Origin of the sequence: Mesorhizobium sp. M1169, from assembly GCF_040318345.1 — a bacterium.
Classification (GTDB): Bacteria; Pseudomonadota; Alphaproteobacteria; order Rhizobiales; family Rhizobiaceae; genus Mesorhizobium.
This window is the reverse complement of the sequence record NZ_JAMYME010000037.1, coordinates 1-57059: the sequence shown is the minus strand read 5'-3', so window position 1 is coordinate 57059 and position 57059 is coordinate 1. Positions and strand designations below refer to the sequence as shown.

56 protein-coding genes and 3 pseudogenes (1 of these 59 running past the window's edge) are annotated in these 57059 nt (G+C 59.9%); 44 read left to right on the top strand and 15 right to left on the bottom strand.

The window, feature by feature from the left end:
• A protein-coding gene (locus NKH41_RS26950; RefSeq protein WP_031195538.1) for a Do family serine endopeptidase crosses the window boundary here: on the bottom strand, positions 1-1103 show its 5' portion. It extends 292 nt beyond the left edge of the window; the window shows 1103 of its 1395 coding nt (coding positions 1-1103); its start codon is at positions 1101-1103; the stop codon falls past the left edge of the window.
• A 246-nt stretch (positions 1104-1349) separates the two neighbouring features.
• Here NKH41_RS26950 and NKH41_RS26945 point away from each other — a divergent pair.
• The 3 genes and pseudogenes from NKH41_RS26945 to NKH41_RS26935 form a co-directional block, all read left to right on the top strand.
• Positions 1350-1586: pseudogene (locus NKH41_RS26945) on the top strand (hypothetical protein); the annotation flags it as partial.
• Positions 1587-1675: 89 nt separating this feature from the next.
• Entirely contained in the window at positions 1676-2062 is a 387-nt protein-coding gene (locus tag NKH41_RS26940; RefSeq protein ID WP_023680933.1) for a hypothetical protein, read from the top strand.
• Positions 2059-2493, top strand: a complete 435-nt coding sequence (locus NKH41_RS26935) for an RES family NAD+ phosphorylase (RefSeq protein WP_352516346.1) — start codon at positions 2059-2061, stop codon at positions 2491-2493. The genes NKH41_RS26940 and NKH41_RS26935 overlap by 4 nt, the downstream gene beginning before the upstream one ends.
• A 132-nt stretch (positions 2494-2625) precedes the next feature.
• Here NKH41_RS26935 and scpB (NKH41_RS26930) read toward each other — a convergent pair whose 3' ends face one another.
• From scpB (NKH41_RS26930) to NKH41_RS26915, 4 genes are all read right to left on the bottom strand, one after another.
• Positions 2626-3339, bottom strand: a complete 714-nt coding sequence (gene scpB, locus NKH41_RS26930; protein ID WP_352468048.1) for an SMC-Scp complex subunit ScpB — start codon at positions 3337-3339, stop codon at positions 2626-2628.
• A gap of 2 nt (positions 3340-3341) precedes the next feature.
• Positions 3342-4292, bottom strand: coding sequence for a DUF1403 family protein (locus NKH41_RS26925; protein WP_352516347.1), 951 nt, complete (start codon positions 4290-4292; stop codon positions 3342-3344).
• A 242-nt stretch (positions 4293-4534) separates the two neighbouring features.
• Positions 4535-5128, bottom strand: a complete 594-nt coding sequence (locus tag NKH41_RS26920) for a type II toxin-antitoxin system VapC family toxin (protein WP_023723123.1) — start codon at positions 5126-5128, stop codon at positions 4535-4537.
• Positions 5118-5414 (bottom strand): hypothetical protein, encoded by a 297-nt coding sequence (locus tag NKH41_RS26915; protein ID WP_352468047.1) that lies wholly within the window; start codon positions 5412-5414, stop codon positions 5118-5120. Before NKH41_RS26915 ends, NKH41_RS26920 begins: the two co-directional genes overlap by 11 nt.
• A gap of 275 nt (positions 5415-5689) precedes the next feature.
• Here NKH41_RS26915 and NKH41_RS26910 point away from each other — a divergent pair, with 275 nt between their 5' ends.
• The 4 genes from NKH41_RS26910 to repC all read left to right on the top strand — a co-directional run bounded on the left by NKH41_RS26910 (position 5690) and on the right by repC (position 11538).
• The gene (locus tag NKH41_RS26910; RefSeq protein ID WP_051409794.1) at positions 5690-6820 is read left to right on the top strand and encodes a site-specific integrase; all 1131 of its coding nucleotides are present in this window, start codon (positions 5690-5692) and stop codon (positions 6818-6820) included.
• A 1006-nt stretch (positions 6821-7826) separates the two neighbouring features.
• Entirely contained in the window at positions 7827-9008 is a 1182-nt protein-coding gene (repA, locus tag NKH41_RS26905) for a plasmid partitioning protein RepA (protein ID WP_023749471.1), read from the top strand.
• Entirely contained in the window at positions 9005-10039 is a 1035-nt protein-coding gene (gene repB, locus NKH41_RS26900; RefSeq protein WP_031195483.1) for a plasmid partitioning protein RepB, read from the top strand. Before repA ends, repB begins: the two co-directional genes overlap by 4 nt.
• Before the next feature lie 155 nt (positions 10040-10194).
• Entirely contained in the window at positions 10195-11538 is a 1344-nt protein-coding gene (repC, locus tag NKH41_RS26895) for a plasmid replication protein RepC (protein WP_023723128.1), read from the top strand.
• Between the two features lie 301 nt (positions 11539-11839).
• On the opposite strand, the gene NKH41_RS26890 is transcribed toward repC, so the two are convergent.
• Positions 11840-12772 (bottom strand): recombinase family protein, encoded by a 933-nt coding sequence (locus tag NKH41_RS26890; RefSeq protein ID WP_352934724.1) that lies wholly within the window; start codon positions 12770-12772, stop codon positions 11840-11842.
• A 612-nt stretch (positions 12773-13384) separates the two neighbouring features.
• Here NKH41_RS26890 and NKH41_RS26885 point away from each other — a divergent pair.
• Together NKH41_RS26885 and NKH41_RS26880 are read left to right on the top strand one after the other, a co-directional pair.
• Complete coding sequence (locus tag NKH41_RS26885) at positions 13385-13648, top strand: hypothetical protein (protein WP_084643174.1); 264 nt, start codon at positions 13385-13387, stop codon at positions 13646-13648.
• Complete coding sequence (locus tag NKH41_RS26880; RefSeq protein WP_023723131.1) at positions 13648-14340, top strand: nucleotidyl transferase AbiEii/AbiGii toxin family protein; 693 nt, start codon at positions 13648-13650, stop codon at positions 14338-14340. The genes NKH41_RS26885 and NKH41_RS26880 overlap by 1 nt, the downstream gene beginning before the upstream one ends.
• A 38-nt stretch (positions 14341-14378) precedes the next feature.
• Here the strand turns inward: NKH41_RS26880 and NKH41_RS26875 are convergent, their stop codons facing one another.
• Positions 14379-15494 (bottom strand): tyrosine-type recombinase/integrase, encoded by a 1116-nt coding sequence (locus tag NKH41_RS26875; protein WP_023723132.1) that lies wholly within the window; start codon positions 15492-15494, stop codon positions 14379-14381.
• A 126-nt stretch (positions 15495-15620) separates the two neighbouring features.
• On the opposite strand from NKH41_RS26875, the gene NKH41_RS26870 reads away from it, so the two are divergent.
• Genes NKH41_RS26870 through NKH41_RS26860 form a run of 3 tightly spaced genes read left to right on the top strand, consistent with a single transcriptional unit; the run spans position 15621 to position 19095 of the window.
• Entirely contained in the window at positions 15621-16577 is a 957-nt protein-coding gene (locus NKH41_RS26870) for a DUF1403 family protein (protein WP_352934721.1), read from the top strand.
• A gap of 2 nt (positions 16578-16579) precedes the next feature.
• Positions 16580-17281: an SMC-Scp complex subunit ScpB gene (scpB, locus tag NKH41_RS26865; RefSeq protein WP_051409785.1), complete on the top strand. Its 702-nt coding sequence runs from the start codon at positions 16580-16582 to the stop codon at positions 17279-17281.
• Positions 17278-19095: an SWIM zinc finger family protein gene (locus NKH41_RS26860; protein ID WP_023722825.1), complete on the top strand. Its 1818-nt coding sequence runs from the start codon at positions 17278-17280 to the stop codon at positions 19093-19095. The genes scpB (NKH41_RS26865) and NKH41_RS26860 overlap by 4 nt, the downstream gene beginning before the upstream one ends.
• Before the next feature lie 82 nt (positions 19096-19177).
• Here NKH41_RS26860 and NKH41_RS26855 read toward each other — a convergent pair whose 3' ends face one another.
• The 5 genes and pseudogenes from NKH41_RS26855 to NKH41_RS26835 all read right to left on the bottom strand — a co-directional run bounded on the left by NKH41_RS26855 (position 19178) and on the right by NKH41_RS26835 (position 25494).
• Entirely contained in the window at positions 19178-21496 is a 2319-nt protein-coding gene (locus NKH41_RS26855; protein ID WP_352549423.1) for a TOTE conflict system archaeo-eukaryotic primase domain-containing protein, read from the bottom strand.
• Between the two features lie 154 nt (positions 21497-21650).
• Positions 21651-22718 carry a TniQ family protein gene (locus NKH41_RS26850; RefSeq protein ID WP_023722827.1) on the bottom strand — a complete coding sequence of 356 codons (1068 nt, stop codon included), beginning with the start codon at positions 22716-22718 and terminating at the stop codon, positions 21651-21653.
• 5 nt (positions 22719-22723) lie between these two features.
• Positions 22724-23601, bottom strand: a pseudogene (locus tag NKH41_RS26845) (TniB family NTP-binding protein).
• A 7-nt stretch (positions 23602-23608) separates the two neighbouring features.
• The gene (locus NKH41_RS26840; protein ID WP_023722830.1) at positions 23609-25261 is read right to left on the bottom strand and encodes a TnsB C-terminal domain-containing protein; all 1653 of its coding nucleotides are present in this window, start codon (positions 25259-25261) and stop codon (positions 23609-23611) included.
• Between the two features lie 35 nt (positions 25262-25296).
• On the bottom strand, positions 25297-25494 hold the full coding sequence (locus NKH41_RS26835; protein ID WP_031195293.1) for a hypothetical protein: 198 nt from the start codon (positions 25492-25494) through the stop codon (positions 25297-25299).
• Here NKH41_RS26835 and NKH41_RS26830 point away from each other — a divergent pair.
• Positions 25402-26433, top strand: a complete 1032-nt coding sequence (locus tag NKH41_RS26830; protein ID WP_280940438.1) for an RHE_PE00001 family protein — start codon at positions 25402-25404, stop codon at positions 26431-26433. The genes NKH41_RS26835 and NKH41_RS26830 overlap by 93 nt on opposite strands.
• 349 nt (positions 26434-26782) lie before the next feature.
• On the opposite strand, the gene NKH41_RS26825 is transcribed toward NKH41_RS26830, so the two are convergent.
• Positions 26783-27088, bottom strand: coding sequence for a hypothetical protein (locus NKH41_RS26825; RefSeq protein ID WP_352468043.1), 306 nt, complete (start codon positions 27086-27088; stop codon positions 26783-26785).
• 21 nt (positions 27089-27109) lie between these two features.
• Between NKH41_RS26825 and NKH41_RS26820 the strand changes: the two genes are divergently transcribed.
• A complete protein-coding gene (locus NKH41_RS26820; protein WP_023722834.1) occupies positions 27110-28894 on the top strand; it encodes a RecQ family ATP-dependent DNA helicase in 1785 nt (594 codons plus the stop codon).
• On the opposite strand, the gene NKH41_RS26815 is transcribed toward NKH41_RS26820, so the two are convergent.
• Positions 28891-29097 carry a hypothetical protein gene (locus NKH41_RS26815; protein ID WP_023722835.1) on the bottom strand — a complete coding sequence of 69 codons (207 nt, stop codon included), beginning with the start codon at positions 29095-29097 and terminating at the stop codon, positions 28891-28893. The genes NKH41_RS26820 and NKH41_RS26815 overlap by 4 nt on opposite strands.
• Positions 29098-29358: 261 nt before the next feature.
• Between NKH41_RS26815 and NKH41_RS26810 the strand changes: the two genes are divergently transcribed.
• The 16 genes and pseudogenes from NKH41_RS26810 to NKH41_RS26735 all read left to right on the top strand — a co-directional run bounded on the left by NKH41_RS26810 (position 29359) and on the right by NKH41_RS26735 (position 49226).
• On the top strand, positions 29359-29802 hold the full coding sequence (locus NKH41_RS26810; protein ID WP_023722837.1) for a hypothetical protein: 444 nt from the start codon (positions 29359-29361) through the stop codon (positions 29800-29802).
• Between the two features lie 118 nt (positions 29803-29920).
• The gene (locus tag NKH41_RS26805) at positions 29921-30250 is read left to right on the top strand and encodes a hypothetical protein (RefSeq protein WP_051409787.1); all 330 of its coding nucleotides are present in this window, start codon (positions 29921-29923) and stop codon (positions 30248-30250) included.
• A 404-nt stretch (positions 30251-30654) separates the two neighbouring features.
• Positions 30655-31461, top strand: a complete 807-nt coding sequence (locus NKH41_RS26800; RefSeq protein WP_352516078.1) for a hypothetical protein — start codon at positions 30655-30657, stop codon at positions 31459-31461.
• A gap of 82 nt (positions 31462-31543) precedes the next feature.
• Positions 31544-33652: an N-6 DNA methylase gene (locus NKH41_RS26795; protein ID WP_352516077.1), complete on the top strand. Its 2109-nt coding sequence runs from the start codon at positions 31544-31546 to the stop codon at positions 33650-33652.
• Positions 33653-33822: 170 nt separating this feature from the next.
• Positions 33823-34116: a hypothetical protein gene (locus tag NKH41_RS26790; protein ID WP_023722841.1), complete on the top strand. Its 294-nt coding sequence runs from the start codon at positions 33823-33825 to the stop codon at positions 34114-34116.
• A 95-nt stretch (positions 34117-34211) separates the two neighbouring features.
• Entirely contained in the window at positions 34212-37217 is a 3006-nt protein-coding gene (locus NKH41_RS26785; RefSeq protein ID WP_352911380.1) for a TrlF family AAA-like ATPase, read from the top strand.
• 268 nt (positions 37218-37485) lie between these two features.
• Positions 37486-38745 carry a metallophosphoesterase family protein gene (locus tag NKH41_RS26780; RefSeq protein WP_023722843.1) on the top strand — a complete coding sequence of 420 codons (1260 nt, stop codon included), beginning with the start codon at positions 37486-37488 and terminating at the stop codon, positions 38743-38745.
• Positions 38742-42212 carry an ATP-binding protein gene (locus tag NKH41_RS26775; RefSeq protein WP_352468042.1) on the top strand — a complete coding sequence of 1157 codons (3471 nt, stop codon included), beginning with the start codon at positions 38742-38744 and terminating at the stop codon, positions 42210-42212. The genes NKH41_RS26780 and NKH41_RS26775 overlap by 4 nt, the downstream gene beginning before the upstream one ends.
• 435 nt (positions 42213-42647) lie before the next feature.
• Positions 42648-43094: a hypothetical protein gene (locus NKH41_RS26770; protein WP_023722846.1), complete on the top strand. Its 447-nt coding sequence runs from the start codon at positions 42648-42650 to the stop codon at positions 43092-43094.
• Positions 43091-43294, top strand: coding sequence for a hypothetical protein (locus NKH41_RS26765; RefSeq protein WP_031195303.1), 204 nt, complete (start codon positions 43091-43093; stop codon positions 43292-43294). The genes NKH41_RS26770 and NKH41_RS26765 overlap by 4 nt, the downstream gene beginning before the upstream one ends.
• A gap of 93 nt (positions 43295-43387) precedes the next feature.
• Entirely contained in the window at positions 43388-43765 is a 378-nt protein-coding gene (locus tag NKH41_RS26760; RefSeq protein ID WP_156948343.1) for a hypothetical protein, read from the top strand.
• A 158-nt stretch (positions 43766-43923) separates the two neighbouring features.
• Positions 43924-44445 carry a hypothetical protein gene (locus NKH41_RS26755; RefSeq protein WP_198030579.1) on the top strand — a complete coding sequence of 174 codons (522 nt, stop codon included), beginning with the start codon at positions 43924-43926 and terminating at the stop codon, positions 44443-44445.
• Positions 44442-45143: an IS6 family transposase gene (locus NKH41_RS26750; protein ID WP_023722851.1), complete on the top strand. Its 702-nt coding sequence runs from the start codon at positions 44442-44444 to the stop codon at positions 45141-45143. The genes NKH41_RS26755 and NKH41_RS26750 overlap by 4 nt, the downstream gene beginning before the upstream one ends.
• Before the next feature lie 197 nt (positions 45144-45340).
• The gene (locus tag NKH41_RS26745) at positions 45341-46132 is read left to right on the top strand and encodes a calcium-binding protein (RefSeq protein WP_352468040.1); all 792 of its coding nucleotides are present in this window, start codon (positions 45341-45343) and stop codon (positions 46130-46132) included.
• Positions 46133-46910: 778 nt separating this feature from the next.
• Positions 46911-47339: a DUF309 domain-containing protein gene (locus tag NKH41_RS26740; RefSeq protein WP_031195309.1), complete on the top strand. Its 429-nt coding sequence runs from the start codon at positions 46911-46913 to the stop codon at positions 47337-47339.
• 1687 nt (positions 47340-49026) lie between these two features.
• Positions 49027-49226: pseudogene (locus tag NKH41_RS26735) on the top strand (cold-shock protein).
• A 237-nt stretch (positions 49227-49463) separates the two neighbouring features.
• Here the strand turns inward: NKH41_RS26735 and NKH41_RS26730 are convergent.
• A complete protein-coding gene (locus NKH41_RS26730) occupies positions 49464-49934 on the bottom strand; it encodes a Ros/MucR family transcriptional regulator (protein WP_031195311.1) in 471 nt (156 codons plus the stop codon).
• Positions 49935-50580: 646 nt separating this feature from the next.
• Here NKH41_RS26730 and NKH41_RS26725 point away from each other — a divergent pair.
• From NKH41_RS26725 to NKH41_RS26660, 14 genes are all read left to right on the top strand, one after another.
• The gene (locus NKH41_RS26725; RefSeq protein ID WP_031195313.1) at positions 50581-50847 is read left to right on the top strand and encodes a DNA -binding domain-containing protein; all 267 of its coding nucleotides are present in this window, start codon (positions 50581-50583) and stop codon (positions 50845-50847) included.
• A gap of 348 nt (positions 50848-51195) precedes the next feature.
• A complete protein-coding gene (locus NKH41_RS26720) occupies positions 51196-51582 on the top strand; it encodes a phage integrase central domain-containing protein (RefSeq protein ID WP_023722859.1) in 387 nt (128 codons plus the stop codon).
• On the top strand, positions 51473-51934 hold the full coding sequence (locus tag NKH41_RS26715; RefSeq protein ID WP_051409784.1) for a tyrosine-type recombinase/integrase: 462 nt from the start codon (positions 51473-51475) through the stop codon (positions 51932-51934). The genes NKH41_RS26720 and NKH41_RS26715 overlap by 110 nt, the downstream gene beginning before the upstream one ends.
• A gap of 296 nt (positions 51935-52230) precedes the next feature.
• Positions 52231-52437 (top strand): helix-turn-helix transcriptional regulator, encoded by a 207-nt coding sequence (locus tag NKH41_RS26710; protein ID WP_084643138.1) that lies wholly within the window; start codon positions 52231-52233, stop codon positions 52435-52437.
• A 31-nt stretch (positions 52438-52468) separates the two neighbouring features.
• Positions 52469-52696 (top strand): hypothetical protein, encoded by a 228-nt coding sequence (locus tag NKH41_RS26705; RefSeq protein ID WP_156948345.1) that lies wholly within the window; start codon positions 52469-52471, stop codon positions 52694-52696.
• 77 nt (positions 52697-52773) lie between these two features.
• Entirely contained in the window at positions 52774-53220 is a 447-nt protein-coding gene (locus NKH41_RS26700) for a hypothetical protein (protein WP_156948347.1), read from the top strand.
• Between the two features lie 348 nt (positions 53221-53568).
• Positions 53569-53748 (top strand): hypothetical protein, encoded by a 180-nt coding sequence (locus tag NKH41_RS26695; RefSeq protein ID WP_031195317.1) that lies wholly within the window; start codon positions 53569-53571, stop codon positions 53746-53748.
• A gap of 70 nt (positions 53749-53818) precedes the next feature.
• Complete coding sequence (locus tag NKH41_RS26690; protein ID WP_023722865.1) at positions 53819-54448, top strand: hypothetical protein; 630 nt, start codon at positions 53819-53821, stop codon at positions 54446-54448.
• 293 nt (positions 54449-54741) lie between these two features.
• Positions 54742-55353: a hypothetical protein gene (locus tag NKH41_RS26685; RefSeq protein ID WP_352468039.1), complete on the top strand. Its 612-nt coding sequence runs from the start codon at positions 54742-54744 to the stop codon at positions 55351-55353.
• A 24-nt stretch (positions 55354-55377) separates the two neighbouring features.
• On the top strand, positions 55378-55746 hold the full coding sequence (locus NKH41_RS26680) for a hypothetical protein (RefSeq protein ID WP_156948351.1): 369 nt from the start codon (positions 55378-55380) through the stop codon (positions 55744-55746).
• Between the two features lie 15 nt (positions 55747-55761).
• On the top strand, positions 55762-56022 hold the full coding sequence (locus NKH41_RS26675) for a hypothetical protein (protein ID WP_352934710.1): 261 nt from the start codon (positions 55762-55764) through the stop codon (positions 56020-56022).
• 15 nt (positions 56023-56037) lie between these two features.
• Complete coding sequence (locus NKH41_RS26670; protein ID WP_084643140.1) at positions 56038-56256, top strand: HK97 family phage prohead protease; 219 nt, start codon at positions 56038-56040, stop codon at positions 56254-56256.
• A complete protein-coding gene (locus tag NKH41_RS26665) occupies positions 56150-56425 on the top strand; it encodes a hypothetical protein (RefSeq protein ID WP_156948355.1) in 276 nt (91 codons plus the stop codon). The genes NKH41_RS26670 and NKH41_RS26665 overlap by 107 nt, the downstream gene beginning before the upstream one ends.
• 415 nt (positions 56426-56840) lie before the next feature.
• Positions 56841-57059, top strand: a 219-nt coding sequence (locus NKH41_RS26660) for a hypothetical protein (RefSeq protein WP_352516369.1), incomplete at its 3' end; no start/stop codon positions are given.

The window sequence follows — 57059 nt, the reverse complement described above, 5'->3', positions numbered from 1 at the left end:
GCCGCTTCCGGACTCGGAACGGCACCGGTCTGCACCTCCTCGTCCTTGCGTTGGCCGACGGTCAGCTCCACCTCCTGCTGGGAGCCGCCGCGGTTCCTTGTCAGCGTCGCTTTCGACCCTGGCTTTTCGTTCGCTGCCGCCAGTGTCAAGTCATGGACGCCCTGGATGTCCTTGCCGCTGAACCGGGTGATTACATCGCCCGATTGTAGGCCGGCCTTCTCCGCCGGACTGCCGGGCTCGACCGAGGCGACCAGCGCTCCCTTGGTGCTCGATATCCCAAGCGCTTGGGCAAGCGACGGCGTCACCTCCTGGAGACGCACTCCGATGAAGCCGCGGTCAATCCGGCCGGTACGGATCAGCTGATCGGCGACGCTTCGTGCAGTTCGGGACGGCACGGCGAAACCGATGCCGATGCTGCCGCCCGATGGCGAGACGATGGCCGTGTTGACGCCGATCACTTCGCCGCGCGCGTTAAACAGCGGGCCGCCGGAATTGCCTCTGTTGATCGAGGCGTCTGTCTGGAGGAAATCGTCGTAAGGGCCGGCCTGGATGTCGCGCGAGCGGGCGGAAAGAACGCCGACGGTCACGGTTCCCCCGAGCCCGAAGGGACTGCCAATCGCGATCGTCCAGGCACCCGGCTGCATTGCGTCAGAGTCACCCCAGGCGGTGGTCGTCATGTTGGGGCGTGGATCGACCTTCAGCACCGCGATGTCGGTTGCTGGATCGCGGCCCACAAGTCGCGCGCGCGAAGTCTCCTTATCGGAGAATACGACGTGGATTTCGGTGGAGTCGGCCACGACATGATTGTTGGTGACGATGTAGCCCTCCGGACTGACCACGAAGCCGGAGCCGAGAGCTTCTCGCACCTGCGGCTGGGCAGGCCCGCGGCTGTCGAAGGGGTTGAGAAAATCGTCGAGCATCGTTTGGTCCTGGATGATCTGCCTCGTCGTGATCGCGACCACGGCCGGCAGCTTCTGACGCAGGATTGCGCTGAAGTCGTTCGGGATTTCCTGTGCTGAAACCGGAGCAAAGCCGCCAGCCGAGAGCATCAAGATTCCTGCGACGAGGCCCATGCTCAGTCGCTTCCTGGCAATGTAAGACATGATTGATTCTCCTGCCCGACCGCCCTGGCGCTGCCGCGCGACTTTTCCCAGACGCAACAACTGACATTCACGCCGATTGTTTCACCGGTTCGAAAAAATGTTGATCGTGGGCTGAACTGCGAGGATTTGGCCTTGTCGGGCCATTGAAATTTGCTCGAAACTCTCCAAAATTTCGGCTGGTGAAAATCGCGAGAGCCACCAAAGATGACATCAACAAAGGAGACTATTCAAAGCGGAGGACCATCGATGGAAGGAGCCATTTCGACGAGTTTTCCCCCAATCGGGCCCGAGGGTCCTGATGTTTTTCTTGACCGGTTGCTCCATCCAGCACGGCATTTCGAGCGACCTCAGGACGTGCTGACTGACGCGACGCTGGACGTCCAGGAGAAGCGTGCAATCCTTTCGTCCTGGGCATCGGATGCCTGTGCGGTGGAATCGGTGCCGGCGCTACGCATGCCGCCGGGAGCAACCGAACCGGTCAGCTCCATGTTGGGGACAAGACGATGCCTCCGTCCACTTGCTATGCATCGGAATGTGCATATATTGTGCATATGAGAGGTCGGAGATTTGTCATGGCCCACGCACAGCTCGCACATTCCACGGTGATTTCCGGCTTTGTCGATAGCCTGCAGGAGCCGCGCACGCCTTATATCTCGCCGAAGCGCCTGTCGCAGGCGCTGGGCGTGAAGGTGGCCAACTTGGCCCAGCTGACCGGTGTCCACCGCAACACGCTCCGCAATCCCTCATCGGAGCGCCTGCAGGGCCGGATGCGCGAGATGGTGAAAGTGATCTCGGCGGCGACGGAACTCACCGGCGACGTCAACAAGGCGATCTTTTGGTACCGCAATGAACCGATCGCCGACTATGGCCATCGTACCGCAGCCGAGCTCGTCGCGGGCGGCCAGGTCGAGGCGGTTCTGGCCTTTATCCGGGATCTCGAGAATGGTGCGCGCGGGTGAGGATCACCCGCATCGGTCCAGACGAAATCTTCCATCGCTATCTGACTCCCAAATGGGCTTTCCTGCCCACCAGCGGTGCAGGCGCAGCGATGGACGGCGGTCGTTTCAACCGGCCAGGCATCGAAGCACTTTATCTGTCGCGTGCGACCCAGACGGCGCTTGATGAATACAAGCAGGGAGCCAGCATCACCCCGCCCGCCACCCTTGCCGCTTACAAGATCACGCTCGCCGAGGTAGCCGACCTTTCGCAGGGTTTCGACCCGGACATCTGGGACGGCCCGTGGAAGGAGTGGGATTGTGCCTGGCGCCAGGTCGCTCGCATCGACAAGAAGATCCCGCCATCGTGGAAGCTCGCGGATCTGGTCATCACCGCCGGACTTCGCGGCATCCTGTTCCGTCGCTGCGTCACGCCGGCGGCACCAATCTGGTGATCTTTCCGGCCAATCTTGTCGACAGCGACCATGTCGCGGTTCACGATCCCGATCAACGGTTGCCGCACGACCAGTCGTCCTGGTGCTGAGTTATCGACCGTCTCTGGGATCGCAACGCGACGACGTCCCCCGTCACGGCGCTTGGTCCCCAACGACATCGTCCTCGCCGTCGCCCTCCCCGCTCGCCAGCCCGGCTGGAATATCGCCGGCCAGCAGCTTCTCCTTCGACAGCAGCCCTGCGTCCTCAAGCGCCTCGAAATCCGGTAGCTGGCGCAGCGTGTCGAGCCCGAACTGCGAGAGAAAAGTTTTCGTCGTCACATAAGTATAGGGCGCGCCAGGTTGCGGCGAGCGCGGACCCGAAGCGATAAAATCCTGCGATCGCAGCACGCCGATCAGGTCGCGCGAGATCTCCTTGCCGAAGAAGCTCGACAGCTCGGCCCGGGTGATCGGCTGGAAATACGCAATGCACATCAAGATCAGCGCCTCGGACTGCGACAGGGGTTTTGACCCCGGCCCGCCATCCGTACCCTGCCCCGTGGCAGCTCGAATTGCATCGGAGTAGACCCTCCTGGTCCGGTGCTGCCAACCGCCGGCGACCGACACCAGTTCATAGGGCCGGCCGCGCAATTCTTCGCGAATGTCGTCGATAACCAGGTCGATGTTGCAGCTTCTTCCGACGACCCGCGCCAGCGTCTCGCGCATCACCGGCGTGTTGGCCGCAAAAATCACCGCTTCGACGCGACCCATCCATTCGCGCCAGCGCAACTCCGCCGGCAGGTGTTCCAACTCAGTGTCGAGCAGCGATGGCTGGGCATTTTCTTTTCTCTGGGCCGTTTGGTCGGCCATCGCTAGAGCCCATACAGCCGGAAGGTCGGCCGTCCCGACAATTCACGCACTGCCTCGAATTCTATCAACCGGTCGAACAGCCGCCGTGACCCGAACCGCGACAGGTTTTTGGTCACGAGCGAGCCGGAGACGGCATCATTGTCGAGCAGTTTTGCGATCGCCTCACCTGCGCCTTTGGCGCGGAGCTTAGGCGCCACCGCCATAAGCCGCTCAGCCCGCCGAGAAATTTCGCCGGCGACCCGGCAGGCATCCGCCGCGCCCTGCGCCAGCGCCACGCATACTGCCCGCTCAAACCCTTCCCCTCCAGGCCGGATCCGTTTGCCGCGTCCGCCTTCAGCATGGAAGGCCGGAGCAAACGCCTGCGCCACCAACATTGGCACGGGCCGCGACCAGCGCAGCTTTTGCGCCAAGACCAGATCGGCACACCACCAGGCCAGCGTTTCGGCCTCCGACCGCATTGCGACCACGTAGCCGGCGATTGCCCCGGCAGCGAACGGCGCCGGTCGCCCGGAACGGGCAAGATTGTCGATCACCTCGGGAAGATCGGCAAAGGCATCGTCCCAGCGCAAGCCGAGCAGCGCGACCACTTCGGCCAGTCTCGCGGCATTGACCACCGGCGGCCGCAACGCCAGTTGTCGCCAGGCGCCCAAAACAGCGCCGGCAGGTCCAGGATCGGTGTCGGGGGGACGCATATACCAGGCATCGCGCAGGGCGGCCTCGTCCTCGCTGCGGCCGGCCAGCCGAACGGCGGCGGCGCATTTCAAGGCCCGCCCCTGCCGCCAGGCACCGGCCCAGGGCGGCTCCGAACGCACCAGATTATCGAGCGAAGTCAAGGCTGCCCCAGCCCAAAACGCGGCATCGGCATCGCTCGAAACTGGCCCGTCTGGCAGCGCCCAGCCCGGCACACGCGGCGGCAGAGGAGCGCTAACAGGTGAGGGGTCGGCTCGAATCATGTCTGACATGGTAAACTGGGCGTGCGCTTTACGCCATCATTCGAGGGCTCAAACGCACAGCCTGTCGTTGCACAATGACGAACGATAATGCCTTATCGTTCGTGTCTGTCATTACGTTAGAAATGGCCGCTGTCGCCCGCGGTTCAACGGTCGCAGGAGAGTGTCAGCGACCTTTTTGAAGACTGGTGGTCATTAAAGGAGGTTGGACGATCACGGTGCACGGGCATCTGCCACAGACGCTTTCAACCCTGCGGGCGCAAGTCTGTCACCGGCCGGTAGAAGATCACACGCACCGACGGAACAAGCTGGTTGAGGTAATCGAAATCCCCAACATTGCCGGTCAGGACCGTCGCGCCCAGCAGACCGGCCTGGTGAAAGATCAGCGCATCGTTGAGGAAGCGGCGTTCATGGCCCTCCCCTTTCGGCAGACGGCTCAGCCGGAACAGCAGGCCGGCAAGCATGCCGGCGCGTCCCCAGGCGGTGGCGTCGGGTGCATGCAGCCGGTGCACTGGAATGTCTTCAATCGTGCCTGCAACCACTTTCAGGACCGACTTCGTCGTGGGGTGCGCTGGGTCGAGCCGGCCGAACAGGTGGCTGAGCTCGGCAAGGCAGACGGCCGAGTGCTGACAGAGCCTATAGATCAGAAGGTCATCGACCACTTTGGGCGTGCGCCCCTGAAGGACATCCAGATAGACGCTCGTGTCGAGAAGCAATGCACCGCCGACAGGCGGCTGGTCCCCTGCCCAGGACAGAGCGGAATCCGGCCGCCGTTCCAGCCCGCCGGCACGCCGCTGTGGTTTGAGGGAACGCAGTGCGCTCCCGAGATCAAACGCCAAGATCAATGTCTGCGGAGATGCTGCCCTTGCGGCGGACGAGCTGGGCGCCAAAATCGTCCTCGAGGGCCAGCCGCGACAAGGCGAGCTCCAGCAGTTCAGTGTCGGAGGTCACATGAGCGCGCTTTTTTGCCGCCTCGATCAATTCCGACGGCACCCTCCCGGAAAGGCGTGTGTTCTTGGCCGCGCCGAGAAGGCCGACCGCCCTCGCCTGCTCAAGCACCAGACGGTTCCGGGTGTGGGCGATCCGCTCCTCGCTTTCGGCTGCCGTTGCGCCACGTACGCTCATCCTGGATTCTCCTGTTGAACGAAACATAAGGGATGTTGAACATGAAGGCAAGGATCGGCACTGAGAAAGAGGGCCCTAGGAGGGTCAACACTGGATCGGACATGGTCCGTCGCCCGGTCATGCTAAAGCACGACCCAGCGTGTGGTCGTACGCGACCGGCGCAAATCTCGGGAGCTACTGGTCAAGCACCTCGCGGTGGACAATTGGGCGCTTTGGTCGCACGTTGGGGCTCTCAGAATCGCACCACTGTGACATTCAAATGATCGAGAGTTTCGATGGGCAGTCCCCGTAATTTCATGACGCCCATCGACGCGGTCGACACCAGCGACCTGCCTGACATTGTCGACGTCGTCATGGAAATGGGGCATCCGGATGAGGCTCCCGCTCCTCCCACGCAGGTCCTCGACTCGCGACGAGCATCACTGCCTGCCCATCTCGAAAAGCTGGCCGACCGCGCGCGCGATTACGTCGAGGCGGCGAGTTCGGCAAACACCCGTCGCGCCTATGCCGCCGACTGGAAGCATTTTTGCGCCTGGTGCCGGCGCCAGGCGTTTGATCCGCTGCCGCCAGATCCACAAGTCGTCGGCCTCTACATCACGGCCCAGGCCTCAGGATCGGAACGGGACAAAAAGTCTGTGTCGACCATTGAGCGCCGCCTGTCGTCGCTGACCTGGAACTATACGCAACGCGGTCAACCGCTCGACCGGAAGGACCGGCATATCGCCACCGTGCTCGCCGGCATCCGCAATAAACACGCCTCCCCTCCCCGTCAAAAGGAAGCCATCCTGCGCGACGATCTTGTCGCCATGCTGGAAACGCTCGATCGTGGCACGCTGCGCGGTCTGCGCGGCCGCGCCATGTTGCTTTTGGGCTTCGCCGGCGGCTTGCGCCGCTCCGAAATCGTGGGCCTCGATGTTGCGCGCGATCAAACCGAGGACGGCTGCGGCTGGATTGAATTTTTCCCGGACAAGGGCGTGCTGGTTACGCTGCGAGGCAAGACCGGCTGGCGCGAGGTCGAGATTGGCCGCGGCTCGTCCGATGCCACCTGCCCGGTCGTCGCCCTGCAGACCTGGCTGAAGCTGGCCCGCATCGCGCATGGCCCCCTCTTCCGCCGCGTCACGGGGCAGGGCAAAGCTGTGGGCGCCGAGCGGCTCAACGATCAGGAGGTGGCGCGGCTGGTCAAACGCGCGGCCTTGGCCGCCGGCGTGCGCGGTGATCTTTCCGAGGGCGAGCGCGGCCAAAAGTTTTCCGGCCATTCGCTGCGCGCTGGCCTCGCCTCCTCTGCCGAGGTTGACGAGCGCTACGTGCAGAAGCAGCTTGGTCACGCCTCGGCAGAGATGACACGCAAATACCAGCGCCGGCGCGATCGCTTCCGCGTCAATCTAACTAAGGCGTCAGGATTGTAGAGTGCGGTACGCCCCCCAGCCGCAGGTGCCTCTGGATGCGCCAATCCACCCCGGCGCCACAGATCCAACCATCAAGTTGATGGGTTTCTAAGGTTTATTGGTGCGGGCGCAAGCCTCCAACTTGAAGAGCTGTTCCCAGCTGGGAACTCAAAATACGGGTTGTGCGAGAAGTTGCTTCTCGATGAGTTCTCCAGGATCCTTCGCCGACACTTGGACTAGCCCCCGAGGGAAGTTGCCTGGCGACTGCAGGAGCCTCTTGCTCGACGCTGGAGGAAAGTGCGCGTGGACAGGACGCCCACGTGCCAAACGGTGCTGATTGCTGTCAAATCGCGTGGGACGCCTGGCGATAGATCCTAGCCGCTGAGTTGCCATTCGCGAGAGTCGCTCGGCCCGGAAGGAATGCCTCGTTGCAGGGTAGGGGCCGTGGGGCGTCTAACTTGTCTGCCTGGGGGCGTTCACCGAAGTGACATCGGAAGCGGCGCGGCATGGCTGCATTACAAACACAACCCATCGTCCCCGACGCAAAGGATGGTGACTTCCCTAGGACTGCGCGAGCTCAGTGCCTCCGTCACAACGGGAATTTCGCCGCCGCGCCAAAGTGGGGGGAGGGGGTATCTCTCCATGCGCCGAAACCTACCTGCGCTTTTGTAGGTCGCTCGCGGCCGTACGCGGAAGCCAGAGGCCAACCGGTACACCAACGTCGACTATCTACGAGAACAAAACGGGCAACGGGGCCCGCCCGTGCCCCCATGCTGCGTAACCAACTTCATAGCTGTCTTTTTCAATGCCTGATGCGCAACTTTGACGGCACAGGGAAGCCAGCGATAGCGAAAAGTTCCCAGCTGGGAACTGCCCTGTGTCCATTTGCTCGAATTCTCCGAATCGGGCATACCTCCAGTAACGGAAAAACCGCGTAATTCGAAAAGTTGGCGTAGTTGGCGTGGCGTTAACAGCTTGTTAACCACAGTCGCTATCAATAGGCGCTGGGTGCAAGAGGAGAATCTGGGTGACGCGGCATCTAAGTAGCCTTCAGTTCATGAATACCTTTTCGACGAAACTCGAGAAGGCACTCAACAATCTTTCGCTGGCTCAGTATCCTCCAGATGCGATTCGTACGATGCGCAAATTCACTTCGACGGAAGTGGCAGCATTGCTAGGAGTGACTGAAGCTTACATACGGCAGGTCTCCTTAAAAGGGCAGGGGCCTGAGCCAGAGACAACGACCACCGGAAAGCGCTTATATTCTGTGGAGCAGGTGCTGGACCTTCGGATGCACCTGGCGGAAAAGGCACGGAAGAAATGGATCAATCCTCGTCGTGTTAAAGGCGAGGATTGCCAGATCATCGCGATCACGAACTTCAAAGGTGGATCGTCCAAGACAGCGACCACTATTCACTTGGGTCATTGGTTGGCACTACGTGGATATCGCGTTCTCGCAGTCGACATGGATCCCCAGGCGTCGTTGACAAGTCTGCAAGGAGCGTTACCCGGATTTGACTACCGAGAAGGTGACACCCTTTACTCAGCGATTCGGTTTGATGATCCGGTGCCAACGGAAAAGATTATTCATCAGACGCATATCATCGGATTCGACGTCATCTGCGCCGGTCTTGAGCTGACAGAATTCGAGACGGCCGTCACCCTTGAGATGCGCAAGAGCGGTGGAACCAGTTTTCTGCTTCGAGTGTCACAGGCGCTCGAACAGATCGTCGATAACTACGACATCGTCCTTCTCGACTGTGCGCCGTCACTCAATTTCCTGACACTTTCGTCGCTCACTGCCGCTACCGGAGTCCTAATCCCAGTTCCAGCGCACATGCTCGATGTCGACTCCACAGGGAAGTTTTTGGAGCTGGCCGCATCTTATATGCAAATCCTGGATGAGGCTGGTGCAGGCGCACGTTGGGATTTCGCCAAATTCCTCATCACAAAGTTTGAGGCCAACGACCACCCGCAAGCCAACATGCAGGCCCTAATGCGCCAAGTGTTTGGCGAGGATTTACTTCTGAATTCAGTCTCCAAATCCACTGCGGTTGCGGACGCTCTCACTTGGAAGCAGAGCCTCTATGAAGTGCAACGATCGAGGTTTTCGGCACCTAAAACTTATGATCGTGCAATCGAATCGATCAATGCCGCGAACGCGGAAATAGAAAGCCTCATCACAATGGCATGGAGGCGTGAACAGTGAGCCGTAAAGATTCTAAGGGCATGTTTGCTGCTGTTTTGGGGCAACTCGGGGAGGACAATTCGGAGGAGGGCGTCAGCCGCCGCACGTCATCGCCGCACCTGATGAAGGTGGCGGCTGGTGTTCGCCAAATGCAAGAGCGTAGCGATATCGCCGACAAGTTACTGAAGTCAGGCGAACAGATCATTGAACTCGATCCCGACAAAATACGGCCGTCGTCTATTACCGATCGATATGATGACGCCTACGAGATTTCCGCCATTGCTGAGATCACTGAATCCATGCGGGAGCGCGGTCAGATTGTGCCTGGACTGGTTCGGCCAGTACAAGGCAAGGATGGCGAGTTTCAAATCGTCTATGGTCGCAGAAGATTAGCGGCAGCTAAGCAGCTTGGGATCGGATTCAAAGCGGCCGTCCGCGAGTTAACTGATGAACAAGCAGTCATTTTCCAAGGCGAAGAAAACACCGCTCGAGAGGATCTTTCATACATTGAGAAGTGCGCTTTTGCGCTTGCGCAGCAGGAAGCGGGATACAAACGGGACACCATCTGCGCTTCGCTGTCGACAGGAAAATCGCATGTCTCCGAGATGATCAAAATCGCCTCATCGGTCGACAAGGAGATACTGCAATCGATTGGTAAAGCTCCCGGGATTGGTCGAGGACGATGGCAGGAATTCTCGAACCGCTATTCCATAGACGGCTCACCCGCAAAAGCTTTCGATCTTATTCGCAAAAACAAATTCCGCGAGGCAACGTCCGACGACAGATTCATTATTCTGCTTGAGACGCTTCCATCGGATCATAATGCGATCAAAGAACCTGCGGGTCCGGCCAAGCCATCAAAGCCCAAGATTGCTATGAAATCCTGGGCTGCTCCAGACAAAACAGTCAGCGTCAGCCTCAAAGACAACGGAAAAACTACCATGATTGCGGTGGGAGAGGCTGAAGGATCGCGTTTCGCAGCGTTTATCGCCGGACAACTGGACGACCTGTTTGAGGCCTTTCGGAAGTCCATCACGAAACAAGGAGTCTGAAAACCGCAAAAGAAAAAGGCCCCCGAACGGCAAGCCGTGGAAGCCTCTCTCTGAACTAAGCACTCTGAGAATCGCATCTCCACGAATCACTGTCAAGAGTCATTGGCGTCGTTTTGGCGAGCAGGTTTCTTTTGCCTAATCGAGGGTGAAAGAAAATGGAGACGAATATTGCGACGACGCCCTTTGGGCGGCGGCCGATGACGCTTGGCATGATTTCAAGCCAAGTCACCGCAAGGGCCGTGCCGAAGGACGCGATCGTCCACAAATGGCATGTCTTCCAAGATATCAAGGATGCCAGGATCGCTCTGGGCGCCACTGATCGCGCTTTGGCTATTCTCGACGCGCTGTTGTCGTTCCATCCGGACACGGCACTTTATGGCGACAGTGAACTGGTTGTATGGCCATCCAACGAGCAGCTGATCCGCCGCGCCAATGGCATGCCCCCAACGACCTTACGGCGACACCTGGCCGTTCTGGTCGAGTGTGGATTGATCATCCGTCGGGACAGCCCAAACGGCAAGCGCTTCGCCCGGAAAGGGCAGGCGGGCGAGATCGAGCAAGCCTATGGCTTTGACATCTCGCCGATCGTGGCGCGCGCTGAGGAGTTCAAGGATCTTGCGGAAGCGGTCAGATCTGAGAAGAAGGCCTTTCGTCTCGTTAAGGAGCGGCTAACCATATGCCGCCGTGACATCGTCAAGATGATCGACGCGGGGATTGAGGAAGGCGTTCCGGCGAACTGGGGCAGGGTCCAGCAGGCCTACCAGGCGATTGTTGGTCAGATACCACGCACTGCACCTAGGCAGACTCTCGAGGTGATTGCCGAAGAACTTGAAGGCCTTTGGGCTGAAGTGCGTGAAGCATTGGAATCATTTGTAAAAACACAGAAAGTGGACGCCAATGAGTCCCAAAATGGGCGCCACATACAGAATTCAAAACCAGACTCTAAATTTGAATCTGAAAGCGGCTCAGGAAATAAAGATGAAGCGGGCGGAAACGTTGCGGACACCGACAACGTACGGAGCCTACCGAAACGCGAACTGCCGCTAGGGATCGTGCTGGATGCCTGCCCGAACATGCTTTGGCTGGTGAAGGGCGGCGGCGGAATCCGCAACTGGCGTGAATTTCTGGCCGCGGCCGAGGTTGCCCGACCGTCCATGGGCGTCAGCCCGAGCGCCTGGGAGGAAGCGCGAACGGCAATGGGTGAGCAGCAGGCGGCAATTTCCATTGCCGCGATCTACCAGCGGCAGGACCAGATCAACAGCGCCGGCGGCTATTTGCGCAGCCTGACAGATCGAGCAAAGGTCGGAAAGTTCTCGGTCTGGCCGATGGTGATGGCCTTGTTGCGGGCCAAGCTTGACGCGTCGAAAATGACCGGAACCGGAGCTGAAGCCGCTGCCGTCGATTTGGAGATGGCGGGCAAGGTCGTGCGCACCGAATCCCGGCTGGAAATCAGCAATGCGTTGCGCCGCAGCCTCGACAAGCCGGGGCGCGGATCATGATGAGGTGGGCGGGTTTCGATCCGCTTTATGAGCTTGGGCGGGTCGCTGCGGCGCTTGTCGGGACGAGCGTCTTATGCGAGCATCGAAGGTATGAGAAAAGAACATGACCCGCAACCGACGCCCGATGAAACCGCCGGGATGGTGTGGTGGAATTCGCTTACCGAATCCGATCGTGCGGCTTGGCTGGCGCGGGCCGGCAGCGCCGTTCCAGCTGATGCCTGGGCCGCGTACAAGCGGCTCGGGAACGTTGAGCGTCAGCCACAGACCGTAAACTGAGGACTGTTCTGCAGCGGGATGGCGGTCAGTTCGCAGGTAGTTCGGCGACGAGTCCAAGCCGTCGGGCTCGATCGAGCAGGTTCTTGACTGAGGAGGCAGACCATTTTGCGCTTCCTCGTGGGGTTCGCTCATGCAGACGCTCGAGCTGGCCAGCGATGTCGCGGAGCGACAGGTTTGGGTTAGACTGCGAAATCCCTGCCACGAGAGTCATCAGGCGATCTTCGGGAGACAGAGGAGACGCCCGCTTTAGCAGTGTGGAGTCGGCCAGGTGCTCTGTGACGAGCCACCTCACTGCCCGCCGCAGTCGTTCAGGCGTCCAGTCGAGGCCGCGCTGCTTCAAGACCCGAACGATGTCGTCCCAGTTGTGGTCGGGTCGCATCCGGCGGACCGTCGGAAGCCACTGGTTCATCGTTGATTGTAGCCGTCGGCCATAGGCTGCCTTTTGTACCGCTGTCATCTTCGCCAGGGCTTCGGGCCTGCGCTCCCGGATACCAGGATTGCCTGGCAGCCGCCCCTTCGATCGTGCAGCGATAATGCCGGCCTTGGTCCGCTCTGAAATCAGCGCACGCTCGAGTTGGGCAACGGCGCCGAGTACCTGTAGCGAAAACATGCCCTGTGGCGTCGACGTGTCGATCGGATCTCCGAGAGATCGGAAATGCGCGCCCTTCTCAGTCAGATCCTCGATCACCTGAAGAAGATGGCTTACCGAGCGCGCGAGGCGATCGAGGCGCACCACGACCAGGACATCGCCGGCGCCGATATCGCTCATCAACCGCAGTAGGGCAGGGCGAGCTCTTGACGCCCCGGATCCATGTTCCTGAACGACCACGTCGCAGCCAGCCGACCGCAGCTCAATTTCCTGCGCTTCCGTCGCTTGTTCGTCCGTCGACACGCGCGCGTACCCGATTTGTCGGCCCTGTGGTCGTCCGGAGCGTCGATCTTGCGCTTCACGGGCCATTTGCGGCGTCTCTCAGCTTAGGAAAGGGCGTTTGTACAAACACCGAAGATATCAACAAACGATCGTTTGTAAACGTCTCTAGTGGCCCTTTGGGTAGCTCCTACGGCTTCGATGAGGCTGAAAATCAACCATTTCTAGCCTCCTGACCGCCCCAGGGCGTGGTGCTGTACAGTCCCGATATGAGGTCATTATCGATAGTGAGCTTTCTTGCCGAAGATATCGCCTGTGACTGTCGCTTTTATTTCCCGATTTCAATTGAAGTCGTAAGCTGAAGTTCAGTACCGCCGTTTACACCTTACGGCTTCAAGCGCGGGGAGGGGACCTTCAGAGCCTTTGGTGAGGTCGACGCGGAACCGATCGCGCCACCGCCGATCTCGCCCTGCGGCTTCGTAAGGGCGAGACGTGCCGGAGTCGTGCTTCCGAAGATCAGTTCGCAGCTGGCCGAATGCCGCTCGATCCCGCGCGCGTCTGTAGCTCGTCCGTTTACGCGCGCATGGCCGCTCAGGCGTCACTGTGGTCGACGGAAGGACGATTGTGAGTCTCGCGAGCCATTTGCAGTGCCCGAGTCTCGCAGCTTGTGCCCCATCCACGAATTGACTATTTTGCATGACTATGAGTGAGCATCTGGCCTTGGTTCTGACGACAGTGAACGCGCCCTACAGCGAACAGCTCGACGGGGTGGCGCTGGCTCATTGTCTTTCGGATCTAGATCTGGCGAAGCAGTATCCTGGGCAGGTCAGTGCCTTCCTTGGAGAAGTACCGGTCGAGCAGCAGATGGAGTTCGCCGCCGCGCACCAGATAGCGGTTGATGATCTGAAGGCTTTCGCGGCCCATTTCTCTGCCTGGTCCGGCGAGAGCTATCAACTCGCTGCCTGATGATCGAGGTCCATAGCCGTCGTCCGTCCGAATGGCGGCGGCTTTTCGCCATTGCTGCCGATCTGATCGACCAGCTCCGGGAGAAGGCCGGAGGTTTTGAATTCGAATGGTCGTTTGGCGGCGGCACGGCGATGATGATCCACATCAACCATCGCGAAAGCCACGACGTCGATATCTTCCTCGACGACCCTCAGCTACTCGGCTTCATTGACCCATCCAAGAGCCAACTGAGCTTCAGCACGGGTCCTGCCGCATATGACGGCGACGGGACGAGGTTTCAGAAATTCGCGTTCGAGGGCTTGGGCGAGATTGACTTCATCGTGGCCGGGGCCTTGACCGGGACACCTTTCGAAAAGCGAGAGGTAGAAGGTCGTTCGGTATGGCTTGAGACCATTCCCGAGATCATTGCCAAGAAGGTTTATTACCGAGGCGCGGAGCCCAGACCGCGGGACATCTTCGATATCGCAGCCGCCGCGCGATCGCATCGAGCCGGCGTTGTCGGAGCCCTCCGGGCATTTCCGGATCGTGTCGCTCGAACAAGGGAGCGGCTTGCAGAGCTGAATCCGGAGTTCGTCAGACGGACGATTGCACAGCTCATGATCATGCCAGACTACGAGGAGATGGCTGCTGATAGCCTTGCCACTGCAACAGCCCTGCTCGAAGAGGTGCTGTCGCCAGCGACATCATCCTGACCAACGCCGGCAGCCGGCTTCAAGCGGGGGAGGGGCTTTCAGAGCCCAGACGCCTTGGTGAGATTGACGCGGAACCGATCCCGCCGCCGCTGATATTTGCGCGTCATCTCGGCCGAGGCGTGGCCAAGCTGCTTCTGGACGTAACGCTCCTCGATGTCGGCCGAGGAGGCAAGGCCGGCGCGCAGCGAATGTCCTGAGAACAGCAGTTTCCGTTCCCCTTCCGGAAGATCCGAGCGGACGCCGGCGGCGAGTGCGGTCTGCTTGACCAGGCGCGCGACATGCTTGTCGGAGAGCCGCTCGACGTCGACGGTCTTGTTGTCCTTGAAGATGCGCCGGAAGAGCGGGCCTCTCGCGATGCGGCCGAAGCGGATCCAGCTCTCGAGGGCAGCGACGGGGCAGGTCTGGTCGGAGGCGCCGCGGCCGACCTCGACCTCGCGCCAGCCGGTCTTGCCGCGCAGCGTCACCAGGACGCCCTGGTCAGGAAAAATCTCGATCCAGCCGGCGCCGTCGCTGTGGTTGCCATCGAGATGGTCGTCGCGCGCGACGTCGAGGCCGACGATTTCCGAGCGCCGCAGCCCGCCGGCGAAGCCAAGCAGCAAAATAGCGCGGTCGCGCAGGCCGCGCAGATCATGGCCGAGCGTCGCGATCATGGCGATGAGATCGTCGCCGAGCACGGCCTCTTTTTGCCGCGGTGGCTTTGCGTGCTTGCGGCGAATGCCGGCGAGCACGGTGGCAATATGCCGATCGGCGCGATCCATTGGCACGCCGCGCTGGGTAAAGTTCCAGGCAAGACCGGAGAGGCGCCGCTCGATCGTCGCGACAGAAAGTGGGGGGAGGCCGCGTCTCGGATCCCCGGCGGCGCAGGCGCCAATATAGAGGCCGATGACCTGGCTCGACGGCGGCATCGGATCGAATCCCTCCCGGCGGCACCAGCTGGTGAAATGCCGCCAATCCTTGGCGTAAGCGTCTCTCGTGTTGTCGGAGCTGGCCGCCTTGGCGTAGGCCGTCGCGGTCTCGACGAGGGCTTCCAGACGCGCCGGCGCCCGCGAGGCGGGGGGTGAGGAGCCCATTTCCAGCACAAGGTCGACGATGTCGGGCAAATCGTCGTGGGTCGGTTCGTCGGTTATGGCCCTGTTTTCCGGGGGATTTTGCATGATTTGGGAGGCTATCAGAATACGTCCGATAAGGCAAGCTTATCGGACATAAAAGCGTTGCGACAGGCTGTGCGCTTTGCACCGGATCGCTAGCGAAAAGCGCACGATGGCGTTATCGTCCACGCCATGATTCGTCCCGCCATGTCGCCGATTGCATCGACCTGCGAGCCGCCCACCGTGCCCGGCTGGGCGACCCAGCGCGGGTCGGTGACAAGCGATGCGGAGGCGGCGTTCATGGCCGGCGCGGCGTTGCATGCGCTCGACACTCTGGTGCGCGCGGCACCGCCCTGGGCCGGCGCCTGGCGCCAGCGCCAGGCGTTGAAATGCGCCGCGGCCGCCGTGCGCCTCGCCGGCCGCGCCGAGGACGAGGCGGCGCTGCGCGACGCCTGGCATCTGCGCAGCCCAGGCGACGATCCCGGCCCCTCCGGCGCCATTTTTGTGGCATGGAAACGACTGGCCTCACGCTCGCCGGCGGTCGACGCCGACGGCCTGCGCGGAATCTGCGACTTGCTCGGGGTCCGCTGGGATGGCGCGCTGGCGACCATCCCCGAACGCATGGACGATCTGCTGCGGTCCGCGCCGCCGGCGCCGTTCATGGCCGCCGCCATCGCCGGGCACGTCCACGCCGCGCGGCCGGAGGCGGCGTTTTTGGGCTGGTGGCTCGCCGACCTGTCGCTGGCGCAAAGATTGCGCTGGCCGCGGCCGGTGCCGCTCCTGATGGCGCAGGTGCATTCGTCAGCCTTTCGCACCGAGGGCGCACGAGGCGCAAAAATACGGCCGGGGGAGCAAAAGTTCGAGCGGGCGGTCTGCCTCGCGGTCGCGCAAGCCTCGGTGGAGGCCTGCCGGCTGGCCGCCGACATCGCCCGGACCGCCGCCCGGCTTGCCGCGGCGGCGCCCAAGCTCAGGGCGAAAGGGGCGGGGGAGGCGATCAGGTTGCTTCTCGACGAGGACGCCGTGCCCGGCTCGCTGCAGACGCCCCATCTGTCGCGATGGGGCGCGCGGCGCCTGTTCGAGCGGCTGACCGGTCTCGGCGCGGTGCGCGAACTGTCCGGCCGCGCCACCTTTCGCATCTACGGGCTGTGATGATGGCGGCGCGTCCGACGAAGGCTCGCCGAGGAAATGGGGATGGGCAACGACTGTTGCTTGACCGAGATCTCGACCACCTGCCGCCGGAGGTTCGGTGGCGTGAATGGATGGGGCGGGTCGAGGCCGTCATTTTCGCTTCCCACCAGCCGGTGTCGCGGGAGGTTCTTGCGCGGATGGTGGGCCGCGACTGCAATCTCGATCTTCTGATCGACGACATCCGCGCCGAACTGCGCGGCCGACCCTACGATCTAGTGGCGGTCGCCGACGGCTGGCAGCACCGCACCCGGCCGGCTTTTTCAGACGCTATCCGCGCCGCTTCGGGCGTCAGCGAACAGACCGTCGACCTGTCGCAATCGGAAGCGCTGGTGCTGATGACGGTGGCGTATTTCCAGCCGATCACCCGCGCCGAGCTGTCCGGTTTTTTCGGCCGCGAGATCAGCCGCGACCTCATTGGCAATCTGCGCGGCGCCGGCTTCATTGCTTCCGGACCGCGCGCGCCGCAGCCGGGGGCGCCCTACACCTATGTGACGACGAAGACCTTCCTGTCCCACTTCAGCTTCGAGACGCTGCGCGATCTCCCCGACATGGAGAAGCTCGAGGACGCCGGCCTGCTCGACAAGGCAAAACTGCTCGCCGACTTGTCCGGCGCGCTCGGCATTGTCAGCGAAGACGCAGAGGCGGAGGAGCAGGGGCTGCCATGACGCCACCGCCATTCGGGGAAGACACGATCCGTGCCCTCGCCACCGAGGAATCCTTCGCGCGCGGCAAAAGCTACTTTCGCAGCGGGGCTGTTTCCGAACTCGTGCGCCGCGGCGATGTCCTGACCGCGCAGGTCGAAGGCAGCGAATTCGCGCCTTACGTCGTGTCGGTCAGGCTCCGCGATGGCGGCGTCGCCGACACGCGCGGCGTGATCGAGACACGCTGCTCCTGCCCCTACGACTGGGGCGGCGCCTGCAAGCATGTCGTCGCCGTGCTCCTGAAGTTTGTTGCCAAGCCGGGCGAGGTCGTGGAAAGGCTTCCGCTCGCGGACATGCTCCGGGACCTCGATCGGGCGGCGCTGGCGGCGCTGCTGATCAGCCGGGCCGAGGAGGATCCGGGCTTGGTGCTCTGGCTCGAGGCGGAACTGGCCGTCGGCGCGCCGGACGGATTTTTGGCGGGTGCGCGTCGCACCGCCGTCGATCCGAAACCGATCAGACGGCAGGCTGAGGCGCTGCTGTCGGGGCGCAATTCCCGAAGACGCGGCTGGAGCGACGATGTCCCCGCGATCGACGAGGACGGCGTCGCGGCGCTGATCGACAAGGCGAGGCCTTTCCTCGAGGCGGGTGACGGTCGCAACGCCCTCGCCATTTTGGAGCCGGTCACCGAGGCCCTGGTGCCCGCATGGCTCGAACAGGCCGACTGGGACGAAACGCTGCACGAGTTTTTTCCCGTGCTCGGCCAACTGATCGCCGAGGCGGTCCTGATGAGCGATCTCGCACCTGGCGAACGCGACGACCTGATGGCGCGGCTCGATGTCTGGCAGGGCGAACTCGACGGCTACGGCCTCGACGACCATCTGCAGGTCGCGATCGATGCGCTCGAACAGGGCTGGGATGAGATCGGTCTTGCGGACGTGATGGCCGGCCGGGGACGAACCTGGCCGCTCTCGGGCCTGGGCGACTGGATCATGGAGCGGCTGACGGAAGCCCGGCTGCGGGTGCTCGATATCGGCGGGCGGGCGGAGGAATTTCTCAACCTCGCCAGAGCGGCGGGACGGCATGGCGATCATGCCGCGATGCTCGTGCGGCTGGCACGTGTCGCGGAAGCTGCCGCTTATGCCCGGAAACAGTTTCGCTCCGCCGAAGAGGTTCTGCTGCTCTCACAGGTCTTGAAGGAGGCGGGACAGATCGACGAGGCGCTGGAACTGGCCGAATGGGGTCTGACGCTGAAGGCGGAAGAGGACCGCTCCTATGGGATTGTCGGTCTCGCGCGCTGGCTGCGCGATTGCGCCGCCGCGCTGGCCAGGAGAGAACCCGCATTGACGGCGGCGGGCGCCGCTTTCGAGCACAGTCTGTCGCTCGATGATTTTCGGGCGGCCGAGACCCTGGCCGGACCGGAATGGACGGCGATGCGCGCCCGCCTTCTCGCGAAGCTGGCGGCGGCGAAACACGCTCACGACCGGACCGAGATTTTCCTGAACGAAGGCAGGATCGACGAGGCGGTGCGGTCCGTCGACGTCGAGAACGTTTTGCGCAATCCGTCCAATACGGTTCTTATGCGCCTCGCCGAGGCGGCGCACGCCAGCCATCCCGACTGGGTCATCGATGTCTGCGAGCGCATGGCCGTCAACGTCATGGATTCGGGCCAGGCCGGATTCTACGAACTGGCGGCGCAGTGGCTGGAAAAGGCGGTGCTCGCCTATGATGCGGCGGGCCGGTTCGACGACTGGATCGAAAGAATCGACAAGCTTATCGAAAAACACCGGCGCAAGCACAAGCTCAAGCCGCTGCTCCAAGCGTTGCGCCCGGGCGCATAGGCATGGCCGGACGGCCTTGGAGAGCCAAACCGCCATATCGTCGCACGAACGCGGCAACATCGTCGATAGACCCTGACCGACGCTATTCCAGACGGTAGCCAAGGGTCCGATATCCGGTCCGCCGCTTCGCGGCCATACGCGCCAGAACCTGCACGGCCCCGTCGACATAATCATAGACGAGAACGTCGGACTTGCCCTGATGTTCGCGATGCAGGCGCCCGACATACTGGGCGAGCGTCCCCTTCCACGAGATCGGCATGGTCAGGAACAGCGTGTCGAGCCGATGGTCGTCAAAGCCTTCTCCGAGATAGCGGCCTGTCGCCAGAATGAGCCGTTCCTGATCGTCCGATACGCGAAGGGCAGCCTCGGCCGCATTGCGGTCCGCAGCCTTCATGCCGCCGCGCAGGACCACGAGATTGCGAGCAAACTTGGCAAATCGCGCCTGCAAGCGTTCGAGATGATCCCGCCGTTCGGTCAGCACGACCGGCGACCGCCCCGCTTCCAGCGCCTTCAGCACGTCGTCGAAGATCAGATCGTTGCGGGGCTCGTCCACAGCAAGCGCGGCATAGATTGCTGGCATCGAGGGGCGTTCCATGTTCGCAAGGGAAAGCGGAAGCTGGAATGTGGTCGATCGTTCCAGGACACGGTGGCTCAATGTGCTTTCGATTGCCTGGTGGCGCGCACTCGCGCGATACCGGACCGGTCCGCATTGCATGAAGATGATCGGATGGTGCCCGTCCTTGCGCGCGACAGTCGCCGACAGGCCGAGGACGTATTTCGCCTTGGCGCGCCGCGCCACCAGCTCGAAGCTTGCTGCGGACAGATGATGGCACTCGTCTACGACGAGATGGCCGTAGTCGGCCACCAGATCCGAAACTTCGCCGCGCCGGACAAGGCTCTGGATAAGCGCGATGTCGATAATGCCTGTCGGTTTGCGGCGCCCGCCGCCAATGACGCCGATATGCTGCGGGTCAATTGCGAGGAAGGCTTTCAGACGTTCGACCCACTGGGCGAGCAGTTCTCGGCGGTGCACGAGGATCAGCGTGTTGCGGGCGCGCTGCGCGATCAGTGCCGCGGTGACGACCGTCTTGCCGAATGCCGTGGCGGCAGCTAGCACGCCAAAGTCGCGCGCCGCCAGCGCTTCATTGGCTTCGACCTGCCTGCCCCTCAGCGCGCCGAGAAACCGTGTGCCTTCGGGAAGCGAAGCTCCCGATTCCCGGCGATCCTCCAGGTCGACGTCACCGCCGTGATTCCGGATCAGGCCGATCACCTCGTCCAGACAGCCGCGCGGCAGGCCGACATGACTCGGATGCACCTCCGCGCAGGAAATGATCCGGGGTTTGCCGAAGGTCGACAGGCGCATGGCCTGGGCGCGATAGAACTCCGGATTCTGGAAAGCAGCCAACCGAATGAGCCGCGCCACCATGGTGGCGGGCAGGCCGGTGCGTTCGACATAGGCCTGATCCGCGAGCACGATCTTGATTCGGTCTGGCAGCGGCTCGGTGACTACGATCGGAGCACGCCTGGAAGGCGTCATCCGCCAGGGCTCATCCGCTGCTTCGTCCTCGACCGGCAATCGCACGCCGAGCACGCGGCCCCGCATCTCCGCCTCGTCTACCAAGCGGCTCACCGCGTCGGCGGGCAGAAGCGGCAATGACGACAGGAACGCCCACTGGTCGGCATAGGGACGCAGATCTCGATCGACAAAGACGCTGTTGCCCTGTTCCCGCGCGCGCCGCTGCAGCGGAAGGGCGATGAGGTTCCCGAATCCGCCAATAGGCATGGTGTCCTGGCTTGGAAAGAAGCGGTCGTAAGAAGCAACGCCGATTTCCGGGCGTCGCTCCATGGTCTCGGTCACGAGGAGGGAGCCGAGCTGTCGCGCGGTGCGCGCCGGGATCGGTTCGGAGAAGAAAATCCAGAGATGCCCGCCATTGCCGGACCGCGACCGCTCGAGCGCGGAATCAATGCCCTTGGCATCGCAAGTTTCCATCATGGCGATTGCATCCGCGGACCAACTCTCGCCGTCGAAATCAGCCGCCAGGAACCAGCAGGTTTCGTCGAGCAGCAGCGGGTAGACCCCGGCAACGAAGTTCTCGGAGCCGCGTCGCGACCCGGTCGCGCCACGCAGATGGTTTTCAATTACGTCGTCGGAGACCGGAATGAAGGCCTGACGTGGACATTCGCCACATTTTACCCGCGGCTTGCCGCAGATTCCCTTCACCCACTCATTGGCGCAGGCCGGCGCATAGCCCGACCGCCCCGCCTTCCTGTTTTCCCAGCGGACCGGATGCACGTCCGATCGGCCAGCAAATAGGCGGCGGAACAGAGCAATTTTGTCTACCGCCGTTGACGCATTGGTGACCGGCGCGGCTTCGGCGAAAGGCGCGGACAGGTCCGCCAAGGGGAGCAGTGCCTGTGGCTGATCAAGCTCGACAAGTCTTGCTTCAAGGGCTCGTCGCTCCGCAGCCAGCGATTCCAGGCGGGCACGGATACGGTCAATCTCATCGTCTCTTTCAAAATCGCATTTCGACACAGCCTGAACCACTGTCTGTCAATCAAACGCCAGATATGTCAGCTCGGCCTCCAACAGGCCGATATGCTCTGGTACCATGACCACCTAACTGCCGTTCTCTAACACGTCGATAAGCGCCAATCAGGGCAGAAAGATCGACGCCCTGGATATCAATCGTCCTTTGGGGAGCTTCGTCCTCGATCATGACACGCTTGCGCATCCACTGGCAGAGCGGTTGCAAGGCTGCAGCAAGGCTACCGGCGGCGAGAATGCGCTGACGCCAGAAGATGATTTCGAAAGCCTCCGTCCCGGCCGTCAGATGATCGTGACATTCTTCTGCTATTTGGTCGAAACAGCGGATGCGCGCGGCTGAAGATAGGTTGATCAGCGTCCTGGCCGAGCCGGGATCAACGGCCGTCGGAAGGCTGAGGAGTCGCGCGATCAGCGAACTCTTTGCGAGAAAGCCCTTGGCGGCCTCCATGCGGAGCATGTCATGAAGGCAGCGCTCGAAACGCCGCGTTGCCGCTTTCACGCTGACTTTCGCGGCTGTTCTCAGGTCGAAATGGCAAGTGGCGCAATGATGCTGCGGAATAAGGCCCGATTGATTAAATGCTGCAGTGCCGCTGCCGCAAGACGGACACCGGTCACGCAGCCCGCAGCCGTGCATCGGGCAGGAGATACTGCTCGCCATCCGCCACCGCCGGCGGAAGTAAGGCGCCAAATCGGAGGTGAGGCACTGAGGGCAGAATTGCAGCCAGGTCGAGCGCCCTCGGTGGCCGGTCTGGCGCAGTGGTAGCAGGAGGCGCGTGCGCTCATCCTGCGCAAGGGTCATTGCAGCCAAAGTGTCTCGCGCAACTCCGGAATAGTGATGAAGCAGGCGCGCCGCGCCATCCGGCAGCGCAAGATCGAGCCGCGCCGACCACATGCCGCCGTCTATCCCGAAAACGTCGGCAAAATGGCGCGGTGCGATGCCATTGGCGAACGCCAGGCGATTGAGCCAGCTCGATAGCAGCTCATCCGCTTGCGGCACGACCACGACTGGCCAGCGGTCGGAATGAATCTCCCGGTAGTGCGACTGCACTTCGATCGCGAACTCGGCCGTGCCGGTCATAGCCGCTATAGCAGGGCTTCGCGCACCGGCGCCTGACGACGGGCCGAGAGTGGAATGTGGCCTAACCGATCGATCATCGCCATCGAGATGCACTCGGCGCCGGATCGGACGGCGACCGCCGCCGCCTTGGTGAGGATGGCGACGACCTCGCCGATCAGGCCCTCCGAGAGCGAAAAGATCTTGCGCGCCATCTCTTCCTCCGACAGGTCGGAGCTTTTGGCGAGCGGCAGGGCCGCCTCGAGACTGTCGAGGAGCGCCAGATATTCTTCGCCATAGCGCCACCGCGGGACCGCGCACAGCTCGAACCGGCTCGCCATTTCATCGGTCGCATTGATAAAGTCATAGACGGCGACCTCACCGATCAGCACCGGCGAGATGTCGTGAATCCGGCCAAGCCGACGCAGGAAGGCGAAGATCGCCTCGACGTCGCGGGTGCGGCCGCGTAACGCGTTGTGGAATTCGTCGAAGATCAGGATTCGGGGCGCGAGGCTGGCGAGCAAGTGATCGAGTTGCGCAGCCTTCCGACCACATTGCGGACGTTGCCGATCGGCGCTTTCAGCGCCTGAAGGACGCTGGCATAGAAATGGGCAAGCCCCGCGCCCTCGTGGGTTTGCACGATCCAGACCCGTTGCGTCGGAGACATCCTCAAATGCTCGATTGCGAATCGCTCGGCGACCATCGTCTTGCCGTTGGCGTAAGGACCAATCAGCATCAGGCCGCCGGTGCGCAGTGCAGCCGGACGGGAAAGCAAGTCGGCCAACCGCTCATGAGCGTCCAGCGCCGCGTGATGGCCGATCCAGCGCGGCGAGCGGATGAAGGCGATCCGCTCCTCGATGTTTCCATCGAGATAGGGCCGTACATGGTCGAGAAGATGATCGGCCATTCACGCGCTACCATTCTTCGATCGGCAGCCGCCGCTTTTGACGCACCGGGTGCTCCACCGGGGCCGGCGGCACCGGCGCCATTGCCTCATAAGGCTTGGAAGCTCCCGCCGCATGGCCAGCGCGAACGGCGTTGCGCAATTCCGTCTTCTTGTGCTTGGCGGTTCCGGCAACGGACGCAATCTCACGGCGGAGCTGGACCTTCTCGACATTCGACCGGGCATTCGCCATCCGGCGGTTGGCGCGGTCGCTTTCGTGCTCCCACAGGGTGACCGGCGTCAAAATCCCGTCACGGCGCCGGACCGAGCGAAAGGCGACACCTGCGGGGTCGCGGACATAGACATGACTGATGTCGCGCGGATCGTAACGAATCTCCAGCTTGCCCAACCGGTCGCGTTCGGGAACGAACGAACCGAGCCATGGCGCGTAATAGAACAGGGCAAACATGCTGATGCCTTGCGGCGTCAGGCGCCGTTCGGCACCCGGCAGAAACGTCAGCAGGACGTCATGCGCGTCGTAATTGAAGCGCGGATTATCCACCGCGTGTGCCTGCCACTCGGTAAGCGGCACTTTTAGCGTCTTGGCGTTCTCCTGGAGATTGTGATCGACGACAGCAAGCGCGACGCAACGCTCGAGATCGGCAAAGCTCAGGCAAGCACGTTTCTCGGACGGATATTCGTCACGGTCGGCCACCGATCGTCCGGTCGATCCCGGGTGCGTAGCAAGCACGGCATTGAGCTTGCCCAGCAGACGCTCGACCACACCACCCTGATGGACGCGGCCGCGGTCACGATATCGGATGCCGATGCCGTATTCCTCGCAGCCGCGCTGAAACGCCCGCCCCTTGAACTCCTTGGCCGAGTCCGTGACGAGTCGGCGTGGTCGGCCGAGCATTGGCCAGTCATGGTCAAGGCCGCGTGCGGCCATCCACTGCTCCTTCGGGCACATTGCGTGCGCAAGACAGAGTGCGACGGAGAGGGAAGACGGCTTTTCCAGGGACAGGCAGAAACCCAGAATGCAGCGCGAGAACACGTCGGTGAGGATGGTCAGGTAGGCGCGGCCGACGAAAATGCCGGCACCGTCGACCACCTCGACGAAGTTGATGTCGGTCGGCGTGTGATCGATCTGACAGACGTCGAGCGGGCGCGGGGCATGGATATAGCCCGGCCGCGGCTTGAGGCGACGAAGGTGCTTCGGGTTGGCTGACCGCCCCTTGGCAATCTCTTCCGGCGTGAACAAAGCCGGGATGCGGCGCGCGGCGGCAATGTAGGACGGCGGTCGAAGGCCGGCCTCCTCGCAACGCGCGCGGATTTCGGCGACGACAGGGGCAAGCGGCGGCGCTTCCAGAACAAGCCACTGCTCGCGCAATGTCGCAGCAATGATTTCCTCGATCTTCGACGGCAACCGCTTCCGGCGTGTGTTGCCCGTTTTCGGCAAGAGCACCGTTACTGTTCGGTCGTCACGATAGCGCGCCAGGAGATTGTAGATCTGACGGGTCGACAACTGCAGCTCAGCCGCTACGCGAGCAATCGCCGATCGGCGCGGCGCGGAACCATCGAGGACCTTGTCGAGTTCGCTCGCTATCCGCCGCGCCTGCGACCAGTGGTCGTCGGTCGCAGTTCGGGACGCGGCCGAAGGCCCCTTTTGCACCAGCTTCTGCAAGGCGGCACCCCATGATTGAAATTCTTAGCGAGAAATCAGTCGCGCAATACCACCCAAAGCCAACGCGGATATGACATTCGCAGGATTGAAATCCGCAAGTAAAAGCCACAACCGCGGCACTGACCCGCCTCGACGAGCGGCTGGCCCGCTCGCCCGTCCGCGACGGCTTTGTCGAACGCCAGAACTTTGCAGATGCCGCCGCCGCGCTGTGGATCGAGGGCGAGCTCGTGCACCTTGAGGATCTCGTCCTGCACGACGCCCATATGGACATCCGCACCCCGACCCATGAGCTCACCCGGGCACATGCGGTGCTGCGCGCCCGCCGCCACATTTTTGCGAACAAGCCGAACTGGGCGCTCGGCCGCGACGGGCTTTTGGCGCTGACTGGCCGCGGCGGCGCAGCTGCGGAGCCGGCGCAAAAAGGCCGCGACGGCGAGGGTGCCTGGCCTTCTGAAGAGGGCGTCGATGAGGGGGGGTCGTCGGCCGAGCAGGACGCGTTGGCGCACGAGTTCGCCGAAATCGACGCCTTGCTCGCCCGATCGACAAAGGTGCTCGCCGGCATCGAGGCCGGTCCAAAAAGGCCGATCGCGAACGACCGGCCGGCGCTGGTCTACGACCTCGACTGGGATGAGGATGCACGGCTGGTTGAATGGCAGGCAGTGCTGCAGGCAACAATCGACCTGCCCGCCGTGCTGCGCGTCGCGTTGCTTATCGACGCCTGGACCGAGATCGAGGTCTTGCAGCACGCGCCATGGCTCGGGCCGCTTTTGGCCGCGGCCCTGCTGCGTCAGACCGGCACGACCGCCAACCATCTCGCCAGTCTCTCTGTCGGCTTGCGCGCTATCCAAAGGGACCGGCGGCGCGCCCGTGAGAAAAGTGTGCGGCTGCTCGCTGTCCTCGAGACCATCCACGCGGCGGCATCGGCCGGGCTGAAAGAACATGACCGGCTGGTGCTGGCGCGGTGCCAGCTGGAGCGGCGCTTGCGGTCGCGGCGGACGAACTCGCAACTGCCGCGGCTGATAGACTTGGTCCTGGCGCGGCCGCTGGTGTCGACGGCCATGGTCCAGAAGGAACTGGAGGTCAGCCGGCAGGGTGCGCAGGATCTTGTAGGTGCGCTCAATCTGCGCGAAATCACCGGCCGAAAGCGGTTCCAGGCCTGGGCCGTTGTCTGATGACCGGGAATGCAGCGCGTTCTCGGCGTCCGTGCGTCGCCGCCGGCCCGTCGGGCCCTCGATCACCTCCAGCCGACCGGCATAGCCGTCGCTTGAGGCGTCCAATTGGACGCCCATTTTGCCGTCTCTATCCATGCAGTCACCTCCGTCCAAATCAGAGGATTCTTCGCATGGTCAGGCCAGGCTGAGCAGGGCCGGAATCGAGGGGGTCGGATGAGCGCTTACAGGCGTTCACACACGAGAAAGAATGGTTCGCTGCCATCGTGCGGGCGGCGACGGCTGCGGAAAGCTGCCTGGAAGCCAATCTTTGAATCTGGCGACATGTAACGCCTGGCACCGGATACTCAGATCAGGCCGCAGGCGGAGTAGCATTCGCCGTCGGCGAAAACCGTTGTCGAGAATTTCGGAGCGGGATTTCTGCGCCGATCTGCAGGGCTTCCTTGATCAGGCCACCCGGACTTTGAAGAACGACGGATATCCGCTCCTTTTTCTCTACCAGCTCGTGGAACCGATCGGTGGCGCCATCGGTGATCTCGCCCTTGATGCTGATAATTTCGAGGTCGCCCGGGAGATCGAGAAGTTCGACTTCGGCGGCTATCGCTGAACTTGAAAAGATTGCCAGCCCCATCATCGCGCAGACGGCTGCCCAACGCATCATAAAATTCAAGAACCCCCGTTGCCCAGCCTATTCTCTACCAAAGCGGTGGCGCTGATCAATGGTCAGTCTTTGGTAAACCCACGTCTGCTACAGGTCTGTACCTTCACGGGGGATGGGCATGACCGGATGATGGACCAATCGTCTAACGCAGGCACATGGCAGGTCACTCGCCTCCTGGTTCTCAAACGCGACAACTACCGCTGCGTGGCCTGCTCGACACCCGTGAAATCCGCCGAGGCTGATGTTCACCATCTCCTGCCGCGGTCAATGGGCGGAAGTGACGAACTCTCGAACCTCATCACCCTCTGCGATGGGTGCCACGCATCTCATCATCCAAATCTTGCAGGCGGACTAGCACGCAGGGTTATCGAAAGATGGGCGGTCAGGCTGGCCAGATGGCTGGATACTGACGGTCAGTATTCGGAAGCGGTCGCGAATTTCGGCCCGGCTCTCCGTCTCTTCGGGTTGGATCGGTTCCGCCAAGGGCAACTGCCGATCGTTCTGGCTGCCCTGTCAGGCAAATCCGTTCTCGTCGTCAGCCCAACCGGATCCGGCAAGACGCTGTGCTTCCAACTTCCTGCGGTTCTCCGTTGCGGTCTCACCATGGTTGTCAGTCCGCTGAAGACCCTGATGGCGGAGCAGGTATCGGACCTACTCGCCAAAAAGATTCCGGCCACCTTCATCAATAGCGATCTGAATGCAGAAGAGAAGCAAACGCGGTTTTCGTTGCTCGGCCAATCCGCGATCAAATTGCTGTATCTCGCACCCGAGCGGTTTTTCGTCCGCAGCGAGGAAGAGCGACAGCGCCTCAAGCAAACGAAGCCAACATTCCTGGTCGTCGACGAAGCCCATTGCGTCGACCAATGGGGTCGCGATTTCCGAACTGAATACGGCCGCCTACGTGAGGTCAGGGAGAAATTGGGATCGCCACCCGTGCTCGCATTTACTGCGACGGCAGGGAGGGAGATGCAGGAACGCATCCTGGCTTCGCTTGGTGTTGACGATGCCGTAGTTTTCGTCCGGGACGTAGACCGCCCCAACATCGCGCTCGCCCGTTGGAGGTGTGCGACCGAACACAGGGCAACGGAAATCGCTACTCTGCTCAGATTGCCTCAGCTCCGCGGCCAGAAGGCGATGATCTTCGTGCCGTCGGTAGCAGTCGGCGAGCACTTGCAGCAGGCACTATGCGATGGCGGGCTTGATGTCCCGTTGTACCATTCGAAGCTGGGAACCTCTTGGGATCGTCAGGAACTCGTGAAAAGATTCCTCGGGCAGAGCAGACCGTCAGTCGACCAGATCATTTGCACGAACGCGTTTGGGATGGGTCTCGATGTCCCGAACGTCCGCCTGGTGATCCACTGGCAGCAGTCGGCCTCTGTCGAGGATCAACTGCAAGAATTCGGCCGCGCGGGCCGGGACGGAAGGCCCTCTGTGGCTGTCATGTTCCACAATGGCTCAAGTGTAAACCGCGACGTCTCGCGTCTTCGATTCATGGCCGAGAAAACAGTCGCATCGACTGATGTCTTGATTGTCGATCGCGAACACAGGCTTGAACAACGCTTCCGCCAGATCGACCAGGTGAACGAGATGATGAGGTCGCAGAGCTGTATGAGAGAGGCGATCTCGACCTACTTCCAAGGCCCGAAATCCAGGGAACGTCCGAGTCTGTCAGTCAGAATTCTCGACTGGGTATTCGGGAGCCGCTCGCCCACAATGGGATTTCGAGCTTGCTGTGATCATTGCGACCGGGCCGAAATCAAGAGGCGTGGCATGAGCGGATACGTTGCCGGGGTTCTCAGCTAGCGATCTATGCGCCCTAGCCGATCTCGATCGTCTACAGATTTGTCAGCCGCCCGGATGATGCCTTTGGCAACCGGACGCTGCCCGATCCAGCTCACGGGTATCTTTGCCAAGGCCACCTTCTCGGGGCCCTTGAAGATGACCTCACCCTTGAGGCTGTCGAAATCGATGTCGAAAAGCAGCAGGTGATCAGTACTCGTGTCCATATGCCGAAAGACCGGTCCGCGTCCGTACCGGTTGCCTTCACCTGAACGGATCGCCCGTCAGCCGCATGGCAAACGATGACATGCCGCCTTGGATGACCGGGAAAGCGGCTGTCCGATTGGCAAGCTGACGGCCGACACGTACCAAATCGTGGTGAAAAAGGGGCTTCTCGAGTGAAGCAACGGGAAAGCTGTACGGCTTCATAATTCTGTTGCCGGGGCTCAGATAGATGTGATTGTGTCGACGAAGGGTCGGGCTTGGGGATGGCGAATGCTTCGGACAGTAGCGATGTATCTGGTTTTGATGCCGGTTCCGCTTTCGCACAATCCGCAGAGACTGCCGCCTTTCTCTTTAGCGGGATCTCCGACACCGGGAGTGAACCCGTCACTGAAATGTTTAGGGCACGCAACCTCGAGCGATTGTCGGAAGAACCACCAACCCTCCAGACGCAGATCGACATGATCAATCGGCAAACCCAAGAGACTGTCTATCCGCCTCTCAGCTCGAGCACGGTCTATTGGCCACAGAAGGACGGCGTACCTTACGAGTATCGGCAGGATCCCGGCTTCGGATGCGGTGCTCGGGAGGGTGGATACATCAAGTGCAACAGCGACAGTATGCACGGTTCGATCCTGCGGGAACCGTCCCGGATTATTGCTGCTGTAAGCTACTTCAACGCCAATTTCTGCAAAACCAAGGCATTCTAGAGGTAGAAGGGCCGATTGTCGGCCTGGAAGATCAGGCATGTACCCGCTGAGCGCCATGAATGGTGCTTGAATTCCCTTCCTCTTTGTCCGAGTGTCGCCGCGGTCGTGGAGGGGCATGATGACAATCAGAACAGTGTTAATAGCGTCGTTTCTCATCGTGTCGACGTTGTACGCGCACGCGCAGGAGATCCCAAGGTATGACCCGGCGGGGTACGGCAAGGACGTTTCCGATGTGAGCGGCGGATCAGCGATGATCTACAACGGATGCATGAAAATGGAACAAGAGGCTTACGACGATCTCAGGCCTGTGTGGTCTGGCGTTCCATCACAGACTCGCAGCTATTGTGACGAAGTCGCCAATGTCAGTGGAAGTTCCTACTCAATCCTGAAGGGCTGCGTCGAAATGGAAGCGAACGCGTCGGCATCAAGACCAGAGTTCAAATTCTAATGGCGCGTCGTTTCCTCGCGTCCGCCTGGCTCTTACTGCTGCCAACCATGGCGACAGCCGCCGAACCCACCGTCGTCAGTTGCCAGTTCGAGAAGATGCCTCCCATGATCCTGACATTCCGCGGTGGCATGGGTGCCGACGACAACTCGCTTCAAGTTGGCCAGACTAAGCCCGTTCCTATGAGTGTAGGATCGAATTTGATGACAGCAGCCTACGGCGCTCAAGAATTCACATTTTCCCTAAGGCTCCCTGCGAACGTAAGCGTCAGCGCTCCCGGTCAGGACACCCAGACGTTCTATGGCGAGTGCATAAGCTCGCTGCAGCAGTGAACGAAAAAGCCTTCCGGTTGCACAAGAGGTGCGAACGGTGAATGGTGTGATCGGTTTGACGGGGCGGATACTGTATTGCTCGAATTATTTTCGCGGATAGCGCGGCGGAACGACAAGCGGACGGAATCGGAAATCCAGGCGGACGTGCGACAGTTTATTCTGTCTGCACCGTTCGAACTAGAGGATGACGATGTCCGCATCGTAAATCTTGAAGCCCAGGTGGGTGACGGCAAGCGGATTGACGTCGAGGTCGGCTCCACCGTCATCGAGGTGAAGCGAGATCTTCGTCGTGAGAAAGCGAAGCGCGAAGCGGAAGAACAGCTGGCGGACTATGTTGCCCGCCGCATGACACAGACGGGGCTTCGATATGTCGGCGTGCTGACCGACGGCACCGAGTGGATTTGCTACAACCTCGTTGATGACCGCCTCCATCTGGTATCCGCGATAACGCTCGTCGCTGGCGAGGTCGAGAGGCTCGTCGTCTGGCTTGAGGGTGTCTTGGCGACTGCCCACGGCATCGCGCCGACCGCACAGAACATTGAAATGCGCCTTGGTGCCGGCAGCAGTTCCTATGCGCTCGATCGGGCAACGCTGTCCTCACTCTACGAACGGAACAAGACAAACCCGAGCGTAATCATGAAGCGGACGCTTTGGGCCCGCCTTTTGACATCGGCACTCGGGACCCAGTTCGAAGATACCGATGACCTCTTTATTGAGCACACGCTGCTGGTAAATTCGGCGGAGATCATCGCGCACGCCGTTCTCGGGCTTCATCTCGAATCCATTTCGCCTGCTGCCCTCCTTGCTGGCGATAAATTCGATGAGAGCGGCATCTACGGCGTTGTCGAACCAGATTTAATTCGATTGGGTTGTAGAGGTTGAGGAAGGCGACACATTCGTCAGGACGCTTGCCAAGAGACTGGCGCGGTTCGACTGGAGCGCTGTTGAGCAGGACGTTCTCAAGGTGCTCTACGAAAGCGTCATTGGCGCTGAAACCCGAAAGCGGCTGGGGGAATACTACACCCCCGACTGGCTGGCTCATGTGATCGTTGCCGAGACGGTCACTGATCCATTGGAATCACGAGTGCTAGATGCCGCCTGCGGATCGGGAACATTCCTGTTTCACGCGATCCGAAAATATGTCGCGGCCGCGGAATCCGCTGGCATCGGCATTCGGGAAATGATCGATGGGATTACCAAGCACGTGGTTGGCATGGATTTGCATCCTGTCGCCGTCACGCTTGCCCGCGTCACCTATCTTCTGGCGATCGGGCGCGAAAGGCTCACCGACGAGGATCGCGGCGTAATCCAGATTCCTGTCTACCTTGGTGACTCCCTGCAGTTTCAGGAACAGGGTGTCGATCTTTGGTCGGCAGGAAATCTTGTCATCCGTGCAGACGACGAGCGCGAGTTGTTCGATTCCGAACTCCGCTTTCCCGATGCTCTGCTCGAAGACGCGGCCAGGTTTGACCTTCTTGTGAACGAAATGGCCAACAAGGCGGCAGGCAGGAAAGCGGGTGATCCCATCCCTTCGCTGAACCCTGTGTTCAACCGGTTGGCTATTCCGGAGCAGCACCGCGCGGTTATCAATGGTACCTTCAAAACGATGTGCCGCCTTCACGACGAAGGACGAGACCATATCTGGGGCTACTATGTGCGGAACCTGGCGAGGCCGCTCTGGATGTCGCGTCCAGGCAACCGCGTGGACGTGCTGATCGGGAATCCGCCATGGCTTGCTTACCGACATATGCCAGCAAACATGCAGGCGACTTTTCGTAAGATGAGCGAGGCCCGTGGTCTTTGGGCTGGCGCAGAAATCGCGACCCATCAGGATTTGGCGGGTCTCTTTGTCGTAAGGGCTAGCGAACTCTATCTTCGCAAAGACGGCAAATTCGGTCTCGTGCTGCCAAATGCGGCAATCGACCGGGATCATTATGATGGTTTCCGGCGCGGGCATTATGGCGACGGAGCTGGAGGACTTGCGCTTTCATTCGGCCCTTCATGGGATCTCCGGCGCATACGACCCCACTTTTTCCCGAGGGCGGCGAGTGTGGTATTCGGAACGAGGTCGGAAGTCAGCCGACCGATGCCTGAAGAAGCGGAAATCTGGTCTGGCCGCTTGCGGACACCCAACAGCCACTGGGAAGAAGCCCGCCTTTCTCTCGTGCGGGCTGACGGCAAAGTCCGCCGGGTCGGGCAGATTACGAAATCGCCATATGCTCCGGCGTTTACGCAAGGGGCGACCTTCACGCCGCGAGTTGCTTTTGTTGTCGAGAAACAAGAGGTGTCACCACTTGGACGGGTTCAGGGCACCGTTGCGGTGAAATCGTCGCGAAGCGTTCAAGAAAAGAAGCCGTGGAAGGACTCGCCCGCGATAGAGGGCGTGATTGAGTCGGAATTCGTGCGGCCGTATTTTACGGGCGACAACGTGTTTCCTTACCGGGTTGGCAATCCGCTTCTTTCGGTGATCCCATGCAGTGCGCGAGAACTTCTCGACCAAAGCCAGATCGAAATGCACCCCGGCCTGCATCAATGGTGGTCTCGAGCCGTCGAGTTGTGGGACAGCAATCGCTCAAGCGATCGGATGACACTTGCCGATCGGCTCGACTATCAAACGACCCTTTCCAAGCAGCTTCCGATCCCCCCGCTTCGGGTGGTCTACAACCGTGCTGGTATGCATGTCGCCGCAGCTAAAATCGATAACCGCAGAGCCATTGTCGCCAACGGGCTCTATTGGGCTGCGGTTCATTCCGTCCAGGAAGCAGATTACCTTTGCGCGGTGTTGAACGCGCCTGTAACCACGGAGCTTGCCAGGCCGTTCATGTCGTATGGCAAGGACGAGCGCGATATCCACAAGCACGTCTGGGAAGTGCCTATCCCGCTATACGATGCCAATAATGAAATTCATCGGACGCTATCGAGGTTGGGCAGTGCGGCCGAAAGCATTGTGGCAGGCTTTGCAATCGACCGTGATCTCCATTTCGCGGCCACGCGACGACATATCCGGGAACTCCTGGATTCCACAGACGAAGGCCGCGAGATCAACGAGATCGTGTTCGAGCTGCTGTCGTAATCAAGGGTAATCCGCATGACCAATGCAGTGGAAGATGCTCTCGCTGATTTGCGGGGCGAAGTCGAAGGTGGTGGCGAGCTGGCGGCTGCTACCAAATCGCGGCGGAACACGGACTCAATCCAATTCTTTTGGAACGAAAATTCACGGAACGCTTCGGATCGGCTCCCGCAGTGCTCGAAAAGCTGGAACACGCCAGGGCGTCAGCTCGCCCCGAGATCGACTACGAGATCGACTACGAGAAGGTGAAGTCACTGGTCGAATACCAGTGCAAGAGATTCCGAGTGAAACCTGACAAATTCTTTCCGCTCAAAGGGAAAACCAAAGTCACGATCACCTCGCGGCTCGTGGGCGACCACATGATTCATATCGACGTGGACTTTTACGAATGCGCCGTTATCGAGAGGGTCGGCAACCAAGTGCGCGAGGGCTTGGAAGCATTGTGGGGAAACCGGACGAGCAAATGATCCACCTTCTCGCCTCCAGCAGAGGCCGAGCGCGATATACATTCAATGGCAACAACAATTGACAAGTTGATAATCGTTGCAGACGGCACTAACAAATGGGCGAGATCGGGGGACGAATGAAACCAGGTTCCAAGAATGGGGCAGTGTGGCGCCGTTGGGATTTACATCTCCACCCACCGGGGACCAAGATGTCCAATGGATATGGGAATTCGTCTCCAGAGATCGATGAAAAGTACATTGATGCACTCGAAGCGTCTCCCATCGAAGTTTTCGGAATTACTGACTATTTCAGCTGTGACAGGTCGTTCGAGATAATTGACGCTTTCCACAAGAGGCATCCTGATTCCCCTAAGGCATTTTTCATTAACATCGAATTTCGCCTCTCCGACGCAATTAACGCAGCGAGTGACAGCCCGCATCTTCACGTGATTTTCGACAGCGACGAGCAGTTCTGTCCCCGCAGAAAGATCGAGAAATTTCTGCAGCTGCTGACAACGAAAGGTGTGGATCGTTCCGGCGCCTCCATATCCTGCGCTGAACTTTCAAAGCCTGCGGACTATGAGTCCGCCTCGGTGGCGTTCGAGGATCTTAACAAGAAGCTCAACGAAGCATTCGGTGATAGCCAGCCCTATCTCCTCGCGTTTCCCGCTAAGAACGATGGCATGAAGTCCACCGACATGTCTTCACCTCGGAAAGTGAGGGTAGCGGACAACATTGACCGGATATGCCACGCCTTTCTAGGTTATGGCGCGAGCCGCGACCATTTCTTGCGAAAAGATCGCTATGACGACGGCCAGTCGGAGCCCAAGCCCGTGATCTGGGGCAGCGACGCGCATTCATTTGAAGATTTAGAGCGGCTGCAGGGAAACATCCCCTCCTACCCATACACGTGGATCAAAGCCGACACGACGTTTCGCGGCCTGCAACAGATCTGTTACGAGCCCGAAGCTCGGGTGTTCATCGGAGAAGAACCTCCCGTCGAGACGCGAAAGATCCAACATCCGACGAAGATTCTCAGAGGACTCAAGATAGGGCAGGTGAGAGGCTATGATGGCGCCCAGGGGCAGTGGTTTAAAAACGTAGACCTTCCACTCAATCCCGAACTGACGGCAATCATCGGAAACAAGGGAAGTGGCAAGAGCGCATTGGTCGACATCATCGGTCTGCTCGGCGAAAGCCGCCTTGAGGAATACTTCGCATTCCTGTCAGACTCCCCCGAAAACAAGAAATTTCGGCAGAGACGCTACGCAGAGAACTTCGAGGCCGAGCTTGAATGGCAGAGTGGAAGCCTCACCGCGAAGCGGCTGAGTGACCATGTCGAAAGTACAAAGCCGGAGTTGGTCCGCTACCTGCCGCAGAACTATTTTGAAAAACTCACCAACGAAATCCAGATCGAGAAATTCCGGCGGCAGATCGAAGACGTTGTTTTCTCCCACGTGGACGAGACCGAACAGATGGGTCAAGCCTCCTTCAAGGAGTTGCAGGATCTGAAAACTTTGCGCAGCAAGGACGAGACCAGTGCGCTAAAGACGCGCCTTCGTGCCCAGAACGTGAATCTGGTCGCCTTGGAGGAACAAGCTGATCCGCAGTTTCGCCGGACTCTGAAAGCGCAGCTTGATGCTAAGTATAATGAATTGAACGCTTTAGCCAAGCCGGAGGTGATGGACGCACCGGATGATATTGAAACCCCAGAACAGAAAGTCCTTTCAGCGACCGTCGAACAATACAGCGCCCAGCTTACAGCTCTGCGCTCTCGGGAGCAACCCGCCATCGAGTATCTGGCTGAGCTAAAGAGAAAAAAGCAAGTTCTCGAAGGTGTTAATGAGTCACTTGAAAGTCTTACCAAGCGGGTCGCAGATGCGGTCGAGCAGATCCGATCGGATCTTGGTAAATTCGGGCTTGATGCCGATCAAATCGTTTCGCTGCGCATCCAGAATGCGGCCTTGCTTAGCCTTGCTGCCGACCTGACCAACCAGATCGGCAAGCTCGAAGCTAACAATGAATTAACGTTTGAGCACGGGTTTGACTTCTCGACCCTTGAGAGCCTGCCGGACATCCGGAAGGCCATCGACCATTTGGTCGATGCCGTCAATCTCGCGCGGGACAAGCTTAGCGCGCCGCGGCGCGCATATCAGCAGTATCTGGAGCGCCTCGACGCCTGGAAGAGCCGAAATATCCTGATCACGGGCAATGAAACCGACCCGCAACCGAACACCATTCGATATATCGAGAGCCAGATCACCGCTCTGGACAATGATTTGCCGGCGAAAATCGTCGCGGCTCGGGAGGCGAGGCGTAAGCTTGTCGAAGCGATCTATGCGAGCAAGAACAAGATCCTGAAATTCTATGCCGACCTTAAGAAGAGTGTCGACACCAAGCTATCCGAGGTTGCGATCGAGGGCTTCAGCGTCGAGATCGACGCGTCGTTCGTTCTCAGTAAGGACTTTCAGGATAGCTTTCTGTCCAAGGTCAGCAAAAACAAACGAGGCCCGTTCAATGGCCAAATCAAGGAGCCGGGCCAAACCTTGTCCGACTTCCTCCGCGATGTCAGCTGGAATGATTTCGCCGCGATTTCAGCGGGCCTCGACCGAATTCTCGACGCGATGCAGACGGAGGACTTGAAGTTCACCGACCAGGTGCGCGACCAGAAGGAGTTTTACGACTTCCTATTCAGTCTCGAATACATTGAACCATCGTACAAGTTGCGTCTTAGCGGCAAGGATCTTGAGGAGCTGTCGCCGGGTGAGAAAGGACTCCTTCTGCTTGTCTTCTATTTGCAGCTCGACAAGAACGACATCCCGCTTATCATCGATCAGCCCGAGGACAATCTCGACAATCAAAGCATCTTCTCGGTGCTTTCCAATTGCATTCGAACGGCCAAGAAACGTCGTCAGGTCGTTCTCGTGACGCACAACCCGAACCTAGCTGTTGGTGCGGATGCCGAGCAAATCGTCTATGTGAAACTCGACAAGACCAAGAATTACAAGTTTTCCTACGAGAGTGGCGCAATTGAAAATCCTAATATTAACCGGCGTATTGTCGATGTATTGAAAGGGTCTCAGCCGGCGTTCGTTAAGAGGCGCCTAAAGTATAATTTCTAGCCGTGCATCGTCAGGCCTGCGTCAGGGTTTAGCCCTGTGAGAACTGCCGGCGAAGCGGAACTAGATCGATGGTGCAAAGGCACATAGCAAGTCCCGCCAGAGCTTTGACAACTGCATCCTGCGACGTGATAGGAGCCTAGCGAAACTACGCCGGCATGAGTGCTAGATGAATGGCAGCCTGAGCTCAGGACAGCCAACACCGCGTGTCGTATAATTTTTTGTCGAGCCGCAGTCGAACACCCTATGTTCAGTGGCCGGAGACCGCCGAATGGCATTTCGATTTATACATACGGCCGATATTCATCTCGACTCGCCGCTGCGTTCGCTCGCGATGCGAAGCCCCGATCTTGCCGAACTCGTCGGAGACGCCAGTCGCCAGGCGTTTGTCTCCATTGTGGATCTGTGCCTTGCGGAGCGCGTCGATGCGCTCGTCATTGCCGGCGATCTTTATGATGGCGATCAGACTTCGATGAAAACAGCACGGTTCCTGGCATCGCAGATGACACGCCTCCACCAGGCCGGCGTCAGGGTTTTCAAGATCCGCGGAAATCACGACGCCCTGTCGCGGATATCGAAACAGCTCGTCTTTCCCGACACGGTAACGATCTTCAGCGGCCGTCCCCAGTCCGTACTTCAAACGGCCGGCGGTCTTGACGTCATGTTCCATGGATTGAGCTTCGCAAGCCCCAAGGCACCTGAAAGTCTGCTGCCCAAGTATACAGCCGCCCGTGAAGGGGCGGTCAATGTGGGTGTCATGCACACGAGTCTTGCCGGATCGCCCGGTCACGACGTCTACGCCCCTTGCAGCGTCGCTGACTTGCACGGCCATGGTTTTGACTACTGGGCGCTCGGGCACATCCACGTCCGCAAGGTTCATCCTAGAGCGAGCACGGTGGTGATGCCAGGAATGCCGCAAGGCAGGGACATAAACGAGGCCGGCGAAAAGTCAGTCACTTTGGTAACGATACGTGACGACCGTTCCGTCGAGGTCGAGGAAAGGCTGACCAGTATCGCGCAATTCGAGCGGGTGAACGTCGACCTGACAGGGACTGTCGAGTGGCCAGAAGTCGTCGGGCGAATCCGATCCGCGCTCGAAGATATCCGGGCTTCCGTCAGATCCCGTCACGTTGTTGTCCGTCTCGGTCTGACCGGTGACTCGCCTTTGTCTTGGGCACTGATCCGCGACAGGGACCTGCTCCTGGCCGAAGCCGAGCAGGTAGCGGAACAGGCCGGCGACACATGGGTGGAAAAGCTCGAGCTGGGCCTCTCTCCGCCCAGGACGGAAGCACTCGAAGGCGTCGCGGATCCGATTTTCGAACTCGCTGAATCCATGCGCGCCGATGCAAGTTCAGAAGCCTTCCGTGCTGAAGCGAGGGAATTCGTCCTGAAAACCATCGCGGACCTTCCGCCCGACGGGCGCGACTTCGCCGGAAAAGACGAGGCCGCGCTGGAATTATTCCTCGACAGGGTTCTTGCCAGCGGCGCTGACCTGGTCACGGCCCGCCTCAAGGCAGGTGGATCGCAATGAGGCTCCGGCGCCTTGATCTCATTCGTTATGGAAAGTTCACCGACAGGACGATCGAGTTCGGACCAAAACCGGATTCCGGGCCCGACTTGCATATTGTATTCGGGCTGAACGAGGCCGGCAAGTCAACCGCGCTTTCCGGCTATCTGGACTTGCTGTTCGGGATTGAAGAACGCAGCCGCTACAATTTCCTGCATGAATATAGCGCGATGCGCATCGGCGGCGTGCTCGAATTCGGGGGAGAGGAGCATACGTTCTCACGCACGAAACAGCGCAACAACTCGTTGTTGAACGCAATGGGCCAGCCGGTGAGCGAACTGGCGATTGCGGCACATCTCGCAGGTCTGTCCCGGGACGCATACGGCACCATGTTCTCGTTGGACGACGAGACACTGGAAGCCGGCGGAAAATCGATACTGGAGTCGCGTGGAGACCTGGGCAAGCTCCTGTTCACGGCCAGCGCCGGTCTTGGACACGCGAGTGACACATTAAGCGCGCTCGAGGCAGAAGCGGACGGGCTTTATCGGAAGCAGGCACACGGAACCGAACTCGCGCTTCTCAAGAAGCGACTTGCGGAACTGAAGTCCCGGAAGGATGCTATCGACACACTGGCTTCGACGTTCGAGACCCTCGAGGCCGAACGTCTTGATGCGGCGGAAAAATACGATCGCAGCATCACCGAACGGTCGGTGCTGTCGGCTAGGCTCGATACCATTGCCAAGTATCTCCGCGCAGTCCCGATCCTCGCGGATATCCGACGTAAGGTAGCCCGGCTGGCTGAGTTGCCTGACATCGCTTCACCGCCACGGACCTGGACAGGTAGTGTCGCCGAAATGATCGATGAGGACGCCAGCCTGAGAACTCGGCTGTCAGCAAACGTCGACGAAGTCGAGCGAGTGACGATGAAAATCGCGTCGGTCGAGGTGGACGAGGTGATCCTTGCAATCTCCGAGCGGGTTCGCGGACTGGCGGATCGCAAGGTGCGCTATATCTCGGCAGGCTTGGACCTGCCCAGTCGCAGGACGGAGCTGCAAATACTCGATAACGCCATGGCAACTTGCCTTGCCGCACTGGGAAGGTCCTCCGAGCCAGAGCCTGCCGCCCTGATTTTGCCTGCTGCCATTGCTGGTGCTGTTCGCAATATGGTCGAGCAGCGATCCGGAATTGCTACCAGCGTGCGCGTCGCCCGAGACGAAGCCGCGGCAGCCCTTGATGCGCTTCAGACGGCACGCGAACGGGTCGGTGAAGAAAGGGCCGTGCCCGAGCCTGCCAGGGCAAGGCTTACCTCGGCTTTGTCGAAAGCGAGGGGGAGTGGGCACCTAAAGGAGATCAAGATGGCACGGGAGGCAGAGGACGAGAGCGGAATTCGATGGGAAACAGCGGTCCATCGCATGCATCCCTGGTCCGGAGATGCTCAGGCGCTGGCCAAGATCTCAGTTCCGACGGCCCGGCAGATTGGTGCATGGAAAACTCGCTCAGCAGAGCTTGGGACGAGCAGGGCAGTCCTTTCAGAACGTCTTGCCGAATACCAGGCCAATCACGAGTTGCTCTCGGCGCGGCTGGACGCCCTTCGTGGCTCGGTTGACATAACGGACGATGAAGCCGCCGCAGCCATCCGGCGTGCCCGGGACGAGGCTTGGACAAGGCATCGAGATGACCTTAAGGGCGAAACAGCGGACGATTTCGCGGTAGCGTTGGCTCGTGACGACAGTGTTGGAGCAGTTCGTCTGGCCAACGTGCGGGAGCTCGCCGAGATCCGAACCACGACCCGCAGCCTTGCCGAAACCGCGGCCTTCATCTCGCGTGCGAGCGCCCAACTTTCCCAGGTCGATTTGGACGTGGAAGCAGCACTGTCGGAAATCCGCGTATCGGCAAGAGATCTGCTCGGAGATAGCCTGGAATCTTCGCCTGAACGAATGATCGAACTGATCGAGGATCGTACTTCTGCCCGGACCGATGCGCTCGCGGCGTGGGAGGGGATCGAGGTCGCACGTAAGAAGGCTGGTCGGGCGGCCGACGAGGGAGACCAGATACGCCTGGAGTTGAGCGGGGCGCTGGAGAGCGTCGGAATACAGTCTGACTCCGAAGAGAGTTTGGAGACGATCATGGCCGTCACAGAGCTGTTCCTCGACAGGCAGCTCAAAGTGGACGCTGAACGTGCCGAGGCGCTCCGAACAGTCAGCGCGAAGGAGGAGGATCTGGCTGCCAGACGACGGGCCGTGGACGTGGCAGAAAGGCGTGAGGAAGAATGGCTGGCCGGCGTTGCGGAGGCGCTTAAGGGTACCTGGCTCGAGAGCGGGCTTTCGGCGCCCGGAGTGGGGAGCGTACTCGATCAATTGGCTGAACTGTCCAAAACCCTTCAGGATCGGGATGCCATGCAGCTCCGCATCGGGAAGATGGAGGCAGACAGAGATAATTTCATTGTCGAGATTACCGCAGCTGCAGCCGAAGCGGGTGAACCGCCGAACGACGACGAACCGGAACAGTTGGCGATCCGGCTTGCTGAGCGCCTGGAGCGCGCCGATCGCACTCGCGAGGCGAAGGCAAACCTCGTCAATGACCTGCAGCGCCTTCAAGATGCTCGTGGCACACTCGATGTCGAGATCGCGGCGCATGAACGCCGCAAGAACGAGGTCTTGGGCGTCTTTGGCGTAACCACCCTATCCGAAGTCGTGGAACGCGACGAGCTGCTGCGGGACAGAGATCGTCTGCGCGCTGCTGTAGCCGACCTTGAGGAGCAGTTGTCGACCGAGCTCGCTGTGGAGGGGATCGAACAGGCGTGTTCAATATTGAATGCTCTCGATTTCGATAGCCTTGCAATCGAAAAGGCTGAAGGCGAGCAGCGGCTTCGGGATCTTGATGAAGCGATACAACAACAGCTTATCCGGCAGACGCGAGCGGCGGACAAACTGGACGCCATTGGCGGCGATAGTGCTGTTGCCCGAATAGATGCCGAACGTCGCACCGTCCTTCTGGAAATCGAAGAAAAGGCCGTCCATTATATCGAGCTTAAACTGGGAGTTATGTCGGCTGGAAACGCTCTGCGCGTATACCGCGAGCGTCATCGCTCCGGGATGATGGCGCGGGCATCTGACGCTTTCGCGCTCATCACGCGCGGTCAGTACTCGGGCCTGGCAACCCAACCGGTGAAGGGCGGCGAAGTCCTCATCGCATTGCAGCGCGACGGGCAGTCCAAGGTCGCCGACGCGTTGTCAAAGGGCGCGCGTTTTCAGCTCTACCTGGCCCTGAGGCTTGCCGGGTATTACGAATTTGCCCAGTTTCGACCCTCAGTGCCATTCATTGCCGATGACATAATGGAGACTTTCGACCATTTCCGGTCCGAGGAGGTTTTCAGACTGTTTGGCGAGATGGCAAGTGCGGGTCAGGTGATCTACCTTACGCATCACCAGCACCTATGCGAGATCGCCAAGGCTGTCGTGCCGGGCGTAACGATCCACGAGCTCGGATAGTTGCCTGCTGTCGCGTAGCATGAGTTGATGCACCTGCTACCCAAAGACGACTTCCGTAGGCCGAACCTTGGATGGCCGCTTTGCGCCCCATCTCCGCCTTTCGGACGACGACACGCTTCTCCCGAAACCGGTCATTCCTCCGAGGTCTCGGCGGCGAGCGACCCTAGCGACTGCGCCGGGACAAAGCCGTCATCCACGCGGGTCACACCGAACGACAATTTTCTGCAGGACCAGGCATTGTTGATTGGGATTGGACCCCGCCGCGAATCCCGGATGCTGACCGCTCGCTGACAATCGACATTGAATTGTAGGAGAGTGGACATTCGGACCGGTATAAATGCCTCCGTGTACTTGATCTCTCTACCGCATTGAGCAGAGGTAGGCACCGCAGCTGCTATCATGGCGTGACACAACAACAGCTCCGGGGGAAAAACGATGGATGAACAAGAGGCGAAGAGCGCTTATGATGAAATATCGGATGTGCTCCGAAAGGTCGGGTTGAATTGGGTAGTAGAGCAAGTTGAGGAGAGCATCTATCTCGGGAAGACGGTCATCACTAAAGCTGATGCCAGCGAGTTCATCGATGACCAAGTCGCGGGTCAGCGGCGCGGCAGACGGCAAATGCAGGAGTTCGTTACGACTCAGCTCTTTTCCAACATTGAGCGCCTAAATCTTCTTCTCGATGCCATCGATCGCATATTGGCTCTCCCGCAGTTCGCAACCGATGCGCTGAAGATCTTGGAAGTAAAGAGCGTGACGTTCGTTTCTGAACGAGAAGGCGATGATGGCCACAGCTTGCGCAGCGATTCAGGCAAACAGCAGGAGGCAGCCCGCCGCCGCTTCCGGGAACTGCGCCAGCAAGCTGGAGTTACCGCCGCATGATGACCGCATCGACTCTCGTCGGACAGATCTCCGCGATTCTCGGTCCGGCACATGGCATGAATTACTCCGCGGCGTCGGACGCCAACGACGTGTTCGAAGGCTATACGCTCGCGATCGTCGTGAGGGCGGCCCGCGCCGCTGGGGCCACCATCGCTTTCGAGGCGAACGATGGAAATGCCACCACCAACTTGATTTTCTGAACCTCGCCGGGCGACATCTTCAGCCCGAAGAAGAAATACACCCACGCCGTTATAGGCTTACCAGGCTGCCCGCCGCTTGAGGCGCATATCGGCGTGAAAGTGTCGGGGCGCTCGGGTGTCCTCCACGAATGCGATCTCGCCGTGATCGATCAACACGAAGCGCGCGTCTGTCGCAAAGAAAAGGTGCATCCTCGTGCTAGCAAGGTCCTGAACGCAGCCGAATGTAAATTTTACGCGAGCACCCTGAAGTTGGGTTTGGCGCGAGGATATCTCGGACTCGCCGAAGAACTCGGTAAGCAAGATCGGTTGCTGGTGACCAACACGACCTCCGATTCCGCAGCAAGGATGATTGCCTACCATAAAGCCGGTTGGGAGTTCGACCTGTCGTCACCGACTTCGGCCCAGGCAGTAGATCTCGAAGCGAAATTCAAAGAGGCCTTTCGCAACTATGTTGCGAAGCGCAAATCGTGAGCGCTGGTTCGATCCTAGTCAGCGGGAGCATTCCGCTGACGGAATCTAGCATTCGTTCGTCTCCGCATCGCAGAGGTGTCCGTTATGCGCTCGAGTACTAAATTGCTCTCGCCGCCCGGCGTCTTTAGAGAATGCGCTTGGCGAACGGAATGGGACTCATGACGGAGAACTTCAATTACATCTCTTTTGGCAACTGGGAATATGTCGAGGGGAACGTCGATGTCGTCACCATCGGGCGAGGGCGCATGTTCGAATACACGCCGCCTGACACCGAGAAGCGGCTTGAAAGCCTCGATTCCACTGCGATCGCCTTTCTCGAAAAGTTGCCGACTTTTCTGTGCAGTGAGATCAAGTCGGCCGGAGACGCCGTCTCCATGCTCATCAAGTACGGTCGGATCTCCGACACCACGCCAGGGCGAAGAGAGGTCTCCACCACTTTCGAGACATTGGTCGATTTCGGCGAGGTGGGTTTCGACGACATTGAGATGGCCGGGTCGGTGTTCGGCGCGGACCGGTTCCAGCTCTACCGCACGCATTGGGCAGTCCGTGAAGGCGATGCCCAAGAGGTGCTGGCCAGATTGGCCGATCTCAAACCCAATCTTGCCCATCTTATCGGGGAGCAAGGGGGGCATCGTCAACTTAACGAAGCGTGGATACCGATGTGCGATGACGGGCTATGACAGAGCGTGACCCACTCTACCGCCGCCATCGCTTCCCCGCCGAGATCATCGCCCATGCTATCTGGCTCTATTTCCGTTTTCCTCTCAGTTTGCGAATGGTCGAGGACTTGCTGGCGGCACGAGGGATTATTGTCTCGCATCAGACAGTCCGGCTTTGGGCAGAGAAATTCGGGCGGACCTTTGCCAGCGAGATCCGCCGCCGCTCAGCGGGTCGGCTGGGTGACAAGTGGCATCTCGACGAGGCCGTCGTTTCGATCCGCGGCAAGAAGCACTGGCTCTGGCGCGCCGTCGATCAGGACGGTTTCGTCCTGGAAGTTCTGGTGCAAAGTCGTCGCAATGCCAAGGCGGCCAAGCGTCTGATGCGCAAGCTGTTGAAGGGCCAAGGCCGCGCGCCGCGCGTGATGATCACCGACAAGCTTCGGTCTTACGACGCTGCAAAGCGAGAGATCATGCCAGGCGTCGATCACCGTTCGCATCAAGGCTTGAACAATCGGGCGGAGAATTCCCATCAGCCAGTCCGGCGACGGGAACGGATCATGAAACGCTTCAAGTCACAACGCCATTTGCAGCGCTTCGTCTCAATTCATGATCCGATTGCCAACCTGTTCCACATCCCCCGCCACGAAATCTCCTCCAGCCATCATCGCGAACTGCGTTCAGAGGCAATGAACCTCTGGGCAAAAATCGCGCGGGCTTGAACCGCCGTGGGGCAAGCGGGCTACGACCGCCTCGCGCTCTTTAAGTTTACGATGCCCCCGCAACTGCTCAGCAGAAGGAAGTGAACGTGAGTGCATCCATTTCGTAAATGTGTGTCTATCCAAGCAATCGATTTCTCTAATTATCCGATGAGGAATATGAACGCGCCAGGCAGGGTGCATCATTAGGAGTATTTTCGATGGCAAACATTATCGAGGGTGGCCCGGGTTCCGAAACACTCCTCGGCACCGAGCTTGAAGATTGGATGGAGGGTTTCGGGGGCAATGACTGGATTGACGGTCGTGGCGGCAACGACGAGATCTCGGGTGGCGCGGGCAGTGACCGAGTCATCGGCGGCGAGGGTAACGACCGCATCTTCGGCGGAGATGGCTGGGACGATCTCTCCGGCGACAACGGCCGCTTCAACGCGCGCATCTCCGGTGAGGACAATGACAGGCTCAGCGGCGGTCCCGGCCAGGATGTCCTCTACGTGGGTGACGGCCAGGATACGTTGACCGGGGGCACCGACAGTGACACGTTCGTGTTCCAGTTCCACAATCCGGTGCCTGGGGTTGTCGGGTCGAAGTCGGACATTTCCACTATCACCGATTTCAACCCGGCGGAGGACAAGTTCGCCTTCGATGCGGTGGGCCTCTACAACGACGGTTTTGGCGCGAACTTCGTCAACAACGCCAGCATACAGTCCGGCTACCCGGTGAGCAGCTTCTACAGTGGTGCGGCCTCGGGTGCGAACGGCGAACACGTCGTGGTGATCACTGGCGAATCTTTCAACTCTGCTTCTGAAGCCGCGAGTGCGATCTCCGGCGAGCACGCCGGCGACATCATTGTCTACCAAAGCAGCTACAGCGACAGAGTCGCAACTCTGGCCTATGTCACCGCCGACAACAGCGCGCATGAGTTCGTCCACCTGGGCGGTGTGGTCACCGTGGCCGACCTAGGCCTGACCGCGTCGGACTTCACCTTCGTTTGATCCAGAAAACCCATACGGAACAGCGCCCCGCCCCCCTGGGCGGGCGCTTTCCGTTTCCGCTACTTGCGATGGGCCGGGGCGCCCGGGAGCAGTCGCAGCGTGTAGAGCTTGATGAAGCCGATACATCCATTGGCCGCGGACTTGATGTACGTCTCGTCCATATGCCACTTGCTGCCGACCGTACGCTTGCGTCAGCTTCGGAGCTCTGGTCACTTCGCCCGTTCTAGCCGGCTGAGCGCCGCTTCCTAGCTTGCGGGCTAAGCAGATGGCGCGGCGGCGATGAGGCACCAGCGCGCGAATCCCCGCCAGCAGCAGCCGCTCCGCAGTGAGACCCAGCTTCGTTCCCGTCATCAAACTGCTCACGTTGAACGCCGGCGCGACTGGCTCCGGGCAGAGATCGATCCGAACTACCCTGGCGTCGCCTTCGGCCTTGCGACCGGGCTTGCTGCTCGCAGAAGCAGCGTCAGTCTTCGGTGCGCGAGTAGTCGGGCTTCAAGACGGTCAAGCGCTATCGGCGTCTGCCACCGAAGACGTCCGGCGTCGTGCGTGTACGGCGGAGGCTGAAATCTCAGGGATGGAAGGACCCAGCAGCCAATGCAGCGGTGTCCATCAGATTCCATATGACATGATTGTCATCGACGTGCTTTCATGATTGCTGGGGTCTATGTCACGTCGTCGCTTGCTACCCGAAAAGAATTTCCCGGGCTACGCATACCTGCCTGGCAAACATCCGCATCCGGTTCGCGACCCGCTGGGTCACAGTTACCAAAGCGACCCGATGACCGTTGTTGCCGTCGAGGAATCACTCAGCTCAAACGGGTTCCGATGGGGTATCGACCTGTTCAATCACGGTTATTACTGGGAAGCCCATGAGGCTTGGGAGCCTCTTTGGCACGCTGCGAAACAAAGCACTCAGCATCGCCTTTTGTTCAAGGGATTGATCCTGTTGGCGGCGGCCGGGGTGAAGATCCGCGAGGGAAAGCCGGTCGCTGCCGCGCGCCATGCGGCGAGAGCTGCAGCGCTTTTTCGTCGGGTGGCGCCTCTGCCGAGCCGGCCCTTTGAGGCCGCACTCGGAATGACACCTGCCGCGCTCGCGGTACACGCCGAAGCGGCCACAACTTTCCCGGCTGTTTTGCGAGAGCCGATGCCTGGCCAGCCTGAGCCCGTTTTCGATTTCATTCTCGCCCCTAAATCCGAGGGCGTCTGATAGGCAACCCCTACAGTACGGTTCAAGCCTCTTAGTTATTTGGGTGCACTGCCGACCTGTCATGGACAGTTCGACAAGGGCAGCTTCAATCCTGGCGCAGTTGACCTACGGCACAGCCCGGCGCTGGCGGAGCACCCATGGCAGGCGCCGCTTCCATCGTTCATCTCGCGGCAAAGCAACATCTTTCTGCCACCGCTTCTTCTTGCGGGTCCGTCTGCCTCCAGTCGGTGCGTTCGATGCCTTCGGAACCGGCGCTTCCTCAACCGTCGGCGGCTTAGGAAGCGATACGTCGGGCATGATCACGTCCTTGGCGTCGGGTACTGCTTCACCAACGGCGGCCATGGGCCGAGAACGGATATCTTCGCAAGGAACAATCGGCGCTTCAGCGATCGGACCTTCAGTCTCGCTTCCGCGATATCGTTCGTGATGGCGGCCAAGTCGATGCCGGCCCAGATTGAGTGTGGCCGCTTCACGAGCCAACGCTTCTGTTTGATCTCGACGACAAAGGGTCGCTGCTGCCTCATAGGCTCTCGGCAGACTCAGGAGAGTTGCGAATGTCGTCTAGGCCGATCGCACGCTTTCGTCCACCCGCCCCCACGCATTCTCCAACGGTTTTCCAAGACGTTGCTGTCGTCCAAGCCACGACTGAAGCGGCTAACCGCTGAGGCCGGGGCCCACGCTCCCGATCTCTTGTCCTGCTGTCAGCATGACCGCCATAACGACAATATCGCCCACGCAGTCGCCTTTATTAGGCCCATCGCGAAGCCGCAAAATATTCAAAATGCAATGAAGATGGCCGCCACCCTTGTCCATGCTCGCATGTTCCCGTGTAAATCGGACCCGTCCAATGCATTTTTTGAATCGGTCACCTGCGACTGATTATGCTGCTGATGGTCCGCATGCCGGATGTCATGGGTGGCCGGGCACGGATTGCGCTCCGCAAGCGGTCGGCAATCCCAAAGCTACACTTGGTGCACATCGCATCGGCTTTCCTCCACCGATCAACCCTTAGTGTGGGTTGAGAAGTCGCAAGAGGTGGCGCTGACCAGGCTTGTTCCGCAGCCCTCGTTGTCGTTGATCCAGACGCTGGGTGGTGAATGAGGAATCGCAGCAGCGATCACCCACAGGATACAGGTCAGCTTTGCTGCGCTCGATTTTGTCGATGATCAGATCGGCCCCCTTCTTCGCGAGAGTGGGCGCTCTAATCAGCCTAGAACGGCCTGATCCTGGTCAATCTCACGCGCGCCAACTGCCTCGCCGGATTGTAGAGCCTCTTGCGGGTGTTTTCTACAACAACCACCAGGGTCATCAAATCAAGCAGGAAGTCGTCGATCGCTTGGGCGGTTGTTCCTGACTCACCTTTGGACTGATCCCAGCAAAACGCACGCCCGATCGATCGCATCCGCGCTGGCCGCAGTGATTAACGCTCCGACTCCTCTTGACGATGGCGATCGTACGAGGTGCCGGCCCCCGACTCCTCATTGCAAGGTTCACCACGTGATGCGTTAGTTTCGTCTGCCTTTGCGACTGCCGCTTGGTCGCGGCCAGTCCACTGGCTGCACGATGCGCTTACCACGGCGTGTCGCTCCGGGCCTTCCGGTCTTTCGCATTTGCTGCGTTATACTATGAACGGCCCGGCATGATCGCCGAACCAGAACGTGTTGCAAACTTTACAAGGAATACGCACATGGCAACTGGAACCGTGAAGTGGTTCAACAGCACCAAGGGATTTGGATTTATCCAGCCCGACAATGGCGGTCAGGATGTTTTCGTCCACATTTCCGCTGTCGAACGCGCGGGCCTCTCGACCCTCAGATCAACTATGAGATCGAACAGGATCGCCGCACTGGCAAATCCTCCGCTGGCAGCCTCAGCAAAGCTGGCTGATTTTTCTCCTGCCCCCCGGCAAGAGCCGGGAGGACGCGGCAAGTCCGGATGTACTGACGGCCGCTCGACAAGAGCGGGCGAGAATAGGGCTCGGCGCAGCAGATTGCTGCAAGCGGACGCGCTTCTTGTGAAACGAGAATGTTTGCAGTTGAAGGCGGGCTGTCCCCGCCTTCTCGTATTCTGCGCAAATGCCGACGGCAGTTGCGCGCTCCAGAACGAACCTCGATTGCCGAAATTCTAACCTGCGACCTTCTTGCGGGTCCGCTTCGCCACTGCCGGCTCCGGCGCTTCCGGCGCTTTCGGTTTGCGGCCGAGCCCCATCGTCTTGGCCAAAGTCGAGCGCGCCGCGGCGTAGTTCGGCGCGACCATGGGATAATCCGCCGGCAGGCCCCATTTGGCGCGATATTCATCTGGCGTCAGCCCATGGTGGGTCGACAGATGGCGCTTTAGTGATTTGAATTTCTTGCCGTCTTCAAGGGAGATGATGTAGTCCGGTGTCACCGACTTCCTGATTGGGACAGCAGGCGTAAGCGCAACCGGCTTTTGTGCGGTGACGCCTGCGGCCGTGCCTTTCAGCGCCGCGTGCACTTGGCCGATCAGGGCAGGGAGATCCCCCACCGGGACCGGATTGTTGGAGACATAGGCTGAGACGACATCGGCGGTGAGCTCGATGAGGGTGTCAATGTTTTTTGCGGCTTCTTCTGTCATGAAACTCTCCAGGCGGCGTGAAACACAGTCGGCGAAGCGTCGCTTCATAGTGGCGGTCGCCGCTGAAAGCAAATACAGCCCGGCAGGACTATCGCGATGCTCGTCGGCACCGAGGACCATAGCGCTGCATCCGCCGTCGTGGGCGTGTTGATCTGCGCGCTGTCGGCCGGGCAAAACGAAGGGCCAAAGATGCTTTGCGCCACCCATGAAGCCCCAAGGTCGTCCTTGCGCAGCTCACGAAGCCCTCACGGACGCGGTAGCTAGTCTTCGGTTCTTGACTTTCGATTTGACCTGCGCCCCGGCCAGCGCGCCCTCGGCAGGCGCTACGAACTCGAATAAGGTGGTTGAACCGATGCTGAGCATCACGGTAATTCAAGCACAAGCTTTGCCTGTTAATCCTGTGGTCACAAACGACCTTGATGGCCAACAATGCGAAACCCGATGTGCGCGCCGCACGGTCTTGAGCTTTTTGCAATTCATCCCTCACCTGGGTCGAACCGGTCAGAAGATGCGCATATCGCCTCGAGCGGGCGCTTGCGGGTCATGATCGCGATGGTGTCTTAGCTACGATGTTTCCCATCCTTGGTTAGGCTGTCGAAAAGAACAATCGCTCTTCGATCACTTACTTCCGGAGCCCGATGTCATGATGAAATATCCAGACGTTAAACCAGGTCTTAAAGAAGAAGTGCCCTGGTCTGACAGCCTGACCAGCTACGACCGTCAGCACTTCACGACCTACCTGAGGCTCCTGGATGCAGGTGCCGACGAGGCAAGCTATGAGGAGATGGCGCAGGTCATCCTCGGCATCGATCCGGTGCAAGAGCCGGAGCGGGCCCGGAAAACTGTGCGAAGCCATCTCGATCGGGCGAACTGGATGGTGACGACCGGTTACAAGGAATTGTTCGCCGGATGAGGGCGAACAGGCGGCGACACGCTCCGCCTGTTCAGATGTGGTTACGGCGTCCGCGAAAAGAGCGGTCTCACGGTCGGGGCTGCGGGAATTAGGTTCAAATTGAAAGACCTCAGTTCTTTGCTCCATCATGACGATCGACCAGATGGCGGCGACCGGTGCGAGCACCAGACCCGCCACGCTGGACGACAGCAACACGAGGCCAACCAAACCCGAACCGCCAACATGAAAAGCCAACCATGCAGGCAGGACAATTCCGACGCCAACGATAACGAAAGAAGCCGATGAAAAAGCTATAAACAGCGGGTCTTTCGAATCGTCAAGCGAGACACTTTCCCGGCTCGCTTTCCGATGAAGATAGCGGTGAAGGAGAAGTCTTTCCGCAATGGGAAGCACAAGGCGCAGTGGTCGATGACGTTGCGTGAATATGCCAAGCCGCTGCACAAGAGGCCGATCGCCGAGATCGCGCGCGACGACGTGGTCGAGACGCTGAAGCCGATCTGGGAGAAGATACCAGAGACTGCTGACCGCCTCCGCATGTGCATTGCAGCAGTAATGGATCACGCGAAGGCGAGGCGGCTTTTATGTCGGCGACAACCCTGCCGACTGGCGGAGAGGCCTGAAGGATATGCTTCCGGCTCGACAGAAGCTCACGCGCGGCCATCACGCAACAGTCGGCTACAAGGAACTGCCTGCCATCATCAAGCGCCTACGAGCCGCCGCTGGCGTGTCAGCTAGGGCTGTGGAGTTCGCCGCATTGACCGCAGCGCGTTCCAGTGAGGTTCGCGGCGCAGTGTGGCCGGAGATCGACCTTGATGCGGCCTTGTGGACGGTACCCGCCGCAAAGATGAAGGCTGCGCGCGACCATGAGGTTCCGCTTTCCGAGCGCGCCGTGACAATCCTCCGCGCTACACAGCAGCAGTCGACCAGCGATCTGGTGTTCGAAGGTGGACGCGACGGAAGGCCAATCAGCGACACAGCGATGACGAAGGCGCTTAGGGCCGCTGGTGCGGGCGATGCGACCTTGCATGGTCTGCGCTCATCGTTCCGTGATTGGGCTGGCGATAGACCGATTACCCGCGCGATGTAGCCGCGGCGGCCTTGGCTCATGTGCTCAAGGACAAGACCGAAGCCGCATACAGACGTGGCACCGCGTCGCAAAAAAGACGCGGCTTGATGGTAGACTGGCACAGTATTGTGAAAATAAAGCCCGTTGACCATATCGACATTACAGGCGAAAACGCATATTGTTCTTCACCTTGGCTTACCTCGCCTAAGTTAACGGCGACCCGAATCCCTCTCTAAAGATTCAGAGTTTGAACGTGCCCCTTCGCACGTTGGATTTTCCGCACGCTCTTTTTGCGCCGGGTTGCACTGGGGATTCCGATGACAGCAAACGACAACCGACCGCGCCTGATCGCACCAAAAGACGCGGCGGCAGCCACGTCTCTTTCTCGTACACTATTGATTTTGATGGCCGAAGCCGGGGGGTTCCCGAAGCCCGTTTCGCTATCCGAACGACGTAGTGCATATATGCGTGCCGAGGTCGAAGAGTGGATTGATAAGCATATCGCCGCGAGCGCGGCAGCATGAGCCACAATGCCGAAACTGTTGCGAAATGTTTATGCTTTGGAAGGCTACCGAGAAGGCGTTCCTGCAGCATCTTCTGATCCGCTTGATAGAGGATGTTCCGGACTTCAATAGGGAAAAGTTCGCAACCGGCTTGCACCTACTGCAAGAGGAGTGGCCCATCGACCGAACAGACAAAGATCGAGAAGCGCAGGGCTTAGTCAGCATCCGCTTCCTTGGCGAATTGATTGAAATGACAGCAATGCGCATCGCTCGAGAGTGAGCACACTGACGGGCCGCGGCGTTTCTTCAAAAAACACCGCCGACCAACGGCGGCACTCCAAGACTGGACCGCTCCCCTTGAAAATCCTTGATGCCCGACCGGAGCCGCCAGGCTGCGGCAACGTCATTGCGCGCGTCGACGTAGCACTGAATGATGCCGTGAAAATCTATAATCTGAAGGTGTCCAAGCGACCCGATGGCGGCTTCGCCGTTTTCGCGCCGAACGCTCATGGTGGGCGCGTCGTCACGTTTTCTCGTTCTCTTGTTGCCGAAATTGCCAGCGCCGCTGTTGCCGCGCTCATGGAGCCGACGCCGAATGACCGCACCCACACTGAAGCAGAAAGGTTCCTCGACCTTATCAACAATGGCGACGCAGAGAGGCTGGCCAGTTTTCACTACGGCAATATGGCCAGGACAGGCGGATCGATCATGGTTGCGCCGGAAGACGTGGCCTGGGAACCACTACACGTTCAAGCGCGAACTGTTACAGCCGCGATCCGACAACGAACCTGCAGATATCAGTGAGGCCCTCCGCTGGTGCGTTGTGGTCGACAACATTCCAGAATGTGACGCCGACACGGCCGGGATTATTTACATCGAGAGAGAGACGCCCTTGATGAGAAAGTTCTTAGGGCGGCTATCAGCAATGTCGTCAAACCAGGTCATCTTGAAGCGGGACTTAGGAGGATTGTCGTTGTAAGTCTCGGCCGATTTGGAACACCGCATGAGCGCGCCAAGACCAAGTAAAAATTTTAGCATGATCGTCCTCCTTTCAATGGAGAAACCAATGCGGCGGGCAGATAGTTCCACAGGTCCGGAACAATGCTCACTAGCGCTCGTTGCCTCTGATCGATGGGCGAGGAGCGCGGAGATATGGCCGTGAAGAAAAAGAGCGACGATAGCCGCGTTAAGAAGGGCGCAGAACTTGAGGTAGAGCACCTTACCGAAGTCACGGACCTATCGGCCAAACAGGCGCGCACATTATTGCGGAAGCACGGCGCTGACTGGCAGAAGCTCAAGGACGAAGCCGAAGATTTAAAGGATGACGACTGACTACCCGTCCCGCGCATTGCGGAAACGGACTACCCGGCCTGGCCGGTTTCTCGAATTGGGATGACCACCCATGACAAAGACCACCCGCAAGGAAATACTAGAAGCAACAGACGCCTTCCTGAAGGCCAACCCGGCGGAGAAGCGCACCGCTGTACGGATTCGTTTTCGTGGCGGTCGGCCAGCTTGGAATTGGCTGAAAAAGCACGACGGGAAGGGGGCCGCCGCATTGTGGCTCATCGTTCGAGAGCGCCTTCCGCAGGCCGCCAACGACAACCTGCCCACTGACGCGGGACTGCATGTCGACCGGAGCCGAAAGGACGGCAGGCCAAGAGGGAAGAATCCAGATCCACGTTCGTTGGATGCCTGCATAGCGCTGCCGTCTGCCCAACCGCGGCTCGGCGATGCCGAACCGGAACCGGCACGAGCAGGCAACTGGGATACGGTGTCGCGAGGTGTCTCTATAAAATCGCAGGAGTGGATACATCCCGACGCAGTATTCACGTCGGCAACTTGCTTCAGCTTCCATCCTCCAGAGATCGCACCTGGCGCATTCTTTCTGGGTGCAATAGGCGGACTAGGCCAGCTTAAGTTGGGCAGGAGTCGTGGAGACGTACGGCTGGCTGGAACTGCCGATCCGATCACCCCACCGGCCAATATCGATACTGTCATCGAGGTCATCTTAGCAGGCGGCAATTGCTGAGGTCGGCAAGGCTTTCGGCGCTAAAGGCGGATATGCAGACCGTCGCGGAGGCGCTGAGCTATTGGCGGCTGGCAAGTGGGCGAAGTTGGCGGTGGCGAATGACAACCCGAGAATCAGGGCCGCTTAGGGACGTGTGCCAAATCGTGGCCCCAAAAACCTAAAGGGGCAACAGCAACGAATGGGGCGCTTCGGCGTCCCACCCGCTTTGGGCCCTACGCCTCGTCATCGTCAGGCGCAACCCGTCAATCTGGCACCAGAGGCGGGAATTATTGCGCGCGTTCCGGCCAGGCTGCGTGCGCTCACCGTCCAGCCTTCAGGGCTGCGACGGTGTTTTTTTTAAACCATCGCAATCACGAATTTCCAAACTCAAGGATCAAATATGCCTACAAGCCGTAGCCGCCATTGTGCGGCGTATCGGCTTCGATGAAGGGCGCGTGGGCGCGGTAGCCCGCATACTCACGGACGCCGCTGTTCTGCCGCCCGGTGCGCCTTGGACATCTCCAGATCTCAGCCCGCAAGACGTGGCGTCACTCATGCTTGGCGCGGCGCTGGACGTGCCTTTGCGTGCTGTTGTTGACGCGGTGCGCGATTACCGCGCCCTGCGCCGTGAAGGCGTTCCTGATGGCGCGCCATTTGCTATCAGTGTTGCCACAACTGGTGAAGAGCTAGACGTCCTGGCCGAGATCGCTGCAACTGGCTCGCCAGAGGCGAAAGCACGGGCAGCAAAGACCATCATCACCGTAGTCAATAGTTGGCCGGAAGTCGTGCCGATCGACCAGATCGACACCCGACGCTTCAACGCGGGCGCGCCAAGTCACTGGCAGGCCTCTCGCCATCGCAAATCTGTCGAAATCAATGCCGCCGCGCTTGTCGACGTCATCAATGAACTTTTTGGAGACCAGTAAAATGTCAAAAGCTGACCTTTCGTAATGCCCGAATTGACCGATGTCGACCCGGAATTCGCAAAACTCGAACGGCAACTTCAGGACCTAAACTCCCAAAAATGTTTGGCCGATCGCGAGCTTGCGAGCCCGCGTGAAGAACTGGCCGAAGCGCGCGGTCCGTCCATTCCGTCCAGCGTTGCAGCCCTGCTTGGTGATGAACCCGACTCGGCGACGGGAAAACGGCAGCGTGCCGCCGAACTGAGCAAGTTGGTCGGCGATCTTATGGTTGCCATTGACATCATTTCTAAACGTCTGCGGGAGCGTCGCGACATACGGCAGCCGTGCTGCTGTCGCGCGCCGCCGCATTGGAGGCCGCGATGGTGCCGCTTCGCGAGTTGGAACAGTTGCGCATAGATTTGGAAGCTCACGATGCATCAGGTCATTTTCAATGGCCGCACGGGAATCTTCGCATTTTTCCAGCGCGTTCTGCGCGGCTGTGCGCAAGGGAGTGTGAGTATGGAACGGCGAGAATACGAAACCGCCACGGATAAGGGGCGCCCTGGTCAACGTCTGGTGAGACTGCCGGGCGATAAACAGCACACCAAGCGTGGTGACAGCGCAAAGGTCATCGCGCGCCGCATTGCGCTAGACAAAGCGGAGAAGCGCCTGCAGAGGCTGACGAATGGCTGAGTATCGGGCTACGCCATCCAATGGAGCCAACCCGCGACTATCGCGGGTCTCTTCGTTGAACAGTTTGCGCGCGGATCTTTCGACAACTCATTGCTCCACAATCCTGACGTGGCGGCTCTGTGGTCGCATGACAGCAGCCGGCCACTTGGGTGTGTTGGCCGCCGCGACAGCAAATATCGCAGCGGCCGGTCCACCCGCCGAGCAAGTCATATTCTTCCACCATGTAGCTCTTGATCTTCAGCCAACTGCCGTGCCGCCAACCGGCTTCCATGGATGCAGGTCAATTCACGATTTGCTGAAACGCGCTGTTTCCGCCCGGGTGGAGCTAGCCTGTCAGTTTAGTGAAGTCGTGGCGCCGCGCGCCAACATGTGCCAGCAAATTCGTTTCGTTTACGACCCCTGATTGAAAGAGATTCAGCGTGGTCGAGGCCAGAATCTGACCGTCTATCGAAGTGCTGTACCATTTAGCGTCGGCGGTTATCTGGTCGACAACCCGCTGGCAAATCGCCCGATCTTTAGGTTAAGGAACTGACTTTTCGGCGCTCGTAGCATCTCGATGCCTTTAAAGGGGAGTCACTTGTCTCCCAAGCGACACCCAGGCGTGGGTCTCCCGAGAATGGATACTAAACGCATCCAGGCCATTCGTTTGAGTGGTACGATGCGGGGCGTTGGCATCGGTGACGTGGTTGCGATCACGGCCGCGGTACGGAGGCGGTCACCGACGACCGTATCAGTGATACAACGCACTTCCTTAGCGGGCGGCCCAGCAGCTTGGGTTAGGGGGGCGGCCGCTGGGCCTGACCAGCGAGCGTTCGGGAATGCTCGACTGGCTGGTTAGTATATTAGATCAAGCTAATGTAATCGAACCATGCGAACGAAGTACGCGCGGCAAGAGGCTGGCACGCTTCACTTACCGCGCGCTCTTGCCTTGGGTTCTGGCGAGCTTTCGGACGGGTTTGCAGCCAATTTTGCAGATCGCCGATCTGTTACCCACAGGGACTTTTTCCTCGCCACCAATTCGTCACGATCGCCCTCAG

What these genes read in the sequence shown, in the direction of transcription:
- NKH41_RS26720 (WP_023722859.1), top strand. Translation starts at nt 51,196, where the DNA reads ATGAAGATAGCGGTGAAGGAGAAGTCTTTCCGCAATGGGAAGCACAAG.
- NKH41_RS26675 (WP_352934710.1), top strand. Translation starts at nt 55,762, where the DNA reads ATGCATCAGGTCATTTTCAATGGCCGCACGGGAATCTTCGCATTTTTC.
- NKH41_RS26825 (WP_352468043.1), bottom strand. Translation starts at nt 27,088, where the DNA reads ATGCGTTGGGCAGCCGTCTGCGCGATGATGGGGCTGGCAATCTTTTCA.
- NKH41_RS26745 (WP_352468040.1), top strand. Translation starts at nt 45,341, where the DNA reads ATGGCAAACATTATCGAGGGTGGCCCGGGTTCCGAAACACTCCTCGGC.
- NKH41_RS26810 (WP_023722837.1), top strand. Translation starts at nt 29,359, where the DNA reads ATGGCGAATGCTTCGGACAGTAGCGATGTATCTGGTTTTGATGCCGGT.
- scpB (WP_051409785.1), top strand. Translation starts at nt 16,580, where the DNA reads ATGGCGGCGCGTCCGACGAAGGCTCGCCGAGGAAATGGGGATGGGCAA.
- NKH41_RS26785 (WP_352911380.1), top strand. Translation starts at nt 34,212, where the DNA reads ATGGGCGAGATCGGGGGACGAATGAAACCAGGTTCCAAGAATGGGGCA.
- NKH41_RS26775 (WP_352468042.1), top strand. Translation starts at nt 38,742, where the DNA reads ATGAGGCTCCGGCGCCTTGATCTCATTCGTTATGGAAAGTTCACCGAC.
- repC (WP_023723128.1), top strand. Translation starts at nt 10,195, where the DNA reads ATGGAGACGAATATTGCGACGACGCCCTTTGGGCGGCGGCCGATGACG.
- NKH41_RS26715 (WP_051409784.1), top strand. Translation starts at nt 51,473, where the DNA reads ATGCTTCCGGCTCGACAGAAGCTCACGCGCGGCCATCACGCAACAGTC.
- NKH41_RS26890 (WP_352934724.1), bottom strand. Translation starts at nt 12,772, where the DNA reads ATGGCCCGTGAAGCGCAAGATCGACGCTCCGGACGACCACAGGGCCGA.
- NKH41_RS26770 (WP_023722846.1), top strand. Translation starts at nt 42,648, where the DNA reads ATGGATGAACAAGAGGCGAAGAGCGCTTATGATGAAATATCGGATGTG.
- NKH41_RS26860 (WP_023722825.1), top strand. Translation starts at nt 17,278, where the DNA reads ATGACGCCACCGCCATTCGGGGAAGACACGATCCGTGCCCTCGCCACC.
- NKH41_RS26690 (WP_023722865.1), top strand. Translation starts at nt 53,819, where the DNA reads ATGACAAAGACCACCCGCAAGGAAATACTAGAAGCAACAGACGCCTTC.
- NKH41_RS26765 (WP_031195303.1), top strand. Translation starts at nt 43,091, where the DNA reads ATGATGACCGCATCGACTCTCGTCGGACAGATCTCCGCGATTCTCGGT.
- NKH41_RS26910 (WP_051409794.1), top strand. Translation starts at nt 5,690, where the DNA reads ATGGGCAGTCCCCGTAATTTCATGACGCCCATCGACGCGGTCGACACC.
- scpB (WP_352468048.1), bottom strand. Translation starts at nt 3,339, where the DNA reads ATGGCCGACCAAACGGCCCAGAGAAAAGAAAATGCCCAGCCATCGCTG.
- NKH41_RS26725 (WP_031195313.1), top strand. Translation starts at nt 50,581, where the DNA reads ATGAAATATCCAGACGTTAAACCAGGTCTTAAAGAAGAAGTGCCCTGG.
- NKH41_RS26925 (WP_352516347.1), bottom strand. Translation starts at nt 4,292, where the DNA reads ATGATTCGAGCCGACCCCTCACCTGTTAGCGCTCCTCTGCCGCCGCGT.
- NKH41_RS26695 (WP_031195317.1), top strand. Translation starts at nt 53,569, where the DNA reads ATGGCCGTGAAGAAAAAGAGCGACGATAGCCGCGTTAAGAAGGGCGCA.
- NKH41_RS26885 (WP_084643174.1), top strand. Translation starts at nt 13,385, where the DNA reads ATGAGTGAGCATCTGGCCTTGGTTCTGACGACAGTGAACGCGCCCTAC.
- NKH41_RS26815 (WP_023722835.1), bottom strand. Translation starts at nt 29,097, where the DNA reads ATGGACACGAGTACTGATCACCTGCTGCTTTTCGACATCGATTTCGAC.
- NKH41_RS26710 (WP_084643138.1), top strand. Translation starts at nt 52,231, where the DNA reads ATGACAGCAAACGACAACCGACCGCGCCTGATCGCACCAAAAGACGCG.
- NKH41_RS26870 (WP_352934721.1), top strand. Translation starts at nt 15,621, where the DNA reads ATGATTCGTCCCGCCATGTCGCCGATTGCATCGACCTGCGAGCCGCCC.
- NKH41_RS26915 (WP_352468047.1), bottom strand. Translation starts at nt 5,414, where the DNA reads ATGAGCGTACGTGGCGCAACGGCAGCCGAAAGCGAGGAGCGGATCGCC.
- NKH41_RS26680 (WP_156948351.1), top strand. Translation starts at nt 55,378, where the DNA reads ATGCCCGAATTGACCGATGTCGACCCGGAATTCGCAAAACTCGAACGG.
- NKH41_RS26850 (WP_023722827.1), bottom strand. Translation starts at nt 22,718, where the DNA reads ATGACCGGCACGGCCGAGTTCGCGATCGAAGTGCAGTCGCACTACCGG.
- NKH41_RS26705 (WP_156948345.1), top strand. Translation starts at nt 52,469, where the DNA reads ATGCTTTGGAAGGCTACCGAGAAGGCGTTCCTGCAGCATCTTCTGATC.
- NKH41_RS26875 (WP_023723132.1), bottom strand. Translation starts at nt 15,494, where the DNA reads ATGCAAAATCCCCCGGAAAACAGGGCCATAACCGACGAACCGACCCAC.
- NKH41_RS26730 (WP_031195311.1), bottom strand. Translation starts at nt 49,934, where the DNA reads ATGACAGAAGAAGCCGCAAAAAACATTGACACCCTCATCGAGCTCACC.
- NKH41_RS26940 (WP_023680933.1), top strand. Translation starts at nt 1,676, where the DNA reads ATGGCCCACGCACAGCTCGCACATTCCACGGTGATTTCCGGCTTTGTC.
- NKH41_RS26665 (WP_156948355.1), top strand. Translation starts at nt 56,150, where the DNA reads ATGACAGCAGCCGGCCACTTGGGTGTGTTGGCCGCCGCGACAGCAAAT.
- NKH41_RS26740 (WP_031195309.1), top strand. Translation starts at nt 46,911, where the DNA reads ATGACCGTTGTTGCCGTCGAGGAATCACTCAGCTCAAACGGGTTCCGA.
- NKH41_RS26755 (WP_198030579.1), top strand. Translation starts at nt 43,924, where the DNA reads ATGACGGAGAACTTCAATTACATCTCTTTTGGCAACTGGGAATATGTC.
- NKH41_RS26805 (WP_051409787.1), top strand. Translation starts at nt 29,921, where the DNA reads ATGACAATCAGAACAGTGTTAATAGCGTCGTTTCTCATCGTGTCGACG.
- NKH41_RS26750 (WP_023722851.1), top strand. Translation starts at nt 44,442, where the DNA reads ATGACAGAGCGTGACCCACTCTACCGCCGCCATCGCTTCCCCGCCGAG.
- NKH41_RS26780 (WP_023722843.1), top strand. Translation starts at nt 37,486, where the DNA reads ATGGCATTTCGATTTATACATACGGCCGATATTCATCTCGACTCGCCG.
- NKH41_RS26880 (WP_023723131.1), top strand. Translation starts at nt 13,648, where the DNA reads ATGATCGAGGTCCATAGCCGTCGTCCGTCCGAATGGCGGCGGCTTTTC.